The organism is Lysinibacillus phoenicis (assembly GCF_047238325.1).
GTDB classification, from domain to species: domain Bacteria; phylum Bacillota; class Bacilli; order Bacillales_A; family Planococcaceae; genus Lysinibacillus; species Lysinibacillus irui.
In genome coordinates this window covers 3,375,001-3,432,671 of record NZ_JBDFMP010000002.1, presented here as the reverse complement: position 1 = coordinate 3,432,671, position 57,671 = coordinate 3,375,001, and the positions used below count along the sequence as shown (strand labels likewise).

Here is a 57,671-nt window from a genome sequence, read left to right as displayed (position 1 = left end):
GGGTAACTCAAGTTCATGAAATAAGATGTTTTGAATTTCCTCAATACTTACTTCCGCTTCATAATAATCTTGGCCAGGCTTGTCACCCGCTTCTTTTCCTTTACCTTGCGCCTGATTTGCTTTACTGCCATCCCGCGCCACTACATCTCCAACATTACTATCGCCTTGTCCTTGCCCTACATGCTTAGAGTTATCATAGTTATAACGAATTTTATATTCATCAAGTGAACGAATCGGTATTTTAATAACCTCGCGACCATTGGACATCACAATACTTTCTTCACTAACTAAATCTGGTAAATTATTTTTAATCGCATCTTTCACTTTTTCCATATGACGTTGCTGGTCTTGGTGCCCTTTACGATGGAGGGACCAATTTTCCTGAGAGATAACAAAGCGTTTATTTTCGTGTTCAGTCATTTTTATCCTCACCCATCTATCAAATTCGCTTTTTCTATACTATGCTTGTGAGCCAAATTCTTGAACTTTTTTCGTAAAATCAATTGTGCATCTAATGAAAACCTTATTTTGATAATAAAAGGAGTGCCCTAAAAATGGGACACTCCTATCTGACTTGTAAACGTAAAAGTCAATTAACGATTGAGTAGACTACCTACATATTGTAGCAGCTCGTTTGCCGATGTGGTGTTATAGCCATGCTCATCTACGAGCCTTGCTACGACTTCATTTATTTTCTTCAGTTGCGATTCATCTGGCATTTTAGAGGAAGTTGTAATTTTCACAACATCCTTCAAATCTGCAAACAATTTCTTTTGTATCGCTTCTCTTAATCTTTCATGAGAATTATAGTCAAAACGTTTGCCTTTTCGTGCATAGGCTGAAATTCGAATGAGAATCTCCTCACGGAATGCCTTTTTAGCATTTTCTGATATTCCAATTTGCTCCTCAATCGAGCGCATTAATTTTTCATCAGGGTTCATTTCCTCACCAGTCAGTGGATCATAAAGCTTATTTTTATTACAAAATGCCTCTACATTGTCTAGATAGTTGTTCATTAATGTTTTCGCAGATTCTTCATATGAGTATACAAAAGCCTTTTGTACTTCATTTTTAGCAATTTCATCGTACTCTCTACGAGCAACCGCAATATAATTCATGTACTTTTCGCGATCCTCTTGAGAAATAGATGCATGCTGATCCAATCCATCCTTTAGAGCTCGTAAGACATCTAAAGCATTTATAGATGGTACTTCTTTGCGAATAATAGCAGAAGAAATACGGTTAATAATATAGCGTGGATCAATACCGTTCATGCCTTCGTTCGGAAACTCTTTTTTCAGCTCCTCTAAGTCAACGGAATTAAATCCCTCCACATTTTCTCCGTCGTACAAGCGCATTTTCTTAATTAGATCCACACCTTGTTTTTTCGGTACTTCTAATCTAGTCAGAACCGAAAAGATTGCTGCAGCCTTTAAAGCATGCGGTGCAATATGGACGTGGGACATATCACTCTCTTTTATCATCTTTTCATAAATATGCTCTTCCTGACTTACTTTAAGGTTATATGGAATTGGCATAACGATAATTCGAGAATGTAATGCCTCGTTCTTTTTATTAGAAATAAAGGATCGATATTCTGTTTCATTCGTATGAGCAACGATTAACTCATCTGCACTAATTAAAGCAAATCTACCCGCTTTAAAATTCCCTTCCTGTGTTAGGGATAATAAATTCCATAAGAATTTTTCATCAAGCTTCAGCATTTCTTGGAATTCCATCATTCCTCTATTGGCCTTGTTCAGCTCACCATCGAAACGATAAGCACGAGGATCAGACTCTGAGCCAAATTCGCCAATTGTAGAAAAATCAATACTTCCTGTTAAATCAGCAATATCTTGTGATTTAGGGTCTGATGGTGTAAATGTTCCTATACCAACACGTTTGTCTTCTGAAAAAGTAATACGTTCAATCATTACGTTTTCAATACGCCCTTCGTATTCCTTTTCAAGACGCATCGTATTTAAAGGCGATAAACTTCCTTCAATTCTTATGCCATACTCTTCAAAAAAGTCATTACGTAAATGATGTGGAATCAAATGCAGTGGATCTTCATGCATCGGACATCCCTTAATTGCGTAAACCGCACCCTCATCTGTGCGTGAGTATTGCTCTAATCCGCGTTTCAATAAAGTAACTATTGTGGATTTACCACCACTTACAGGTCCCATTAATAATAAAATACGTTTTCTAACATCTAACCTGCGTGCTGCTGGATGGAAATATTCCTCCACCAGTCTTTCAATTGCTGTTTCAAGCCCAAAAATTTCTTGTCCGAAAAATTTGTACATTTTTTGCCCATCGCGTTCCACTACACCAGCACTTTTTATCATATTGTAGACGCGTGAATGGGCTGTTTGAGCAACTTCAGGTCTTTCCCTAAGGATGTTTAAATAATCTGCAAATGTCCCTTCCCACTTCAGCCTGTTTTCTTCTTCGCGATAGTTTTTCACTTTATCTAAAATGTTAATAGCCTTCCCTCCATTCAGGGCTTGATTTATAACATAGTATGAAGTAAATGACATGATGATACCCATTACTTTTTCTTTGATGAAGTTTCTTCTTATTATTTATATTTTTTTAACTACAACAATGGGAATTTACCGACGATTTTGATACATAAAAGCTTACTGAATGAAGATAAAAAATTCGGTTATTATAACGTTAGAAAGGAGGTCCATTATCATTGAATCGCCATTTTAAATTTCTTTTCACATGTTTACTTTTAGGGATGCTACTTTATCCTTCTGCAGCTTATGCAAAAGAAGATCTTACAGAAGAAGAAATTTTACAGCAGCGTATGATCTATTATGTACAATTCGATGAATTACTCATCCCCTGGTATTTTTTAGCAGCTATTGATCAGTATGAAAGGAATCTACAGTCTGTTCGTAAAGATATCCCTAAACGGGAAGGCTATTTGGCTATACAATTCTCTGATGAATATTGGTCAGGTGCATTTAATCCTGTAAAGGAAGATACCTCACCTGAAACGATTAGCTATTTCGGAGGAATGGGCCTTGATGGTAATCATGACGGAATCGCTAGTCCAAAGGATGATGAGGATGTCATCTTTTCCATGGCTAGTTATTTAGGGAAATTTGGGACGACTGATGAGGATTTTAAATTAGCATTATGGGAATATTACGGAAGTGAAGAAGCCGTTAATCAAATTTTCACTATCTCAACACTATACAGACATTTTAAAACAACGGAACTTGATGCCCATACCTTCCCACTTAATATTCGCTCTGATTATAGCTACAAAGGCACTTGGGGCGCAAATAGAGGCTGGGGTGGACGTCGCATCCATGAGGGAACCGATATTTTTGCAAGCTACGGAACCCCTGTACTTTCTACCTCATATGGTATTGTCGAGGTAAAAGGTTGGAATCAATTTGGTGGCTGGCGTATCGGAATTCGTGACAATCATAACTCCTATCACTATTATGCCCACCTTGGGAGCTATCATAAGGATATTGAAGTAGGCACCATTGTAAAGCCTGGCACAGTTCTTGGCTATGTAGGAAGCTCAGGATACGGAAAAGAAGGGACATCAGGTAAATTCCCACCACATCTCCATTATGGTATTTACAAATTTAATGGTAGAACTGAATGGGCTTTTGATCCATACCCTTCCTTACTGCAATGGGAGCGGCAAGCAAAAAATCAAAAAAAGTAGGTTTTATTTCTTTCATTCATACATGTTGTGCACTTGAAGCAATTTGCTACAGGTGCTTTTTTTATTTATATAGGTAATTTTACATAAATATATTAATAAGTTGCTCGACCTCTATATATTTTTAACTACTAACAGAAGGAAAATAAGTGTACTGTTGTACTAAAAAACTATTTTTAAATATTTCTACCGAAAGCCTTATTTATCAACCTAAATAGTTATAAAATAATAATTGTGTTTTATTAAAACTCTTGATGAGTTAGTAAAGGGATGGGGAAATGAAGAGCATTTTTCAGTTTAAGACACTTAAAGCTCGTATTTTAAGTGCATTTATTCTTTTATTAGTATTAGTAATTAGTTTTACAACCTACACTTACAATTCCAATACAAATATGGAAAAACAGGCAAAAGGTTTAGTAAAGGAAGATTTAGTAGTTTTGAACGCTAGTAAAAATTTAGCATTGTCTATGAGTGTCCGTCTGTCTGCAGCTTTAAACTATGTGATGACTGGAGACGAAAAGTACAAGGAAACATTTAATGAGTATCGGGAAATGGCTGAAGAAAATAATGCTATTCTAGACAAATATGAAAAATCTGAGGAACGTACCAAACTAGTAGAAATAGCACGTGATTGGAGCAATCTCGTCAATACAGAGGTATTTGATATTTATCAAAAGGGCAATCATGAATTGGCTTTAGAAAATTTAATGGATACCCATGACCTCGTCACGACTATACGCAATGGGTATGAAAAACTTGCAGATGAACGTGCAGACGCGATTATGGACGTTGGCAATGATGTTGTGTCAACCAGTTCAAATAACAGGTCAATTGGCATTGTTGTTAGTTTGGTCTTAACTATCGCTGGTATTGTGATTGCTATTATCACAGCAAGTATCATTTCTAAACCAGTGACAGTAGTAGCAAATCGAATGAAAGAATTAGCAGATGGTAATTTGCAACTTGAACCATTAGTAGTAAAAACAAGAGATGAAATCGGAACGTTAATGGCTTCTGCCAACGACATGAACGATAAATTAAAACAAACCATTCACTCGATCTACACTGTTTCTGAAACAGTAGCAGCAAGTAGTGAAGAGCTTGCCCAATCATCGAATGAGGTACAAGCAGGGACTGAACAAATTACAATAACAATGCAGGAGCTTGCTTCAGGCACAGAAACACAAGCATCAACAACAGGTGATTTAGCAGAAACAATGAACGTATTTAAGCGTAGTATTTATGATACTACACAAGAAGGCGTTGAATTAAAGGAACATTCTAGTCATGTTCAAAACTTAACGGTTTCTGGCAAAAGCTTAATGGTACAATCTACAAAGCAAATGGCCGCCATTAACGACATTATGTTAGATTCCGTCAAGAAGGTAGAAAGTTTAAATAGCCAGTCTGCTGAAATTTCAAAGCTAGTTTCCGTTATAGACGATATTTCAAACCAAACAAATTTACTCGCATTAAATGCAGCAATTGAGGCAGCACGAGCAGGTGAACATGGGAAAGGCTTCGCTGTCGTTGCAGATGAGGTCCGTAAGCTTGCCGAACAAGTACAATTCTCTGTCACAGATATATCAACTATTGTCCACCGCATTCAAGGTGAGACGAGCAATGTCACTTCTGCTTTACAAATAGGCTATGAGGAAGTAAAAAGAGGGACAACACAGCTTGATCAAACGAATGAAACATTTGAACAAATCTCTAGTGCTGTAGAGGATATGATTGATAATATTACAACCATTTCAACTAATTTAAACAGTCTTGCTCAAAACTCTGACACCATTAATGCCTCTATCGATGATATGGCTTCCATTTCGCAAGAATCAGCCGCTGGTGTTGAACAAACAACAGCTACTGTAGAGGAAACTGCTGCTACTATGGATGAAATTGCTAGAAGCGCAAATCAGCTAGCAGGAATGGCTGAAGAGCTAAATAATCAACTACAACAATTTAAAATATAAAGTACTATAAAAGCTATCTCAAACTTTCGAGATAGCTTTTTGTATCATTGCCAATGTCTAATTGGGACTCTTTCAAGTTCGTGACGTTTGATAATTACACTTATCTTTTGGTACCACTTCTCACATAATTCCATTGCTTCTTTATATTCATCCTCTTCTTTTGAAATAGGATCTTCTTCAGTATCCATAAAAGTATACTCTAAAATAGGATCTGATAAATGATCAACTACTAGCTTTAGCGATAGCTTTGTTACCGTATCCTCTTCTTCTTCATCCTCTTGTTCTGCTAATTCCTCATCCTCATTATCTTCTTCTAATAATGAACCACTCATTAAATAATTTTTAGTTTTAAGCATAAACACTTCATCTTCCATAATAGCTACTTCATATATTTTGCTAAATGGAATCTCCGTAACTGTCAGCTCTCCGCCTAACTCTTCTCTTTGTGCGATTATGAGCATATTGGTTTGTTCATTTAACAATAATGCATGTAAAGCATTACTAGATAATGTGTATTGAGTATGAGGTATAGCCATTATTTCCTCTGTACTAGCCTCTGTTAGCGCAGCCAGGGCTTGGGCCGCAAGATATCGTTCTTTTATATAACGAACAATACCTATACATACTAAAGCTAAGCCAATTAAAAAAAATATCTCTTGAATGATGATTATATTTATTGCATTTGCTAGAAAAAGATAGATAATCCCTAATAAAATGAAAAAAATAATTTTCATTCAGATCCCGCCTTTATCAAGATAATCGCTAGAGAAATAGTTTGATGTACTAGCAATTTATTCTCGACTCTATCTTTTCATTCTTATTTCTCATATTTATCTACCATAAATAAAAAACACGAGAACCTTGAATAGCCAATGTTCTCGTGTAAGAGTCAATTAACGACCGATTAATTCTTCTTTACTGCTTACGTCGTCTAAAGTTTTATCTTTTTCTATTTTATGCATCTCTAGGACATGCTGTGACGGTGGTACTAGTAAGCTCACCACTACTATCGTGATACCTGTTATAACAACGCCTGAAAATACAGGTGCTTGCCATAATTCATTTAGTAAACCAATGAAACCATCCGATTGGATTGTGAGACTAGGTACGAATGTTAGAGATGTAATAATGTAATAGATTAAACCAACGGAAATACTTGCCCAAACTGCAGGTGTACTCACACGTTTCCAAAATGGGCCTAATACAATTGGCCAGAAAATCGTTACAAAAATAATATCCCATGCTAAATAAGCTAGATCAATTACTTTTTGGAAGCTTATAGCCAGCACTAAACCTAATAATGCACTTGATAGAATAATAGAGCGTGAGAATCTTAAAAGCTTTTTCGGATCTGGATTACGGTTAATAAAATCTAAATAGATATTCTTTGTCACAATACCCGAAGTCGCTACATAACATGCCGCTACAGTAGACATCCCCATAGCTGCCATTGCCGTTAAGAAAATAGCTGCTAATAAAGGAGGAAAATAGCCCTGTGCGAAAGTCAGCATCAATGTTTCTGGGTTTGTACTATTGGGATAAATGGATTTGAAAGCTTCACCCAACATCCCTGGAATCCAGCTAATAGCAATAACAATACTACCTGCAATAATCATACTGCGCTGTGCCACTCTTGGGCTTTTCGCAGCTGCTACCCTTTGTCCTAGGTCAACTGCAGGGATGTCACCGAGTGCTAGAACAAGATACAATGTCCAAAACTCGGCTCCTGCCTTTTCAAATAATGTACTGATATTCCACCACTCAGGGTTGAAGGTAAGGTCTGGATAGTAAAATAAAATAAAAATAGTAATACCTAGTATTCCAGCTACTGCAAGCGCCCCTTGCACTATTTCTGTATAAGCAACTGCCCATAAACCCCCAATAACAGAATAGATAGCAGTTAAGGATACAAATAAAAGCGCTGCCGGAATGAAATCAATTTGTAATAGTTGCTGAATAATATACGTCCCACCAACTGTTAATGCAGCTGCATTAAAAACACCGAAAGCAATAGCCATTACGATACCAGTATACGCACCTAGCTTTTTACTGCCATAGCGTAATCCATAGTAATCTGCTAGTGTCCAACCCTTTAAGCGTCGTAATGGCTTTGTCCAAATGAGTGACCCAAGAATCATACAAGTCCCTAGACCACCCATTGTTGCCGTTCCCTCAAAGCCACCGCTCGTATAACCTGAACCTACAGCCGCAAAAAAGAATGGAGCTGCTAGTAAGGCAGCAACTAAACTTCCCGTGACAACTGAAAGAGGCATACTCCAGCCAGCGACAATTAAATCCTCAGCTGTGTTGACACGCTTATAACCTTTATAACCAATGTAATAGATAAATAGTAAGTATAAGCAAAAAATTATAACGTTTAACATAGTCGTACTCCTTAGTTTTCCATTATCCGTTCATCACAACTCCACCATTAGGCGTTAAAATTTGACCTGTATAGAAGTCAGCATGATTAGAGGCTAAAAATAGCACACTTTTCGCAATCTCTTCAGGTTGCGCTAAACGTTTTAATGGATATTTAGCGGACTCTTCCTCCACATAGTTATCTCCAAACTCTTTTAGAATGTCCGTAAATGTTCCACTAGGAGCAACAGCGTTGACAAGTATTGAAGGTGCTAACTCTCTAGCTAATGCCTTTGTAAAAGCATTGATAGCGCCTTTTGCCGCTGAGTAATGAGTAAATTCTTCACAACCTAGGCTGCCAATATCAGATGATATATTGATGATTTTCCCTGTATTGCGTTCCTTCATTCTTTTAGCTGCTTCACGGCAATTGTAGAAGCAACCATATAAATGAACTTTAATCATTTTATCCCACTGTTCATCCGTTAAATCTGTAATGCTAGATCCCTGTGCAAATCCGGCGTTATTTACAAGAATATCAATTTCCCCGAAGTGCTCGTCCATAAATTGATGCATCGCTTGTACTTCTTGTGAGTTAGAAACATCGGCATGGAAAGTTAAAGCTTTCACACCAAACTTTTCTGCTTCAGCACGTACAGCTTCTGCCTCTTGCTCATTCCCAATATAATTGATTAAAATATTCGCACCATGTTGAGCAAAGCCTAATGCAATGGCCTTGCCAATTCCTTTACTTGAGCCAGTAATTAATACATTTTTACCTGTAAAGTTAATTTCCATCCTGATCATTCTCCAATTTGAATTTTGCAACAAGCCCTTGTAGCTCTTCAGCTGTTTTTCCTAATGAAGAAGAGGCATCCTTTACTTCCTGCATTGTAGATAATTGCTCTTGTGTAGATTTCGAAACATTTGAAGAGAATTCTGCTGACTGCTCTGCCGATTGTTTAATATTATTGACAGATGCCGCTACTTCCTCTGATGAGGCAGAGATTTGTTGTGAGGCAGCTGAAATTTCACGTATTTGGCTAGCTACTTCTTCTGATGAAGTAAGAATTTCTTTAAAGATTTCTCCTACTTCATTCGTGAATGCCATACCCACTTTAACATCCGCTTTCCCTTTCTCCATTACAGTTATCGAAGCGTTAGAATCAGATTGAATAGAACTAATTAGATTATAAATTTCTGTTGCTGACTGTGAAGATTGTTCAGCTAAACGTCTCACCTCATCGGCTACAACAGCAAAGCCTTTACCATGCTCACCTGCTCGTGCTGCTTCAATAGCGGCATTCAATGCTAACAGATTTGTTTGATCGGCAATAGCAGTAATCAAGCTTACAATTTCACTTATTTTTTTCGTATTGACATGTAAACCATTAATTGTTGTCCCTATTTGTTCAACAGAATCATTAATTAATTCCATTTGTGCAATAACTTGCTGTACAACTTGATTACCTCGTTCAGAAGCTTGCGAAGCCGAAATAGAAGATTCCGCAGCCGTGTTAGCAGAGTCAGCAATTTGCTGGATACCTGTAGCTGTCTCTTCCATTGCAGCAGCTGTTTCTTCTGTCATGGTCATAGAAGCTTCAGCATTCTGAGTGATTAGTTTCATATCTTGTGCAATATTTGTGGAGCTATTATACGTCTCCCCAGCATGTACCGTTAATTGATTGGCTGCTGAAGAAACATGATTTGAAGTATTTCTTATGTTTAAAATAATATGTTGTAAATTAGCAACCATTGTACGAATGGACTCAGATAATTTTCCAATTTCATCTTTTGACGTATCTAAATCCACATCGATTAATTCGCCATTGGCAACTTGATTTGCAACATTTACTACTTTTTTAAGTGGTTTTAAAAGACGGTCTATAATTATGTAAACTAAAACTAATAAAATTAATATTCCGATAATAGCAATAACAATTTGTTTAATAACACTTGTTTTAATTATCGTATTAATATAATCAGCGGAGTAATCAATTCCTAATAATGCAATCAGTTGTCCGTTATCATCTTTAATTGGACTAAAAACGGTTCTCCAAGAGCCAAAAGGATCTTCAAAAATATCAGTTACTTCCGTACTATTATTTTCAATAGCCTTCTTTGCTGTTTCAACATGTTCATCCGCTAAATCAGTAAAAATTTCACCGGCTTCATACACCTCATTTAAATTGGTTGTATAACCGATTGGGTTGACCCCACCTTCATCTTGAACGTCCCAAATATAGCTCCAACTCATAATACCTTGTTGTTCCTGGATCATATCGAGTTGTTTTTGGATCTTTGTAAACTTAGCGTTCTTTTCCCCTTTTTCAGACAATAAATCTTTTACTTCATCACTATCTAAATTCATAGCTGTCAATAAACCAACACTTTTTAACTCTTGCTCTAAGTCGACAGTCATCCGATTATTTAATTCGCTAATACTTTGCGAAGTAATAATGGCGATGAGCAGTAACACTACAATTGTAACCGTCAGTAAAAGTTTGTTTTTTAATGAGGCATTTTTTAATAACTTCATGATCTTTTTCCCCCTTACAATGATTTTTTTGCAAAAAAATAACCTATTTCAAAAGAAATAGGCATAAAAGAACATAAACTAGAAATTGATGGATATAACTAGCAGTCTTTTGCAACCCAGCCATCCTAGCAATTATTGCCTTAGACCTGTAGCTTTGCGTCTCTACTTTTCAGTAAATTTGCCTATATTTCCACTCCCAAAATTAACACAGCAGGTAAAAGTAGTCAATGCTATCCAGGTAAAATATACATACTTTATACTATTTTACCCTTCGTTAACAAATGGTTGATTGATTGAAAATACAGCAACGTGAAGCATTCATTCACCATTTCTTTTCATAAAGAAAAACAGCTACAACTGTTTTTAACGTTGTAGCTGTCTATTTTTCATCATTTCACTTACCCCTAAGTGTTTGAATACATTATACGTTTTGTGTAACAAGTAAAACAGATGGTATAAAGGATAGTGCAAACATAGTGATATACCAAACTGAAGTACGTCGTAATGAAAAACGAACTTTCTTTCGTTCTGCATAAAAAATATCTAACATTACTGCAACAATAAAAGGCATTGTAACACATGCAATAGCTACCAATAAGATGTCAAAATAAATCATACAAGCACCCCTTTGTTTGTGAACATTTTTCATCTTTTTTGTGAACATTTTGTGATAATTTTATTGTACACAATTTCGTCACAAAATGTCAACAAAATTTAAAGAAAAAAATGGTACTTTTTGATTTCTATTGACAAGGCATTTATGCTTTATTCTCTATACTTATATGTTAAGCCTCTTAAAAAATTCCGAACGAATGAATCGCCACATTCTTTATAATTGCGATGGCTTGGATTTCTTAATAAAGCGCCTAATTCACCTTTTGTAACTTTGATTCCACCATCATATAAAATTTCGAGCATATCCTCTGTTGTTAACGCTAAGGCAATTTTTACTTTCTTTAAAAGCATATTATTTGGACTTTCTTTGCCTGTCACAGGTAGCGGTCCTTCAGGCTGACCATCTTTTGATTTTTGTGGTCCACGTTTAAAAGTAATTAATCCATTTAAAAATGCTTCAAGCATTTTATTATTACATTTGATGTATTCTTCTGGCGCTTCTTCCTCATCATTAATCTTAATGAGCATATTTAAGACTTCTTCTTTCGAATAGTCGAGTCCGCCTAATTTAAAAATTTCCACCATATCAACATTTTTTATATCTAGTGCATAGCGTAAGCGAATTAAAATATCATTATTCGTCATTATATTGTCCTCCTTTTACTCCTACTATAGAAATGAGCCAGGCTTTATTATAACAGAGAGTTTGCTGATTATTGCTAGCTTTCCACAAGTTGTTGTTGTTAGCAATTAGCGTGTGCGTTTCCTTCTTTTAAAATGTATGAAAAATACGTTAGCAACCATTCTAAACTCAAGGAGGTGAGAAAAATGGCTAACAATAACCGCAGTTCAAATAAACTTCTAGTACCTGGTGTACATGAAGCTGTCAATCAAATGAAATACGAAATTGCACAAGAGTTTGGCGTTCAGCTAGGGCCAGAAGCATCTTCTCGCGCAAATGGTTCCGTAGGAGGAGAAATTACAAAACGCCTTGTAGAAATCGCTGAGAAACGTTCAAAAGGTTTACTATAATTAATTAAAAACTAATAAGAAAAGAACGAATCCCATTTGAAGAAGTGGAATTCGTTCTTTCGTGATTTTAAAAATTATGCTGTTTGCATTTCCTTGCTGGAGCTTTTAAGCGTGAGCATAACGATAAAGGAAATACAATATAGTGCTGCTAAGTAAATCATTACAACTGTCATATCATAGCTTTGTAAAATATAGCCGACAAAGATTGGTGAAAATCCACCAATAGCTCGACCAAAGTTAAATATCGTGTTTGTTGCTGTACTGCGAATTTGTACTGGATAGAAGCTGCTAATTAATGCACCATACCCTGCAAACATTCCGTTAGAGAAGAATCCTACAACCGCACCACCAATTAATATAGCTGCTGCACCAGTGGCAAAGGAATAAAGGAACACTGCACAAGCAGATGCTAATAAAAAGATACCAAACGATCGCTTCGCACCAAAGCGATCCATAAATCTACCAAATGTCAGCATCCCAATTATCATCCCGACGGCAGTACTAATTGTCCACAATGCTGAGCTTGAGACAGATAAACCTTGCGATTTCTGTAGCATCGATGGTAACCAAATCATCAGACCATTATAGCCTGCGATTTGAACAGTAGCCATTAAAATTAGAGAAAGAGTCGTTAGTGTAATGCGTGGAGAAGCAAATAACTGAGCTAGTTTTCCCTTCTCTTGCTTGTTATTATCTTTTTTCTGTGATGCTAACCATTCTGGTGATTCCTCCAGATTTTTACGAACAATAAAGGCGAAGATCACTGGTAATAACCCAACGAAGAATAATGCTCTCCATCCTAAAGTTGGTAAAATGATGGCACTTAATAATGCTGCTAATATAACCCCATATTGTGCTCCTACACTTACATACGAAGAAGCTCTACCTTGTTTATTTTTTGGCCAAGCTTCCGCTACAAGCGCCATACCAATACCATATTCCCCACCGGCACCTAGACCGGCGATAAATCTATAGACATAAACTTGTTCAATGCTTGTTGCTACTCCTGTTAAGGCTGTGCCGATAGCAAATAATATGACCGTATATGTAAATACTTTTACGCGGCCATATTTATCTGCTAGCACACCGAAAATAATTCCACCGAGTAGCATCCCAATATTCGTAATAGATGAAATCAATCCACCTGTTGCAAGATCAATATTAAATTCTGCAATAATCATTGTCATGGCAAAAGAAATAAACATAATGTCCATTCCTTCTAAAGTCAACCCAGCCACTGAAGCGACAACGGTTTTTTTCCGATAATCCATTCTTTCTAACCTCCAAGTTTTCTAGTTGTCTATCTCTTTTAGTGTTCGAGTGAATGGATTAAAGATGTCTTGTCCATTCTCTTTTGAAGCCTCACGGGACTTCCTTTAAAAGAGGGATGTGAACAAAAATAAAGCCCTTCTGTCACAGAGGACAAAAGGGCATGCCAAAGCAAAGATATTAGCTTAAAAATATCATGTAGCCCTTTTCAGCCTCTCTGGACCGTATTAAAGGTAATTTATATCGTTCATTTATACCGTTCTACATTCTATAAGATTTCGAATGAAAAAGCAATGGTTGAATAGTGGAAATTAATCAAATGAAATTTAAAAACTAGGTACTACTACATATTTAACTCTTTATTTCTAATCGAGCTCATTAATAGCAAAATAATACCTAACAAAATAATTAACCCAGAAGATAGTAGAATTGTGTTATTCACACCAAAAATCATGGGAATCCATCCACCTACTAATGCACCTAATGGCATAAAAATGGTGATTAATGTTTTGATTGTTGTATTAACTCTACCTAGTAAATTTTCAGGCGGAAGTTGTTGAAACAATACTGTAAATACAACATTAATTATCCCTATAAATATACTTGCTAGGAAAGCAAAAATATAAATATAAAAGCTACCTAATAAAATGCCTATAAGCCAAGCACATCCATAAAGCATAACAGTACTTATAATAATAGTACCTATTTTAAATTTATTGGAAATATACTGGCTTATGCTTGCGCCTGCTACACTCCCTAATCCAGAAGCAGTTAGTAGTAAACCGTATGAAACTGCCGAATAAGAAATACTGGAAGAAATCGCTGGTAGATTCACATTAAAAATTGCTAACAATAAATTTAACATTAAGAAAGGGATAATTAACTCTAAAATATCTTTCCTTTTAACAAAAGCCAATCCTTCTTTTAAGTCTTGGTAATATTCTTCTTTAGATTCTTTAAAATTCATTTTTTGATGTTTTTGCGTCTCTCTTTTTATTGTTAGTCTATAGAAAAAGAATGCTGCAAATAAGAACAGAAGACTATTTCCTAATAGGATGCTTGAAATTGTAGTAATTGCTATTAATAATCCTGAGACAGCATTAAAAACTAAATCTACACCATCTGCAGCAATGGACATTATGGAATTAGCTTTTGTTAATTCATTTTTCTCGACAAATCTAGGAATTAAGACATTTTCAAGTGGATAAGTAAATTCAGATAGGAAAGCTAGAAAAGGTATTGCAATTAAAATAACAGATAGAACATTTCCTTTGTCATATAAAAAGAAAATACAAATTACTAGCATTAATAATGCCTGTAATAATGAAAATATAATTAAAAATTTCTTCTTATTACATTTATCAATAATTGGGCCGTAAAAAACGGAAAATATTTCTGGTAGCATAAATAAAGCTCCAGCAACCCCTGTGAATAGAGTATTTTTAGTTAAATCGTAAATTAACCACATGATGGTTATATAATATAAACTATCCCCCATATTCACTAAAAATCTACCATACAATAGGTTTGAAAAATTTTTGTTAATTATCATACATATACCTTCAGATATTTTTTTTATCAAAGCTTTGAACAGCTTGTAAAAGATATTGTTGTCTCAATCCGTTTATTTTTCCGGGAGCAATTTTAAGTACATTATCTACTTTATTCATTTGAATAGTCTCCAGTGATAAATTACGGAAACCAAAGCTGTTACGTTGTGGGATTGTTATATTATACTTTTCTAAATAATCAGTAATATGTTCCGTTAATTTAAAATATACTTCGTTATTTTTAACAGTTAAAAATAGAAAAGGAGCATCAAAAGATTCCTCATAATTAATCGAAGGGTGAATTACATTTATATTTTTAAGATCTTTTAATTCATAAGAGAACTCTTTATTATTTGCCATTACTTTTCGAACATATTGCTTATCTTTATTAAAAGTTGGATAGTCTAATTGGCAAACTTCATAATATGAAAGAGAACTTCCCAATGTACATCTTTGTCCTTCTAATAAAATCCTCAAATTTTTTATATACTCAAGTATAGATTTATTTTCTTTCACATATAGTAAAAGTTGAGCACTATTAGCAAATTCTAACCCTGCTTGATCTAATTTTAGAGTAGATTTAATAAAGAAAATGAACACATTTGATTTTATTTTCTTTAAAAATGAGTCAATTGAAAAAGCATTTGATAACAGCGTATAGTCAATAATTACTGCTTTTAATGTTTGGTTATTATTTATAAAATTAATAATTTCTTCCTCATTAAATGTTGTAAGATATTTACTATATCTAAGTGGTTCTATTATCAAAATATCTGTTACCTCTTCAGGAAGTGATAAGAAATTTCTATATCTTCGCATATTCTTAAGCTCTAATAATTTACTTTTTGCACGAGAGTAAACAATATCGATAAATTCACATGAATAAAAACTCAAAGAGTTAGTAAATAAAATGATTTCATAATACCCCCAGACATTGCATTGCACAAGATATTGCTTAAGGACGTCTACCTCAGTTTTATATATATCTGTCTCATTTAAATCATCAATTAAAAGACGGACAATCGCTTGGTAATGCCTAAATTTTTCGTTTTCTGACTCAAGATAATCTTTAGAAGCACTATCAGCTATTTTTTGAAGCTTAGCAAAATCTTTATTGTAATAAGCATTTATATAATTGCTAGTATACTTCAGATCTTTATCTTCAGCTCCTTTATATATAACTTCAAATTCTTCCAAACTAATATTAAGAGTATCCAATATGTATAAGAATTTTTTTACCGAAGTATCACTCAATCCTTTTTCAAATTTAGCAGCTGCAGGACGACTCAATACATCTTTATAGACTTTATTCGAAGGTATATTTTTATTCATCCTTATTTTTTTGATAACTTCCCCAACTTCCATAAAAGATCCCTCCTTAAAAAAGTTAATTATAGTTAACGTATTATATAAATTATACCATTTAATGAAATAATTATATTATCAATTTAAAGGAGGGGTTAAAATGTACAAAAAGTTAAACTTCAAAATTACGATTCAAGAAAAACTACCACTTCTTTTAGGCGCGGTTGTAATCATCCGTCCTTTAATTTGGGATTTAATTGGCGCGTAGTTTAATCATGCACATTTATAATCCTAGTTATCTTTTTTGATTACATAAAAAGAATTAGAGTTTCTCATGAATGAGGATTAGAATCCCCTTCATGAGAAATACTCCCTTAAACAACCATACTCTATCATAGTTAAAGGAATTTTAGCCCATAAATTTATACCGTTCTTGGTTCGATGAGTTTACAAATGAAAAAGTAATTGTTGAAATTAACTCGGTAACTCTATAAAGTTTTGAGCAAACTGATAAATTAAATGTGCAGGCACAGCCAAGTTAAGATTCTGGCCATCATCAAAGCCAGCTGTAATCAAACCGACTAACCTCCCATGCATATCCAATAAAGCACCACCAGAACTGCCATTTGAAATTGCAGCTGTAAATTGAATCATAGACATATTTCGTAGATCCCTAAAACCCGAAACAATTCCATCAGAAACTGAATTAAATAATCCTAAAGGACTGCCAATCGCAACAATTTTCTGCCCACGAACTAATTGACCATCTACTTTAACAGGTAAAGGTTTGCTTTTCCTCTCCACCTTTAAAATAGCCAAATCATGCATATCATGATATTTCACAAATTGGTGGGTAATATACTCATTGGTATCATTTTCATATATTACAGAATAATATTTTCCACCACCCACAACATGTAGGTTCGTTAAAATATAACCATCTTGATGGAGAACAACACCAGACCCAAAACATAAAACATTGTCATCCTCCCCGAATGTCTTAATCATCACAACAGATGTCGCAAAAGCAGCCAGCTGCTCATAACTACATTCTTCTGTAATAGCTGTGTAATTAGGGGTTGGGACAAGCATTGGTTGTTGCGGGAGTATGCTTTTCATCGACCGTATCTTAGGGATTATTAATTCTTGTTCATAGCAATCACGACATTTATGTAAAGTGGATGATGCTGCAATAATGGGATGCAAATTGGCAATATCACCTTTCGGATTCATATAACAAATATCACATCCTAATGTGGATAAAAAATATAAGAATAATAATTCGTGCTGAGTAATGTCCCCTATAAAAACAATTTTCTGTGATGTACAGTTATCCTGAGAAAAAATTTGAGGCAAATAAAAATCCATCCAGTATAAAAATTTTACTGCAAAGTTTTTCAGTAACGTATCATTAGCCTGTGGCTGTTGTTCCTTATAAAGATGAATGATTTGTTTAAAGCTCAGCTTTTTTGTCCATTCAAGTTGATCATTCGTTAACGTACCGCATAATGGTGTTTTATAAAGTATGGGAATATTATCAACTGCGGCCTGCAATTTTTCCCAAAGCTCCGTCAATCCATCTATATCTTTTTTATTATTAATAACCTCAAGCCTATGTAGTCGTAAATAAAATACACTTTGATTTGCGAAATATTCATCCATTTTTAAAATATCTTCTTTATAAAGATCAACAGAATCAGGTATGCCGATATAACGTTGAAAAATAACTTCCTTCGTAAAGGCACTACCGTTAGGATTGATCTGCATAAAGTCCTGAAAAGGGTTTGCCGACTTTTTATACTTAATTTTTAACGGTCTAGTTGTTACAATCATCTTCATACAACTCCTATAAGCACGTCATTAACAATACTTATATACAATTCTCTGACATTCTTTTAAATCCTCTAAAAAAATCCAAATCTTTAAAGAATGGACACTTCTAGTAATTTCAATAAAAAACTTATCAGATGTAATTGAACAGCCTTGCATAAAACTACATCTCTTGCAGCGGTAAACCCCTCTTTATGATTACAAAAAAACCGTTGCTAATAATAGCAACGATTTTTCAAACTCCTTAGACTTTACCGTTCATTATTATTCAATATGGTTTGATTCAAAATGATCAAGCAATGCACGTACTTCATCAGTTGATTTCGTGTTCATCAATTGACTTCTTAATTCACTAGCTCCACGGAATCCTTTGACGTAAATTTTGAAGAAGCGATGAAGCCCCGTGATCGAACGTGGTAGTACTTCTGCATAGTGATCTTGAAGATCGAGCTGCAGTCTTAACAGGTCAAGGTATTCTTTACTGCTATGTTCTTTTGGTTTTTTTTCAAAGGCAAACGGATTTTTAAAAATACCTCGTCCAATCATAACACCATCAATACCATATTGTTCAGCAAGCTGAAGCCCAGTTTGACGATCAGGGATATCTCCATTGATGGTTAGTAGCGTATTTGGTGCAATACGGTCACGTAGCTTTTTGATTTCCGGAATGAGCTCCCAATGTGCATCTACTAGGCTCATTTCCTTTCTTGTACGTAAATGAATCGAAAGGTTTGCAATATCTTGTTTTAAAATATGTGTGAGCCACTCCTCCCACTCATTCACATCTTTATAGCCAAGTCGTGTTTTCACACTAACAGGTAGTCCACCTGCCTTTGCTGCCTGAATTAATTCTGCCGCAACGTCTGGACGGAGAATTAGTCCACTACCTTTCCCTCTCGATGCTACATTCGGTACAGGGCAGCCCATATTAATATCGATACCTTTAAAACCTAGCTCAGCCATGCCCATACTCATTTGACGGAAATAGTCGGGATTATCCCCCCAAATATGTGCCACCATAGGCTGTTCATCCTCGGTAAAAAGCAAACGGCCACGCACACTTTTCTGTCCTTCAGGATGACAATAGCTGTCGGAATTTGTAAACTCTGTGAAAAAGACATCTGGTCGACCAGCTTTACTTACTACATGACGAAAAACAACGTCCGTCACATCTTCCATTGGTGCAAGTACAAAAAATGGCCGTGGTAAATCACGCCAAAAATTATCTATCATGTTAATTCCAAATCCTCTCACTATGCTCTAAACTTTTTTATTTTACATGTATACCATGAAACATAAGTACATGTTTATGATAAAAATCAACAATGTTTATTGTAACGAAATTCTGCCCTAAATGGTATTTTAAAAAACAAAAAAGCAGATGATATAGATTTTTTCTATATCCACTGCTTTTCAATTATACTAACTCCAACCACGCCACCGCTTCACAATGCGTCGAATGCGGGAACATATCTACTGGCTGAATTTCTTGTGTTTGATAGCCTCCATCCTCCAAAATCCGAAGGTCGCGTGCCAGTGTGGCTGGGTTACAGGATACGTAGACCACTCGTTTTGGTCGTTGCTCTAGAATAGTAGTTAGAAGTGCTTCATCGCAGCCTTTGCGTGGTGGATCCACAACAAGTACATCCGCTTCTTTACCTTCTTTATACCATCTCGGAATAACTTCCTCTGCAGGGCCAGCCTCAAAATAAGTATTTGTAAAACCATTGAGTACTGCGTTGCGTTTGGCATCTTCAATTGCTTGTGGGACAATTTCAACTCCCATGACTGCTTTTGCTTTTTGTGCAAGGAATAAAGAAATCGTACCAATTCCACAATACGCATCAATGACGCGTTCATCACCCTGCAAGTCAGCATAATCCAATGCTTGTTTGTAGAGGACCTCTGTTTGCTCTGGGTTGACTTGATAGAAGGAGCGAGCTGAAATTTCAAAGCGTACGTCGCCAATTGTATCTATAATGACATCCTTACCCCAAAGGTTGATCGTGTCATCACCAAAAATCACATTGGTTTTCTCACTATTCACATTTTGCATAATTGACGTGATATTCGGAACGAGCTTTTGAATCACTGCAATGGCTGCCTCTTTTTGAGGGAACTTTTTCTTTTTGGTCACGAGGACAACCATGACTTCACCTGTTGCTCGTGCCTTTCGAATGACAACATGACGTAGCATTCCTTCATGTGTATGTTCGTTGTAAGGGCGAATCCCTATCGCGTTTAATTCTTTTTTCAAGCCAGCTAGAATTGCGTCTGCTTCTCCTGTTTGAATTAAGCAACGTTCCATATCAACAATGCTATGTGTTTTTGTTTTATAAAACCCTGCAATCGCTTGACCTGACTCATTTTCAGAGAAAGGAATCTGCGCTTTATTACGATAATGCCAAGGCTCTTTCATTCCTTTTACAGGAAGAACTGGTGCATCAATTTTACCAATGCGCTGCATCACATTACGCACCATATTTTCTTTCCATTTTAGCTGTCCCTCATAGGATAAATGCTGTAATTGACAGCCGCCACATTGTTTGAAATAGGCACAAGGTGCTTCTACTCGGTCTGGTGATGGCTCTATAATTTCTACAACTTTTGCAAAGCCATAATTTTTCAAAGTTTTCATCACATGGATTTCAGCTGTTTCATTTGGTAGTGCGCCTTGTATAAATAATGGATAGCCCTCAACCTTAGCGACACCATTACCATCATGCGTTAAATCTTCTATATAAACAGTAAGTCGTTCATTTTTTTTCACGGGTGCTGACATTCGTACATCCTCCATTTCAATCTCCTTATTGTAGCATGTGTTGGCGAATGAAAAAAGAACAAGACTTGCCGTCATCATTTCTCTTGTAGCTCACTTGAAAAAAGAGCCGCTATTCGCGACTCTTTCCTTGCTCTTTAGTAATATGATAATCCCTTGGTGCCCACCAAAAAGCACACAAGATACCAAGAATGACGACAATAAAAGGCGCATAAAAAATTAAAAAACTTTGCATAATTGATTTCCTCCTATGCGTGATTGTCTTCTTTTCCTGTCACATAGTTTTTATTGAACAAGAATAATTTCATCAATAAATAAAGTGAAGGGAGAAGAAGACACAGCCCTAAAATAAATGCGATGACTAAAGCAATCGCCATTTGTGTGCTTGTGAAGCTATCGTAAATTGTTAAATACGGATACAGTAAATATGGATATTGCGCAATACCATACGCAAAGAAAGCTACTGCAAATTGAGCTATAAGAAGACCAACTGCGAGACCGTATTTTTTACGCATCGCAATGAGTATGACTGTGATGATAAATAAAACAGCTGAAATCGCAAACATCCACCATAAATTAACCATGTGGCTAAAACTTTCTGGATTGATGGATTTCATTTCATACATAATACCAAGTGCACTAATCATTAAAGGAGCTGCCCAAACAAGTGCATATTTTCGCATCAGTTTTGTTGCTTCTTTGTCATTTGCTTTATGGGCATACCAAGTTAAAAATACAGCCGATATATACAATACAGCAGCAATACTTAGTACTACGATGCTCCATGCAAATGGACTTGTATATAAAGTCCAATAGTTTAGCACAGGTTGCCCTTCGACTAGATCAACATAGCCTCCACCCGCAATGGCAAAGACCACAGACAAGGAAGCGGGAATTAATAAACCTGCCACACCATATGTCAGTGTATATCCTATATGTCCTCGTGTTCCATAGGATTCAAAGGCATAGTAGGAGCCTCGAATTGCCAATAGTACAAGTGAAATACTGACTGGTATAAGTAAAATCGTTCCGTAATAAAAAGCAGTTTGCGGGAAAAATCCTACGATTCCTACAAAGAAGAATACTAAAAAGACATTAGTTACTTCCCAGACTGGCGATAAATAACGTTTAATAATATTTGTTAAAATGTGATTTTTACCAATAAGGAGACTATAGGCGTTAAAGAAGCCAGCACCAAAATCAATTGATGCGACAATCACATAGCCAAATAGAAAAATCCATAATACTGAAATACCTAATATCTCTAACGTCATAGAATGTCACCGCCTTTTTCAGAGTGACGATCTTCAATCTCACGTTCGATTGGATTCTTTTTAAACATTCGTACCAATACAACAATACTTCCTACAGCTAATACAGCATAAACACCTGCAAATAATAGCATCATTAAATCCACATGATCACTCGTAGTAGCTCCTTCTGGTGTACGCATCAAACCATAAAGTATCCATGGTTGTCGTCCCACTTCTGCAAGCCACCATCCCGCTTCAATGGCGATGATGGACAGTGGTCCTCCCGCTACAATAATCCATCTATACCATCGTGAATGAATAAACTGCCATCTCCGTGCCTTCCCTACAACATAAAGTAATGAAACTAGCACCATAAACATACCGATGGAAACCATGATATCGAAGAGATAATGAATATAGAGTGGTGGTAGATCCTCTTCCGCAAATTGATCTAAGCCGATTACCTCTGCATTAGGATTAAAATGTGCAAGAATGCTTAAAGCATACGGAATTTTGATTGCATATTTTACTTCTTCTCCATCTAATACACCAAATAGTACAAGAGAAGCTTTACCTTCTGTTTCAAAATGCCATTCTGCTGCGGCAAGTTTTTCCGGTTGATATTCGGCTAAGTATTTTCCTGAAAAATCTCCAATCACCGCTGCTGCTATGGAGAAGATCAAGCCAATTTTCATTAATAAAAGTAAAGATTTCTTATGGTATACATGCTTAGAACCTTTTAGCATTCTAAATCCTGCAATAGCTGCTAGCACAAAGGCCGATGTCATATACGCTGTAACGAGCACATGTGCCACCTTTGTCGGCATGGCTGGATTAAACATTGCAAGAAAAGGTTGTATATTAACAAGTTCACCGTCTACAATATCGAATCCTCTCGGCGCATTCATAAAAGCATTGACGATTGTAATGAATACCGCTGACATTGATGCTCCCACAGCAACAGGGATTAACAATAGCATATGCTTTTTCTGACTATCAAAGCGGTCCCATGTATATAAATATATGCCCAAGAAGATTGCTTCAAAGAAAAATGCAAACGTTTCCATAAATAGTGGTAATGCAATTGTTTGACCAGCTAGCTGCATAAAGTTAGGCCACAATAAAGAAAGTTGTAAGCCAATGGCAGTCCCTGTTACAACACCAACTGCCACAGTAATAACAAAACCACGCGCCCAACGTCTTGCCATTAAGATATAATGCTCATCATTCTTTTTATACCCAGTCCATTGTGCAATCATAATCATTAACGGGACACCCACACCAATCGTTGCATAAATAATATGGAACGATAATGTTAACTCCGTTAAGGCTCGACTCCAAAAGACTGCTGATTCATTAATCATCTCATTGCCCCCCTAACTTCCAAATATTCTTCCAAGAATGGAAAGTAGCATAATAATTGCAACACCAAAGCTTAGCCATATAAGCTTCTTTTCTTGTGACTTATACAAAGGCAACACTTCCTTTCCCTTATCCATACCCCCATTTTCCACTATTACAACGAAAAAAACCTTAATAACGGCCTGAAATTTCAGCCTATTATTAAGGTTTCAAATTTTGTTCAAGTAATATACGCACATTCGCCAAACATTTTTCTAAATTCATTCACAATTCCAGTTCTAAATGATAAAACCGGGATTTCATTGGATTTTATTCTAGTCAGGGAAAATGGATAGAATGGATTTTCAGGAATTTTCTTGCTTCGTAAGTTTCTTTTGATTGTATATTGAAGTTAATTGGGGTGAGCTTTCTTTTGAGCTGGTCTACCTCTTCTATGAGCGCTTTTGGTTTCCTTTTGATCGGCTTCTCTTCACTTTGGAGCACTTTCGACTCCCTTATGAGCGGGTGCCACACCTTTTTGAGCGCTTCCGGCTTTCTTTCGAGCGGGTGCCACACCTTTTTGAGCGCTTTTGCCTTCCTTTCGAGCGGGTCTCACACCTTTTTGAGCGCTTCCGGCTTCCTTTTGAGCGGGTGCCACACTTTTATGAGCGCTTCCGCCTTCCTTTCGAGCGGGTGCCACACTTTTATGAGCGCTTCTGGCTTCCGTTCGAGCGGGTGCCACACCTTTTTGAGCGCTTCCGGCTTCCGTTCGAGCGGGTGCCACACTTTTATGAGCGCTTCCGGCTTCCTTTTGAGCGGGTGGCCACACATTATGAAAAAAGCTCATCCACACTATACTGGATGAGCTTTATAATATTTAAATTCGGTCTTCTTCTCGAATATCAGCAAGAGGAACAAAGATTTCAATATGACGCTTCAGGTTTTCAAATGTAGCAGGTGCGTCACCGCCATATTCGCCATCTAGGTTGAGATGTACCTCATTTTCAGTTGTCACTTTGACGACACTAGCTTTTTTGTAAATGACGCGATCATCATTCAGGTGCTCGCCTCTTAAGGCCATCGCAGCTAGTTGAATAAACTCTGGGAGGCTTACTTTTTTTAGTACTAGCAATGTAAAGTATCCATCATTAATGCTTGCATCAGGTGCTAGTTTTTCAAAGCCTCCAACTGAATTCGTTAATCCACATAGGAACATCATGGCATCACCGTCAAACACTTCGCCATCATATTCGATGCGCATGTGCGAGGCCTTAATTGAAGGGATCATTTCTACTGCCTTTAAATAATAAGCTAACTGACCAAGCATCGTTTTCATTTTACTTGGTACTTCATATGTTAGCTCCGTAATGCGTCCTCCAGCAGCAATATTGATAAAATAGCGTTCACCATTTAATAGACCCACATCAACAGGTAATGTGTCGCCTTGAATAATAATGTCTACTGCCTCATCAATATTTCGAGGAATATGCACGGCACGGGCAAAATCATTTGTAGTGCCCATCGGAATTAGACCAACTTTCGGACGGTTTTCAAATGGACTTACACCTGAAACAACTTCATTTAATGTGCCATCTCCACCAACTGCGATGATGATATCAAAACCGCGTTCTACCGCATTTTTTGCTGCAAGCGTTGCATCACCCTCACATGTTGTTGCGTGACAGGATGTTTCATAGCCTGCTACCTCTAGTTTTTCCAACACCTCTGGTAGATGTTTCTTAAACACTTCGCGTCCAGATGTAGGATTATAAATGATTCTTGCTCGTTTCATAACATACCTTCCTGCTTCATAAGATTCTATTTCATTCAACGAATTATACATCGAAATGTTGCCATGCTTTTGTTATTTTTGTAAAGCGTTTGTTACCTGCTTTTTAAAATCCTCATAGACATACGTCCAGTATGTTTGATTCGAAATGTTTTCCTCTCGAATTTCTGCATATAAGGCTTTTTGAGCTTCTTCAAATGCTGGATCTTCCTTATCAGGTAAGCTCGCACGTTTTGTTACTACTAGTTCTTGTAATTCAGGTGCACGTGGTCCCCATTTGCCAATAACCTCACCTGCATCATCTAATAGCAAGTAAATTGGGATCGCACGACCACCATTTGTTAGATAACGGTCAATAAGTTCTGTATCTGCATCACGGAAAACAGTACGCATCTCTAATCCTGCTGCTTCAGCAACACGACGAATAATTGGATTGTTTAACATTGCATCTCCGCACCAGTCTTCTGTGATTGTTAAAATTTTTGGTTGTTTGTTCTTTAACAATTCGATAAAACCATCATTTGTTGGCACTTCAAAGCCATCATAAATACGAAAGCTCTCTTCCTTCAGTGTAGACATATTGTCCATATATTGTTGTATTGAAATAGCTTCATTGAAATATTGTTGTTCTGTTTTCATTGGCTCGTCCCCCTTATTATTATCTATTCTATATTTTGCTATGAATACTCTTTTTAAACAACTATTAAGTATCGTGAATTTCAAATTTGTTACATTTATTAAAATTAATAGCCGAGGGAGCAAGAAGCTCTCTCGGCTATTATGTTACAACGAGTATTATCGTTTGGCAATTTCTTGTTGTAATAATTTATTAACCATTGGTGGATTGGCTTGGCCTTTTGTTGCTTTCATAATTTGACCAACTAAGAAGCCAATAGCACGATCCTTACCATTTTTGAAGTCTTCGATAGATTGAGCATTGTTATCTAAAACCTCTGTTACGATAGCTAGTAATGCACCCTCATCGGAAATTTGAACTAACCCTTTAGCTTTTACAATTTCCTGTGCAGAACCACCTTTTTCAACTAATTCAGCAAATACCTTTTTACCGATCTTAGAAGAAATTGTACCATCAGAAATTAATTTCACCATCTCAGCAAGGTTTTCTGGTGTTAATGCAGTATCTTTTAAGTCTTTTAATTCTGCATTTAAGTAAGCAGAAACATCACCCATTAGCCAGTTGGCAGATAGTTTTGCATCTGCACCATTTGCTACCATTGCCTCGAAGAAGTCTGAGATTTCTTTAGAAATAACAAGCACACCTGCATCATATGGTGTTAAGCCTAATTCTTCAACGTAACGTTTTTTACGTGCATCTGGAAGCTCAGGAATTTCAGATTTTACACGCTCTAACCATTCGTCATCAATAGAAAGACGAACTAAGTCTGGCTCTGGGAAGTAGCGGTAATCATCTGTTCCCTCTTTAACACGCATTAAAATTGTTTTACCTGTTTTTTCATCAAAACGACGTGTTTCTTGCTCAATCACGCCACCTGATAATAATACATCTGCTTGGCGTAATTCTTCATGCTCTAAACCACGACGAACATAGTTGAAGGAGTTGAGGTTTTTAAGCTCTGTTTTTGTTCCAAACTCTTCTTGACCATAAGGACGAATAGAAATGTTGGCATCACAACGAAGTGATCCTTCTTCCATCTTACAGTCAGATACTTCTGTATATTGGATAATTGATTTTAATTTTTCAAGGTAAGCATACGCTTCGTTTGGTGTACGAATGTCTGGCTCTGAAACGATTTCTACTAGTGGTGTTCCTTGACGGTTAAAGTCAACTAATGAATGATCACCAGCATGTGAAAGTTTACCAGCATCTTCTTCCATATGAAGACGTGTAATACCAATACGTTTTGTATAGCCGTCTACTTCAATATCAATCCAGCCATTTTTACCGATTGGTTTATCAAATTGTGAGATTTGATAAGCTTTCGGATTATCTGGATAGAAGTAGTTTTTACGGTCAAACTTTGTTTCTTGCTCGATTTCCATGTTAAGTGCAAGAGCGGCACGCATTGCGAAATCTACCACATTTTTATTAAGTACTGGTAGGACACCAGGATAGCCTAAGTCGATTACTGTTGTATTTGTATTTGGTTCAGCACCGAAGTGAGCAGGTGCTGGTGAGAAGATTTTTGAGTTAGTTTTCAACTCAACGTGTACTTCTAAACCAATGACTGTTTCAAAGTTCATGTTATTTTCCCTCCCACATTTGAGGAACTTCTTTATGGAACTCCGTTGCTTGTTCAAAAGCATGAGCTACACGGTAAATAGTTGCTTCATCGAAGTATTTACCGATAATTTGTAAACCTAGTGGTAAGCCATTTTCAAAGCCACATGGAATAGAAATGGCTGGTACGCCTGCTAAGTTCATCGGGATTGTTAAAATATCGTTGGCATACATTGTCATAGGATCATCAACGTTTTCACCAATTTTGAAAGCTGGTGTTGGAGATGTTGGTCCAATGATTACGTCAAAGTCTTCAAATACTTTGTCGTAGTCTGCTTTGATCAGTGTACGTGCTTGTTGTGCTTTTTTATAATAGGCGTCATACGTACCAGCACTTAATGAGTAAGTTCCTAGCATAATACGACGTTTTACTTCATCACCAAATCCTTGTGCACGTGTTTCTTTATAAAGATCCATTAAATTAGTAACGTTTTCTGCACGGAAACCATAACGGATACCATCGAAACGGGATAAGTTAGAAGACGCTTCAGATGAAGAAAGGATATAGTACGCTGCAAGTGCATATTTCGAATGAGGAAGAGATACTTCTTCTACTGTAGCACCTAAGCCTTTTAATACTTCTAATGCAGCAAGCACTGATTGACGTGCTGCTTCGCCAACACCCTCACCAAGGAATTCTTTTGGTACAGCGATACGTAAACCTTTTACATCACCAGTAAGAGCTGCTGCATAATTTGGCACCTCTACGTTTGCAGAAGTAGAATCATTTGGATCTAAACCTGCAATCGCTTCAAGTAATAGCGCATTATCTTCAACATTGCGTGTAATTGGTCCAATTTGATCTAGAGATGATGCAAATGCTACTAGACCAAAACGAGATACACGACCATATGTAGGTTTCATTCCTACAACACCACAGTAAGCTGCAGGTTGACGGATTGAACCACCTGTATCAGAACCAAGAGAGAATGGAACTTCCCCTGCTGCTACTGCTGCTGCAGATGCACCTGAAGATCCCCCTGGTACGTGGTTTAAGTTCCATGGATTTTTTGTTGTTTTATAGTATGAGTTTTCGTTAGAAGAACCCATAGCAAACTCGTCCATGTTTAATTTACCGATTGTAATCATTCCAGCTTCGCGTAGCTTATTTACAACAGTTGCATCGTAAATTGGCATAAAGCCTTCTAGAATTTTAGAGGCACAAGTTGTTTCTAATCCTTCTGTTACAATGTTGTCTTTCACACCGATTGGAAGACCAAATAAAGGTCCACGCTTTTCAAATGGTACTTTATCCATTTCAGCAGCTTGTGCAGTTGCTTTTTCTTCGTTTGAAGCAAGGAATGCTTGTACATCGCCATCAAGCTTTGCAATACGTTCGTATGCTTCTTTCGTTAAGTCAGCGATTGATAAGTTACCTGCTTTTATTTCAGCTTGTAACTCCTTTGCTGAACGTTCAAATAACGTCATGAGGAATCCTCCTATGTTTTAGTATTACATGATAGCTGGTACTTTTACTTGACCATCTTCTTGTTCTTTTACGTTTAACATCATTACTTCGCGGTCTAAACCTTTTACTGCTACATCTTCACGCATTACATTCACTAGTGGTAAAACGTGAGTAGTTGGTTCAACATTTGTTGTATCTAGCTCATTTAACTGCTCCGCAAATTCAGTAATTTTTCCAAGTTGCTCAGCAAATTTCTCTGCTTCTTCTTCTGTTATTGCAAGACGTGCTAAATTTGCCACGTGCTTTACTTCTTCTTTTGTTAATTTAGCCATATTTCACACCTCCGAATACTTGTTCAATTCATTGTTTTTATTGATAACAATAGGGTTGAATAAAGTTAACCATGCCAATAATCATAACATTTTTCATATTAAAAATCACAACTTTCACCAAAAATATAGAAACTTTCACTACTATAGCAAAGTGTTGTCACGATATACCAGTTCCCTCTCCTGCATTTTATCCGTCTACATAAAAATATAGCCAGCACAGAGGCTGACTATTTTAATCATAAACATGAACGAAAGGATCCTTGTCATTGGCTTTTTTTATGATCAATGCCTCTGGACCATTTACTGAAGTAACGCTCACTTCAACATGAATATTATCAAATTGATTGATTAAAATACCTGTCAAATATTGCGTAAAGCCTATTATTTCAGCTTTGCCGAAAAATTGGATTGGAATTTCAATCGAAAGATTTTGTATTTGCTTATTACGATAGAAGCCAGTCCCGATCACACTTGTATAGTTAGAGAAATATTTATCAACATCTTGTTTAAAATTCTTGAAATTATTGTTGATATCACGGTATACATCCTGTGAATCATCTGTTGGGAACAGGACGTAATTTTCATCTATTCCTTCCCAATCAGCAATGTTATTCTGTCCAGCTTTTGCTACACCATAGCTAAAATAGGTTCCTGGAATAATCTGATTGCGAGCTTGCTGTTTAAACAAGCCAACAACAATCGGAATATCCTTTAACTCATCACGTGTTCGCAAACGCGAAACAATTTCCGCGGCCATTTTTTTGCCTTGCTCAACAAGAGTAGACTCAGAAATTGGTTTCTCGTAGTATTCACCATATTGTTCCTTTTGATAATAATAAATAGAATTTAACGCAAGACCGATTGATATTCCACCTAATTTAACTTTATTATCCTTTGTCTTCGTTAAGTAATTTTGCTCGACAATATGGGATAAATAAACAGGAGCCTTTAGTGCTCGCTCTTCAGGTGTCATTGTGTCTGTTGTCGGTGGATTTAATCCATCTTCTGTTTGCGAACTTCGAGCAAGCCAAGAGCTCACTGTACTTTCAGCTAAATATTGACCTTCTTGGAAGTAATAGTTTTCAGTGTCAAACTCATTTTGAGATAGACGCATTAAACCTGTTTCAACTTCCTTCATATCATATTTCGTATAAATATTAGATACAACTAGACCTCTACTTGCACTCTCTTTATAAGGAATAAGTGTCTTATAATAGGATTCATCAATTTGTATGCTTGGGATAATTGTTGTTTCAGCTTTTTCTTTCTGTTGCGTTTCCTGTGTAAGCTCTGTCTCCTCCTTGTTAGAAGGCACACAGCCGACTAGCATTGCAGCAGCTACGATTGCTGGAATGAGTCGAAAAGACTTCATTATTTAGTGCTCCTTTACTAATAATCAATTTTGTCCGACGAAATCACTGGACGCCATGATGTAATCTAGCATTCCACATGCCTTTCATGAGGATATGTCGTCAGTGTTTTTTATTAGATGAGGTCAAGTTGTTCAATTAAGTTTTCTTCATTCCAAACTTCAATACCTAATTGCTCAGCCTTTGCCAGCTTAGAGCCTGCGTCCGCACCCGCGATAACAAGGTCTGTTTTTTTGCTGACACTGCCTGTGACAGTACCACCTAACTCTTCTATTTTCGCCTTTGCTTCGTTACGTGTCAATTGCTCAAGTTTACCAGTTAAAACAATTGTTTTCCCTGCAAAAGGACTTTCCCCAATAGCCACTTCTACTTTTTTACCTTTATAGGTCATATTTACGCCTGCCTCTGCAAGACGTCCAATAACCGCGCGTGCGTCTTCATTTGAGAAATATTCCACTAACGAAGACGCCATTTTATCACCAATCTCATAAATTGCCACTAGCTGATCCTCTGTTGCTGCCATTACCGCTTCCATTGAACCAAATTCCTCTGATACAATTTTTGCTGCTTTTTCACCAACATGTCGAATTCCAAGACCGATTAATAAACGCTCCATAGAATTCTCCTTCGAAGCTTGGATGGCATTCACTAAATTAGTTGCCGATTTTTCACCCATGCGTTCTAATTCAACAAGTTGCTCAACTGTTAGATGATATAAATCAGAAACATCATGGATTAAATCTGCACGTAATAATTGCTCAACTACTTTATCTCCAAGGCCATCAATGTTCATGGCATTTCGAGAAACAAAATATTTTATGCTTTCCGCAATTTGAGCAAAGCAAGCAGGATTTACACAGCGTAATGCTACTTCACCTTCAATACGAATCAATTCACTATCACAAACAGGGCAATTTTTTGGCATCATAAATGGAACGGAGTCCTCTGGTCGTTGTTCGATTAGCACCCCTACCACCTGTGGGATAATATCACCTGCTTTTCGAATGATGACTGTATCCCCTAAACGAATATCTTTATCTCTAATTAAATCTTCATTGTGTAGGGAAGCACGTTGCACCGTTGTCCCTGCTACTTGTACTGGTGTTAAAATAGCCGTTGGCGTAACTACACCTGTACGTCCCACTGTTAAGTCAATATCAAGCAATGTTGTAACAACTTCTTCTGCGGGAAATTTGTATGCAATCGCCCAACGTGGACTCTTTGCTGTATAACCTAGCTCATCTTGCTGAGCATAACGGTCCACTTTAATAACAATGCCGTCAATCTCGTAAGCTAATTTTGGACGGTTTTCTGTCCAATGTTCTATAAAGGACATTACTTCTTCAATAGAAGAGCATCGTTGGCGCTCTTTATTTGAAGGGAAGCCTAGGCCTTCCAAATAATCAAGCATCTCCGCATGACCATCGATACCATATACTTCTCCGTCTCCGCCAATGGCATAGATAAAAGTTGATAGTTGGCGACTTGCCGCAATTTTAGGGTCTAACTGGCGTAATGAGCCAGCTGCAGCATTACGAGGATTGGCAAACAATTCCTCACCATTGTCTGCACGTTGGGCATTTAATTTTTCAAAAGACTTTTTAGGCATATATGCCTCACCACGAACTTCAATCGTAACTGGTTCCTTTAAACGAAGGGGAATCGCACGGATTGTCTTTAAATTGGCTGTAATATCTTCCCCAACTACACCATCTCCTCGTGTAGCACCTTGTATAAACACACCATTTTCGTACTTAAGGGAAATAGCTAGACCATCTATTTTCAACTCACATACATAAGAAAAATGGTCCCCAATCGCCTGACGAACTTTACGATCGAATTCTCGTAAATCTGCTTCGTTAAAAGCATTGGAAAGACTAAGCATTGGATAATCATGTGTTACTTTTTTAAAGCCCTCTACCACCGCTCCACCAACACGCTGCGTAGGAGAATCTGGGTAAATAAGTGACGGATTTGCTTCTTCTAATGCAATCAGCTCATGTAATAATTGATCGTAGACACTATCAGCTACGACAGGTTTATCTAACACATAATAGGCATGACCATATTCGTGCAATAATTTATTTAACTCTGCAATTCGCTGTTCGATTTCGTTCATTTACGTTCCTCCGCTATGCTTTTTCAATTGGGGCAAATTGCGCCAGTAATCGCTTAATACCAATTGGTTGTGGAAAAGCGATATCAAGTTCTGTACTATCACCTTCACCTTTTACACTAACAACCATACCCGTTCCCCATTTTTTATGAATAGCCTTATCTCCAGCCTTCCAGCCAAATTGATCTCCGCCAGTTGCTTGTAAACGTGCGGTAGCAGGCTGCGTTTGCTGAATTGCTCCTAGTGTACGTTTTTGATGATAGCCACCTGTTGTACGATTGCCAGTAGCAAACGGCATAGTTGATTTAGTACCTGCCTTCGAAATAGATTCAGTAATGTCTTCTGAAATTTCACCTAAAAATCTTGAAGCATTATTAAAGCTTGAACGGCCAAAAATTGTTCGGCTCTGAGCACATGTTAAATAAAGGCGCTCCTCTGCACGTGTCACCCCAACATACATAAGTCGACGCTCTTCCTCCATTTCATCCTGATCATCTAGAGAGCGGGAATGTGGGAAGATGTTTTCCTCCATGCCAATGATAAAGACAATCGGGAACTCTAAACCTTTAGCAGCGTGCATAGTCATTAAAATAATATTGCCCTTAGAGGCATCCTCTTTATCGAGCGCATCAATATCAGCAATTAGGGCTAAGTCCGTTAAAAATGCTACTAAGCTTTTATCATCACTACGCTCTTCAAAAGCCTTCGTAACAGATAAGAACTCTTCAATATTTTCTAAACGGCTTTCTGCTTCAATCGTTTTTTCATTTTGTAGCATTGCACGATAGCCAGATTTATCAATGACTTGCTCTACAATTTCCGTGACAGACAAATATTCCTGCATGTCTGTAAAGCCTTTAATCATTGCATAAAATTGCTCTGCTGAGTTTGCTGCCTTCCCTGATAGACCCATAAATACAAGATCATTCATTGCATCAAAAATCGAACGATCCTGGTCAATCGCATAGCGTGCCATCTTCTCAAATGATGTAGCGCCAATACTACGCTTTGGTTCATTAATAATACGAGCTAATGATAAATCATCGTCATTATTGGCAATAAGACGCAAATAAGCTAGTAAATCTTTAATCTCTTTTCGATCATAGAACTTTGTCCCGCCAACAATTTGATAGGCCATATTAGACTTAACAAGTACTTCCTCCATTACACGGGATTGAGCATTTGTACGATAAAGAATAGCAAAATCATCAAATGAACGATTTTCTTTTTCAATTAACTGTTGAATGGTTTGTACAACAAATTGCGCTTCTTCCTGCTCGTTATAAGCTTTATATAAGGCAATTTTTTCACCTTCTGCGTTTTCAGTGCGCAGTTCTTTTGGGTAACGTGTTGTATTATTTTGAATGACGTCATTCGCTGCCTGTAGGATGCGTTTAGTTGAACGATAATTTTGCTCAAGCATAATCACTTTGGCATCAGGATAATCCTTTTCAAAAGAAAGAATATTGCCAATATCTGCACCACGCCAACGATAAATAGACTGATCAGAATCCCCTACAACACAAATATTTTTAAACTTTTTAGCAAGTAATTGAACAAGTAAATATTGTGATTTATTCGTATCTTGATATTCATCAACATGAATGTATTGGAATTTATTTTGATAGTATTCAAGTACTTCAGGTACACGATTAAACAACGTAATTGTCGTCATAATTAAATCATCAAAATCAAGAGATTGATTGCGTCGTAATCTTTTTTCATAGCCTTTATAAACACGTGTAACAGTTTGTTCATATGGATTTTTTTCGTTCATTTGACCAGCATAATCCTCTGCTGTTATACACTCGTTCTTCGCTGCACTAATGGCATTTAAAATGGCACGTGGCTCATAGCGCTTAGGATCAATATTCTCATCCTTCATCACATTTTTAATCACTGATAATTGATCGGTAGAATCTAAAATGGAGAAATTACGAGATATACCTAGCTGATCGATATTACGACGTAAAATTCTTACACACATTGAGTGGAACGTAGAGACCCACATACTATCGCCTGTGCCATTACCAAGAATGTTATCTATACGCTCGCGCATTTCACGTGCCGCTTTATTCGTAAACGTAATGGCTAATATTTTTGAAGGATATACTTCCTTTTCGATGACTAAGTAAGCAATACGATGTGTTAAAACTCGTGTTTTTCCTGACCCAGCACCCGCCATAATCAACAATGGTCCCTCAGTTGTTTTGACCGCTCTTTCCTGTTCAGGATTCATGCCTGCTAGTAAATTTTTTGTTAACTGTTCCATTTCGCACCGCCTTACAAACATTTGTTCTAAAATTATAACGTATTTTTCACAGCCTTAACAGTCGAAAGTGCAGCTTTTATATCTTCATAAATAATATTTCCAACTACTACTGTATCTGCAAACTGTGCCATTTCCTCTGCCTGCTTTGCAGATGTAATTCCTCCACCATAAAAGAGCTTCGTATGCTTTAGCTCATTTTTTACTGTGCTAACTACTTCTAGATTCCCATAAACTCCACTGTATTCTAAATAAAACACTGGAAGCTTAAAGAAATTTTCTGCCATCCGTGCATAAGCTACGACATCATCAATTGTTAAATCAGTTTTTGCGCCTGTTACTTCTGCTACTTTACAATCTGGATTTAAAATGCAATATCCCTCGGCAACTAATTCATCCCACACCATAATATCTCCGTATTCTCTAATGGCTTCATGATGTAAATTTTTAATCCATTTTGGGTCATCACTATTTAATACAGTTGGGATAAAATAATAGTCATAGCCTGGTGTAACGGCATCAATGGTAGAAATCTCAAGTGCTATAGGGACTTCAAAGCGACGCACACGGACAAGTAAATCTAATACCCCATCTAATGTCACGTTGTCTGTTCCGCCAACCAAAATAACGTCTGTCCCAGATTCACAAATTTTTTCTAAGTCTTCATCTGAAATGTCCTTTGCTGGATCAAGCTTGAACACATGTCTCCATTCTAAATAATCCATTTATTTTACCACCTATCATTTTCTATCTATTCGTTTACAAGTATAGCTTATGATGAACGACAAAAAAATGAAAAAGACTGAGTAGAACTTCTACCCAGTCTCTTTTTCCTACTATTCTTTTGGTGCTTGGAATGGTTTTTCATCAGGATACAAACGACCTAGCATTTCATCATATGTATCATTTCCATAATCGAAGCAACGACGCACACGTGAAATAGTAGCTGTACTTGCCCCAGTTTCCTTTTTAATGGATTCGTAGGTTTTCTTTAAACGTAATAAATGTGCAACCTCAAAGCGTTGTGCCAACGATTGAATTTCACTAATCGTACATAAATCATCAAAAAACTTATAGCATTCCTCGATGTCTTTCAGCTCTAACACTGCTTTAAATAATTGATCTGTTTGATGCCCCCGAATTTTTTCGATTTGCATGCAATTTTCCTCCCTTTAAGGCTGCGTTTTCACCATTGCTTGTAACCCTGGTGAAGATGGTACGAAGTGAACCCAAGACTTTCCTGGTACAAGCTTTACAGGTTCTCCTGATTGCTCTACAGCGGTCGGTATTCCATTCACATTAGACCATTCAACTTCCCTCAAATAGCCATTTTGAAATACGTACGCATTTCCACCAGACGTTAAATCAATTTCTTGGCGACCGATATCATCAATTATTTGGTGATCCATTTCAAAAAACAGGACATTTGCTAATGATATTGTTTCGCCCGTTAACATATCTTTTGTGTCCACGCCAGCCGATTGTCGTTCATAGTGATTACTTTGATGATCATACACATACGAGTTGTGGAAATCTTCATTATTTCCGTAGTAAATGTCAACTTGACTTGTTTCAATGCCTATTTTACCACGTTCATTGGGTTCATAAAAACCCTGAAGTACTTTTTCACTGTAATTCATTGAAGCGTCTACCATTTTAGCACCTTTTACAATGTTTTCTGATGTAATATATGAATTGTGCGGAGCCACACGATCGCTAGAACGTTTAAAAAGTATGCCATCATAAGCCATCCCATTAATATTGTCTACTATACGATTATCAAGCATGGTTTTCGCTTCAGGGCTATAGCCATGTGCTACGTAAAAGGCATCATATCCCTTTGCCATATCGATAAAATAGGAGCGCGCACTACGCACAGGCCCAATATTTTCCGGTAGTTCACTTTGGTAGATTGCTAAAAAGCGTGTCACATTACCTTCCGCAAGCATTTCATAAATAATATCTGCAGCAGCTAAACCAGATTGTGGACGTGCTGCTGGATGATTATTGATTGTCACCATAATAGGCCGCTGTGTAATTTCCTTCTGCACAGCCTCCCCAGTAAGGGGTGCCACGAATTCTGGTTGTTGTACAGTTTCTTCAACTACTGTTTCTTCCTCCACTACATTTTCATCATCTTCTTTAACCTTTGGCGCTTCCTTCGAACATCCCCCGATTACGAAGGCACTAAAAGCCATAGCAATCAATATTTTCTTCGATTTGAACACAAGCATACCTCTCCTTTAAACAATTACACATAACTGCAATTGTTTTGAAACACTTTCACCAATTAGCGCATAACAGCAGGCAATAATAACTTATTCTTCATTACATCGAAAATTCCTTTTGGTGTGATGCGAATATATGGTAAATGAGTAGATTGTAAAAATAATAGCGTGTAAATGGCATCCCCTAGTTGATAGCCTCGATCGGCTAAAGCTTGCTTTAAAGCCTTTTCTTTCTCCATTAGTGTTAGTACATCCCCATCATATAAAAGACCGCCTATTGTTAGTGGTATATCTGCTACGACTTCCCCTTTTTCGACCAGAACAATACCGCCATTCATTGCCTTCATTTCTTCAAAGGCTTTGATCATATCGTCTTTATTTTTTCCGATTAATAAAATATCGCCTGTGTTTGAATAGGAGGATGCAAAGCCTTGGACATCGGTTGCGAACCCTTTAATCATTGTATTAACATGCCAGTTTCCTTCTCGATTTATTAGCATTAAATAACATTCATCATGATTGGCAAGCTGACCTTCTCTTGTAATCAATGAATTATAAGGTTTTGTAATGACATCATTAACAAGCGCAATTCCAAACGGCATAGAAAACTGGAAATCCTGTGAATCTAATGAAAAATCTAAATCAAATGCAGGAATAGCTGAATAATCTATTGTTGCAAGTTTATGCACACGTTCACCATCACGCTTTAGCCAAACACCTTTAGATAAGACACTTTCTGGAACAGGATGATATTCATCTTGTAAAATATTTATAGAAGCAAAACGTCCTGTCGCGATAAAACCATGTAAATTAGACATATTATAATAGCGTGCCACATTATAAGATGCCATTTGGTAGGCATCAATTGGAGATACCCCCGCATCTAAGGCAGCTTGTATGCATTTATCCATTACACCATCCTCATGGAATGAAGGTGGCGAGCCATCCGTTGTCATCATTAAATGATCAAAAATAGGAAGTTCTTTTTCTACTATTCCTTTTAGCAGATCGGGTAAATCTGGACGAATTGAAGAATGGCGTAATGTTACGGCATAGCCTTGCATAATGCGTCGCTCAACCTCTTCCACTGTCATCGCCTCATGGTCACCATCAGCACCAAGTAATTTCATGCGTGCTAACGTTCTTTCTGAAGCACCAGGAAAATGTCCTTCAATCTTTTTACCTAGACCCTTTGCCATTTGCATACGATAAAGCATTTGATCATCGCCATGTAGTAGCTTTGGCCAGCCCGTCAATTCTCCACCAAGCAGGACATCACTTCGCTCTAACCACTCTAATATCGAGGTATTAGAGAAAACTTCTTCCTCTTGTTCAAGCTCTGTTTGTGAATCAAAGCGAGTCCACCAATAAAAAGAAAACGGTAGCTTTTTCAAATTATCTAAAATTGAAAACGCTTTCTTATTTTCTAAATTTAAAACAAAGCTTAAATTATCCGAAATAAATGTCGTTGTTCCAAGCTGACCACAAAAATCTGCAAATGACTGTGGATGGTAAAGCTGGAATGGATGAACATGAGGTTCAATATAGCCAGGTACAATTGTTTTTCCTGTACAATCCACGACTTCTGTTCCTTCTAATAAAGGAGGCATTCTATCACCAGCATAGACAATGCGATCTCCTAAAATCCAAATGTTTCCCACTGTAAATTGTTTCAACATACTATGCAAATAACGTGCATTTTTCAGCACGATATCAGGTGCCTTTTTCCCATCGATTACTGCTAATTGCTGACGTAATGTTGTTATTTTCCATACTGGATCCATGCTATTCGCTCCTTCCTAAATTACGTAATTTTTCATTGTGTAAATCCAACTTGAAATCACATACTACTACTGCATTATCGCATATTTTCTTAAAAATTATGCTTTATGCAATCATCTTGTTTCAATCGTAACACAGCACTTTCATAAAGCAAAGTGCACCTCGCTAATTTTTTCCACAATGACTAAAGGAGGAAGTTTGATGATGCAGCAAGCAAATTTAAGCGAAAAAAATGCATTTTGTCGTTTTGCCATGGGTACAGGTTTGACAGCATTTGGTATCGCGAAAGTTTCAAGAAATCCTAATTGTACAAAAGGTCGATTGATGATTGCATTAGGTGCCATGAAAATGGCAGAGGGATTGTTTAAATATTGTCCAACAAAGTCAATCTTAAACTCCAATATGCAAAATGCCATGAACACCTCTATGCAAAGTATGTTCAGCGGGCAAAATTCTATGTCTTCTGAACAAATCGATAAGCTCATGAAGGATTTTTCTTCTGCTATTTCTGGTAATTCTTCAGGTTCTCAAGCTACTACTTCAAAGCAATCTGATACCAGCACTTCAACTCAAAATTCCTCAACAAGTAGTAATAACGCTCAAAATCCTTCTTAGTCAAAGGAGCCGTCCCAATCTATTATTGAGACGGCTCTTACCTCTTACGTTTTGAATCAACAAGAGGTTTCAAAAGTTGATTAAAAATTACTTTAAATTTTAGTAAAAATACGTTTACTTAAATGTACGCCAGCCAATATCTTTACGGTAGAAAAAGTGATCCCACTTTTCTGTGGCTATGCCTGCATATACTTTTTCCTGTGCTTCCTGTAATGTAGACGCTTTTGCACCGATAAGTAATACACGTCCACCATTACCAACAAATCGGCCGTCCACTAGTTTTGTACCAGCATGGTATACTGCATGTGTTGTAGAAAGTGCCTCTAAATTTGGTAACGCTTTACCTTTTTCAACATCACCAGGGTATCCTTCTGCCGCAATGACAACACCTAACATTGCTTCTTCAGACCATTGCAGATCAAATGGCTGTTCATCCATTAATGCCATCATAAATGCCCCAAAATCTGAAACCATGCGCGGTAAGACTACTTGTGTTTCTGGATCACCGAAACGTGCATTAAATTCTATTACCTGAGGGCCATTTTTCGTTAAAATCAACCCTGCATATAAGATACCTGTAAAGGAAGCGCCATCAGCCTCCATTCCTTTAACAGTAGGCTCTACAATCGTTTGAAATGCAATATCAACTACCTCTTGTGAAATTTGTGGTACTGGTGAATAAGCACCCATTCCTCCAGTGTTTGGTCCTTTATCCCCGTCATAAGCACGTTTATGATCCTGTGCAATAACCATTGGATAAATTTGTCCTTTATGCACAAAGGACATAAAGGAGAATTCTTCCCCATCTAAAAACTCTTCAATGACAACACGTGAAGAAGATTCACCGAATCGTTGGTTCCCAATCATATCCTGCACGGCAGCAATAGCTTCTTTCTCTGTCATCGCTACAACAACGCCCTTACCAGCAGCTAAACCATCTGCTTTTATTACGATAGGCGCTCCTTGTTCTTTAATATAAGCTATTGCCTTTTCTGCTTCAGTAAACGTTTCATAGGCTGCAGTAGGGATGTTGTATTTGTTCATAATTTCTTTCGCATAGGATTTACTACTTTCTATTTGAGCCGCAACTTTTGTAGGGCCAAAAATACGTAAGTCACGAGCTGTAAAGAAATCAACAATCCCCTCAGCAAGCGGCTGTTCAGGACCAACAAATGTTAAAGCAATATCATTTTCCTTAGCAAATTGAGCGAGACCTGCAAAGTCCATTGAATCAATAGACACCACTTCTACCTCGCCTCGCATGCCATCATTGCCTGGCGCGACAAATACTTTGTTAACGGATGGAGATATACTAAATTGCTTAGCGATTGCATGCTCACGACCGCCACTTCCTATTACTAATACATTCATTTTAGAGAATCCTCCTCTTTGTGAGTAAGACCGAGATGAACCAACATCTCGGTCTGTTTTGCTTTCTATATGTTTAGTCAATTAGTGTTTAAAATGGCGTACACCTGTAAATACCATTGCAATACCATATTCATTTGCTTTATCAATAGAATCTTGATCCTTGATTGAGCCACCTGGTTGAATAATCGCAGTAATTCCAGCAGCAGCCGCAGCTTCAACAGTATCACTCATTGGGAAAAATGCATCTGATGCTAGTGCTGCACCTTTTGCTTTTTCTCCTGCTTGCTCAAATGCAATTTTAGCTGCCCCAACGCGGTTCATTTGGCCTGCACCTACACCAAGTGTCATATGAGAATCTGTGACAACAATCGCATTTGATTTAACATGCTTTACAACCGACCAACCAAGTTGTAGTGCATCCCATTCTTGTTCTGTTGGCTCACGATCTGTCACTACCTTAATATCTGCATTGCCAAAGCCATAGCGATCTGGCTCTTGTACAAGCAGGCCGCCTTCAACTGATACTACATTGAATTGATCTTGTTTTGCTTGTTCGAAAGGAATAGTTAATAAGCGAATATTTTTCTTTTTGGTTAAAATGTCTAATGCTTCTTGTGAGAAAGCTGGTGCGATAATAATTTCAAGGAAAATATGACTTAGTTTCTCAGCCGTTGCTGCATCCACTTCCATATTTAATGCGATAATACCACCAAAAATAGATGTTGGATCTGCTTCATAAGCTTTATCAAATGCTGCCTCTAATGTGTTACCTGTTCCAACACCACATGGATTCATATGCTTCACTGCTACTGCAGCTGGCTTTTCAAATTCTTTTACAATTTGTAATGCTGCATTTCCATCTTGAATGTTGTTGTAGGATAGCTCTTTACCATGTAATTGTGTTGCATAGGCTAATGAGAAATCAGAGCCAAGGCGTTTTTGGTAGAATGCAGCTTTTTGGTGCGGGTTTTCACCATAGCGTAAGTTTTGCTTCAATTCATATGTCATCGTTAAGCTCTCTGGGAACTCTTCCTCTGTCAGGTAGTTTGAGATATAAGAATCATAAGCGGCTGTGTGACGGAAAACTTTTGCAGCTAGTTTTCGACGTGTTTCAATTGTCGTTGCACCATTAGCTTTTAGTTCTTCTAATACTGTTGCATAGTCATTGCTGTCCACGATTACTGTTACATATTGATGGTTTTTTGCAGCAGAACGTAACATTGTTGGACCACCGATATCAATGTTTTCAATTGCATCATCCCATGTTACATTAGGCTTTGAAATTGTTTCAACAAATGGATATAGATTAACACATACAATCTCAATTGGCTCAATTCCATGCTCATTCATTTGTGCTTGATGAGATGCATCGTCAAACTTCCCTAATAGACCACCATGAATCATTGGATTTAATGTTTTAACACGGCCATCTAAAATTTCTGGGAATTTCGTTACTTCATCTACTGCTGTTACAGCTACTGCATTGTCCTGTAGCATTTTTTTTGTACCGCCAGTTGATAAAATTTCATAACCTAATGCTACTAATTCCTTTGCAAATTCTAAAATACCATCCTTATTGGAAACACTGATTAATGCACGTTTTGTCACAACAATATCCTCCTAATTTTATCGCGCTTTTGCACGAATAGACTTGCTTAATAGATTAATAGAGTTAGGTCCTATTTGCTGAGTAAGGCTCTCGACCTAACTCCTCTTTAGTTACTGTAATAATTGCTTTAAAGCTTTTGTATATAATAGATGCTCTTGCTCGTGAATGGCCGCTTCTGTTGCCTCTTGATTTCCTTCTATAACAGGTACTGCAGCCTGAGCGATAATCGGGCCAGTATCCATCCCTTCATCTACAAAATGGACCGTTACACCTGTGATTTTCACACCATGATTCATTGCCTGTCCGATGGCGTCCTTTCCAGGGAATGCTGGCAATAAAGAAGGATGAATATTAACTATTCGTTGTGGAAATGCGGCTAATAATACGTCACTAATTAAACGCATATATCCTGCAAGTACAATCCATTTAACATCGCATTCTTGTAAAGCATCAATAATAGCATTCTCGTAAGCAGCCTTCGATGAAAATTCCTTTGGGTTTAAAGCTAACACGGGAATCCCAAAGTTTTCAGCACGTGTCACTACAAAAGCACCGGGCTTATCTGTCACCACAAGTTCAACCTTTGCATGCAGTTCCCCACGATCAATAGCTTCTTGAATAGCTTGAAAATTACTACCGCTGCCTGAAGCAAACACGGCTATTTTTGTTGGTGCAGTCATTACACTAGACTCCCATCATGTGAGCCATTAAATACTACGCCTTCACCTTTAATAACACGGCCGATTGTATATGCTTTTTCGCCATTTGCTTCTACTGCTGTGATGACTTTATCAGCTTCATCTGCTGGTACAGCTATTACAAAACCAATACCCATATTAAACACATTATATAAATCTTTATCTTCTAACTGACCTTTATCTTTCAGGAATTCAAAGATACGTAATACAGGCCAAGAACCTAGGTCGATTTCAGTTGCTAATCCTTCAGGCATCATACGTGGTAGATTTTCATAGAATCCTCCACCCGTAACATGTGCACAGCCATGTACATCGGCTGCCTTTAAAGCAGCTAATACTGGCTTAGCATATAGCTTTGTTGGTACGAGAAGTGCCTCACCAATTGGTCCTAAATCTTCATAGCCTTCTACAACAGCATCAACCTTGTATTGATGATCTGCAAAGACAATTTTACGCACTAAAGAATAACCGTTTGAATGTACACCGCTTGATGCAATACCAATTAGGACATCACCTTCTACGATTTTTTCTCCTGTAATAATGTCAGATTTTTCGCATGCACCTACAGCAAAGCCAGCTAGATCATATTCATCCTCTTCATATAGACCAGGCATTTCAGCGGTTTCGCCACCTATTAATGCCGCACCAGATTGCACACAGCCATCTGCAACACCTTTAACAATCTGTTCGATTTTTGCAGGCTCAGCTTTTCCAAGAGCTACGTAATCTAAAAAGTACAAGGGCTCTGCTCCCTGGGCAACTATATCATTAACACACATGGCTACACAGTCAACGCCAATTGTATCGTGCTTATCTACCATAAATGCTAGCTTTAGCTTTGTTCCAACACCATCTGTCCCTGAAATAAGAACAGGTTCTTTAAGTTGAAGTTCTGACAAGTCAAACATGCCACCAAAGCCACCGAACGTTCCCATAACACCAAGACGGTTTGTACGTTCAACATGAGACTTCATTCGTTTAACGGCTTCATAGCCCGCTTCTATATTTACACCTGCTTGTTCATATGCCTTTGACACGCAGAGTTCCTCCTTATCATCCGAATCGCCTAATTATTATTCTAGAATCACTGTACAACCTTCTAGAGGTCACTAATTCGTTGCGATATTTTTCTTAACGTAACAGTTCTTTTTCATGTGGTAAGATGGTATCCGGGAAAATCTCGGTTGGATATTTGCCTGTAAAACATGCTAAGCATAGTCCACGGTTGTCATCTTCATAGGGACGAGCAATGGTCTCTACCATTCCTTCAACAGAAAGGAACGTCAAAGAATCTGCACCGATCGCTTCACGAATTTCATCAACATTATGACTAGAGGCAATCAGTTCCTCATGTGTGGAAGTATCAATGCCATAATAACAAGGGTTTGTCATCGGCGGAGATGAGATCACAACATGGACCTCTGCTGCACCAGCATCTTTTAACATTTTGACAATACGACGTGATGTTGTGCCGCGAACAATGGAGTCGTCCACCATAACTACACGTTTACCCTTTACGACTTGAACAACTGGTGAAAGCTTCATTTTTACGCCACGTTCACGTAATTCTTGTGTTGGTTGAATAAACGTACGACCAACATAGCGATTTTTAATAAGACCTAGTTCATAAGGGATACCACTTTCCTCTGCAAAGCCGATTGCTGCTGAAATACTTGAATCAGGTACACCTGTTACAACATCAGCCTCAATATGCGCACATTCACGAGCAAGCTGTTTCCCCATACGTTTACGTGCCATGTGAACGTTAATACCGTCAATATCAGAGTCAGGACGTGCTAAATAGACATACTCCATTGCACACATAGAACGCTTTTCCATATCAGCAAAACGATCTGATTTGACACCCTCATCGTTAATAATGATTAGTTCTCCTGGTTCCACAGAACGAACGAATTCTGCACCAATTAAATCAAATGCACAAGTTTCAGAAGCTACCACCCAGCCATCTCCTAGCTTTCCTAGAGATAATGGACGTAAACCATGTGGATCACGTGCAACAAGCATTTCATCCTTTGTCATAATTAAGAAAGAATACGCTCCCTTTAATAAAGAAAGGGCATTTTTCACTTTCGCACGGAAAGGTGAATGTGAGCTTTTCTTAATAAGATGCGCCAGCACTTCTGTATCAGAGCTTGAATGAAAAATACTACCTTGTCGCTCTAAATACTGTTTTAAATGTGTCGCATTCACCAAGTTACCGTTATGGGCAATTGAAAGGCTACCAGTTGAGGAATGGAATAATAATGGCTGGACATTTTCAATACCGCCACCACCAGCAGTCGTGTAACGAACATGAGCAATAGCTGCTTTGCCGTCCACTGCTTTTAATTTTTCTTCGTTGAAAACATCATTAACTAGTCCTTCGCCTTTCACCGCGCGAAGATGCTGTCCGTCTGAAACGACAATTCCAGCACCTTCTTGTCCACGGTGTTGAAGAGCATGGAGCCCGTAATAGCTAAGGTGTGCTGGATTTGGGTTACCCCAAATACCAAACACCCCACATTCTTCGTTTAAGCCTCTGAGTTCAGCAAGCATGGGATTGCTCCTTTCCAATTAGAACGGAATTCCTCCACTGTACCTTCTACAAGCACACCTTTGTCCCCGTTGATTTTAACTAGTGCATCGTTTGTTACGACACCAATTTTTTGAGCGTCTTTCATAATTTCTACAAATGCAGCTGTATTTTCTTCTTTAACTGTTACAACAAAACGAGATTGACTCTCGCTGAATAATGCAGTGGTTGCAGAGCCTGATAATGTTACATCAACACCAAGACCGTTTGCACCGAATGTTGTTTCAGCAATAGCCACCGCTAGGCCACCTTCAGCTACGTCATGAGCTGATTGTACAAGACCAGCTTTAATAGCCTTTAATAAAGCTTGCTGACGTGCTGCTTCTACATCTAAATCGATGGCAGGTGCTTTCCCTGAAATAACCCCATTATTTAATAGTTTTTGAAGCTCTGACCCACCAAACTCGGTTTTAGTCTCACCAATCACAAATACGATATCTCCTGCACATTTTACTTCTTGTGTAGTGACATGAGCTAAATCTTCAATAAGACCAACCATACCAATTGTTGGCGTTGGATAAACCGCTTCGCCTGAACGTTCATTATAAAGCGAGACGTTACCACCAATAACTGGGGCATTTAATGCCGTACATGCAGCTGAAATACCATCAGCAGATTTTTCAATTTGCCAGAAGATTTCTGGTTTCTCTGGATTACCAAAGTTCAAGCAGTCTGTAATGGCAAGTGGCGTACCACCAGTTGCCACGATATTACGAGCTGCTTCAGCTACAGCAATCGCACCGCCCACTTCTGGATCTAGGTAAATATAACGAGAGTTACAGTCTGTTGTCATTGCTAAACCTTTATTTGTACCACGTACACGAATAACGGCAGCATCAGATCCCGGTTTAACAACTGTGGATGTACGCACTTGATAATCATATTGATCATATACCCACTCTTTAGAGGCAATTGTTGGTGCTTTTAATAATGCATTTAATGTCTCTTTGTAATCTGTCACAACAGGCTCTATATTTTCAATTGCTTGGAACTCTGCATAGTATGCAGGCTCTGCAGATGGCTTATGATAAACGGGTGCATCTTCTGCAAGTGCATCAGCAGGTACTTCAGCTACAACTTCTCCGTTGTGTAATAGACGAAGCATTTTATCATCAGTCACTCGACCGATTGCAACAGCATCTAAATCATATTTATCAAAAATCGCTTTAATTTCATCTTCGCGACCTTTTTTCACAACTAGTAGCATACGTTCTTGAGACTCAGATAACATCATTTCATAAGCTGTCATACCTGTCTCACGTTGAGGGACTAAGTCTAAGTTCATTTCTACACCAGAACCAGCCTTTGATGCCATTTCTGCTGAAGAAGAAGTAAGACCAGCAGCACCCATATCTTGAATACCAACTAAAGCATCGGATTTGACAACCTCTAAACAAGCTTCAAGTAAAAGCTTCTCCATAAATGGATCTCCCACTTGTACTGCTGGACGTTGGTTTTCTGATTCCTCAGTTAATTCTTCGGAGGCAAATGTTGCACCATGAATTCCGTCACGACCTGTTTTCGCACCAACGTACATAACTGTATTACCTACGCCAGCTGCAATACCACGTTGAATATCCTTATGGTCGATTAAACCGACACACATCGCATTTACTAGTGGATTTCCTTCATAACACGGATCAAATTGAATTTCACCGCCTACTGTTGGAATTCCAATACAGTTACCATACCCAGCAATACCAGCAACGACTTCTTCAAAAAGATATTTACCACGCGCCGATTTTAATTCACCAAAGCGTAATGAATTTAACATGGCGATTGGACGTGCACCCATAGAGAAAACATCACGAATAATACCGCCTACACCAGTAGCAGCTCCTTGATAAGGTTCAATCGCAGATGGATGGTTATGAGATTCCATTTTAAATACTACTGCTTGTTCGTCACCAATATCGACAATCCCTGCGCCTTCACCTGGTCCTTGTAAAACTTGAGGACCTTTTGTAGGGAATTTACGTAATACTGGCTTTGAATTTTTGTAAGAGCAGTGCTCAGACCACATTACTGAGAAAAGACCTGTCTCTGTCCAGTTAGGTAGACGTCCTAAAATACCTTCTACCATTGCAAATTCTTCGTCTGACATCCCCATACCAGCGTATAGCTTTTCATCTTTAATTTGCTGTGCTGTTGGCTCAAACTTAGTTGTTGACATGATTTTCCCTCCACTGCTTCACAATTGATTTAAATACTGCTAGACCGTCAGCTCCGCCCACCAGTGCATCAACAGCACGCTCTGGGTGTGGCATCATCCCTAATACATTGCCGCGTTCATTTATAATCCCTGCGATATCTTCTAAAGAACCGTTTGGATTATCACCTGAGTATGTGAATACAATTTGATTATTATCTTTTAGTGATTGTAATGTTTCCTCATCACAGTAGTAATTTCCTTCACCATGTGCGATTGGAATATTAATGATTTGACCTTGCTCATATTGATTTGTAAATAATGTATTGTTGTTTTCAACTTTTAGCTGTACTGTGCGGCACATAAATTTTAAATTTTTATTGCGCAGTAAAGCTCCTGGCAATAAACCAGCTTCTGTTAGGATTTGGAAGCCATTACATACACCTAGAACTGGTTTACCAGCATCAGCTGCTTTTTTAACCTCTGCCATAATGTTAGATTGATTAGCCATTGCACCACAACGAAGATAATCTCCGTAAGAGAAGCCTCCAGGTACTAAAACGCCATCAAACCCACTTAGATCTGTTGCTGTATGCCATACATATTCTACTTCTTCACCTAGCTCGTCTTTAATGGCATGATACATATCGATGTCACAGTTTGACCCAGGGAATACGAGTACTGCGAATTTCATGATTAGTTAGCCTCCTCGACTTCGTAACGGTAGTCTTCAATTACAACGTTCGTTAAAACCTTTTCACACATTTCTTTTACTAGAGTATCAATGTCACGTTCTGTATCTTTAATTGTTAGTTCAAGATATTTACCGATACGTAAATCCGCTACTTCACCGTAGCCCATTTTAGCTAAAGAACCTTGTACTGCAGAGCCTTGTGGGTCAAGAATGCTCTCACGTAATGTTACATAGATTTTTACTTTTTTCATTGTTATTTGCCTCCGAGTCTAGAAAGTATAATAGTATAAACTTCAGTTAAATTACCAAGGTCACGACGAAAAACATCTTTGTCTAACTTTTGCTTTGTTGTTGCATCCCAAAGTCTGCAAGTATCCGGTGAAATTTCATCAGCTAATAATACATTGCCATTCGTATCACGGCCAAATTCTAATTTGAAATCAATTAGTGTCACATTAACATCTGCAAAGATTGGCTGTAGAACTTTGTTAACCGCTAGTGCCCCATCATAAATAGCAGTTACTTCAGTAGAAGTCGCAAGGTAAAGAAGATCTATATGCTCTGTTGTAATAAGGGGATCGCCTAACTCATCATCTTTATAATAAAATTCGACGATTGGTCTTTTTAAAGCTGTGCCTTCTTCCAGACCAAGACGTTTTGCTAAACTTCCAGCAGCTATATTACGAACAACCACTTCAATCGGAATAATTTCTACTTTTTTTACAAGTTGTTGCGTATCAGATAATTGTTTTACGAAATGTGACGCAATTCCGTTTGCTTGTAATTTTTCGAAAATTAATGAAGTAATGCGATTATTTAAAATGCCCTTGCCTTCTATTTCTTCTTTTTTTTCACCATTGAATGCTGTTGCACTATCCTTATACTCAACAAGAAGCACATTTTCTTCCTCAGTTGTGTACAATTTTTTTGCTTTACCTTCATACAAAAGTTGACCTTTAGTCATGTCGTTTTTCCCCCTGATATTATAGATACGCTTGTATTAATGTCCAGAATTGAATCGTGTCACCACGATCCAACTCTGAAACATTTACTAGTGGGCTCTAACATTTAGAAAGTTTAAATATTAGATAAGTCCTAATCGTTCAAAAATCATATCAACATGCTGTAAGTGGTAGTTGTAATCAAAACACTCATCCAGCTCTTCCTTAGTTAAATAAGATGTGATTTTTTCACTTGCATCGACTAATGTACGGAACTGAACTTGCTCGTCCCATGCCTGCATCGCTAAAGGCTGTACGGTATCATAAGCTTCTTCACGTACTAAGCCTTTATCTATCAATGCTAACAAGATGCGTTGAGAATAAATTAGACCAAATGTGCGATCCATATTACGTTTCATATTTTCAGGGAATACTGTTAAGTTTTTCACAATATTACCGAAGCGATTTAACATATAGTTAAGAGTAATTGTTGCATCCGGTAAAATAACGCGCTCTGCGGATGAATGAGAAATATCACGCTCATGCCATAAAGCAACATTCTCATACGCTGTCACCATGTATCCACGCATTAAACGAGACATACCAACCATGTTTTCAGAACCAATTGGATTACGTTTATGTGGCATTGCTGATGACCCTTTTTGTCCTTTTGCAAAAGCTTCTTCTACTTCGCGTGTTTCCGATTTCTGTAAGCCGCGAATTTCTGTTGCGAATTTTTCAATAGATGTAGCGATTAAAGCTAAGGCACTTAAATACTGTGCATGGCGATCACGCTGTAAAGTCTGTGTTGAAATCGGTGATGCTGTAAGTCCTAATTTATCGCATACATACTGTTCAACACGAGGATCGATGTTGGCATATGTTCCAACGGCTCCAGACATTTTCCCAGTTTCAATTACTTTAGCTGCTGCTTCAAAACGTTCAAGGTTACGCTTCATTTCCTCATACCATAAACCAAGTTTTAAACCGAAAGTTGTTGGTTCTGCATGAACACCATGTGTACGTCCCATCATAACTGTATATTTATGTTCTTTTGCCTTAGCAGCAATAATATCAATGAAATTCACAATGTCTTTGCGTAAAATATCATTTGCTTGTTTGATTAAATAAGATAATGCTGTGTCCACTACGTCTGTAGAAGTCAAACCATAATGTACCCACTTACGTTCTTCACCAAGTGTTTCAGAAACGGCACGTGTAAAGGCAACAACGTCATGACGAGTTTCTTGTTCAATCTCTAAAATACGGTTCACATCAAATGAAGCATTTTCACGAATTTTAGCAACATCCTCTTTTGGGATATCCCCTATTTCAGCCCAAGCCTCACAAGCTAAAATTTCAACTTCTAGCCAAGCTTGGTATTTATTTTGTTCTGTCCAAATTGCGCCCATTTCGGGTCTTGTGTAACGTTCAATCATCGCGTATCTCCTTCTATTCTGACCAGATGCCAGAACTCTCGATTTGTTGTAGTGTTTCCTCTATGTCTTTTGTCATAATCGTTACATGGCCCATCTTACGGTTGACCTTAGCTTCAGCTTTCCCATAAAGATGGATGGACCATTCAGGATATTTAGCAATTGAGTTACTAAGTGGCACGACATGCTGCCCTAATACATTGACCATAATAGATGGTGCCCAAAGTTCTGGTTTTCGTAATGGCCAACCACAGACAGCTCGAATATGCTGATGGAATTGAGAAACATTACATGCCTCTATTGAATAGTGACCGGAATTATGAGGTCTCGGTGCTAATTCATTAATAACAATCCCACCATCTTCTAACACAAACATTTCTACCGCTAACGTTCCTACTAAATGTAAGTAATCTGCAATTTTTAAAGCTTCACGTTCTGCAGCTTGAGCTGTACTTTCTGATATGCGAGCAGGCACAATTGTTTCATGTAGAATATGATGAACATGAATGTTCTCTCCAACTGGCTGACAATACGATTCACCGTGGCCATTTCTTTGAACAATGACCGATACTTCCTTAACGAAAGGAACAAAGCCTTCTGCAATACATTGAGAATGCGTGAATAAATCTTTCGCTAAAGGTAGATCGTCAGTTGATTTTAAAAGCTGCTGCCCTTTGCCATCATAGCCACCTCTTGCTGTTTTGACTATACAAGGATACCCAATCGAATCAATATTGGCTACTAATTCTTCATAAGTTTTTGCAACAATATATGGAGCTACTGGACAACCAGCTTTCACAATAGCGTCTTTCTCTGTTACACGGTTTTGTGTAATGCGTACCAACTCCGCCCCTTGTGGAACGTAAGCCATTTGTGATAAACGCTTTAAGCCTTCATAATCAATATTTTCAAATTCATACGTGATGACATCACTTACTTCTGCAAGCTCTTCTAAAGCAGCTTCATCATCATATGGGGCTACAATACGAATATCAGCTACCTGTCCACACGGTGAGTCCATTGCAGGTTCAAGAACAGCAATTTTAAATCCAGACTCTTTAGCAGCAAGTGCCATCATCCGACCAAGTTGGCCACCACCTATAATACCTATCGTTTGTCCAGGATAAATAATCTTCGTCACACTAAGTCACCTGTGCTTTCTAATACTTGCTGCTTTGTTGCTTCACGTCTAGCATCTAATTTATTGGCAAGTTCTGAATCTGTTGTTGACAAAATTTGAGCTGCAAGTAATCCTGCATTTGTTGCTCCTGCTTTGCCAATAGCTACAGTTGCTACAGGTACACCACCAGGCATTTGAACAATGGATAATAATGAATCAAGTCCATTAAGTACACGTGACTGAACTGGAACTCCAATTACAGGCAACGTTGTTTTAGCTGCCACCATTCCTGGTAAATGTGCAGCCCCACCTGCTCCAGCGATAATTACTTGTATTCCTCGCTCACGAGCAAGCTCTGCATATTCAAACATTAAATCAGGTGTACGATGTGCAGATACAACCTTTTTTTCGTACGGTACTTGTAATTCATCTAAAATATCACATGCATGTTTCATTGTTTCCCAGTCACTTGAACTACCCATAATGACACCGATTTTCGGATTCATAAATTGTCGCTCCTTTTAAACGATAGAAAAATGATCAGTTATTGTGCTAGCATCTATTTTTAATAGCACTGCAATTCTTATCTTATACAAAGAAAATCCCCAAATAAACTACTCTCTACTACTACACGTGAAAGCAGCTTACTTGAGGACTTATCAGAACAAGAATATACCTATGTACAAACTGCACATAGAGTTTCTCATCATATGCCAAAAGTGCTTTCCCGCATAGTCCAGCATTTACGGTGCCGGGTAGAGACACTAGAGCCAATCCTCTAGCATATATGTGGGATATATTTGTTTTTCCTTATCACATTTTAACAAGTGATTACCTTATCGTCAATGCAAAAATGCGAACATTTTTTATAAGTGCAAAAAAAACGTTCGGATTTTAGTCATAATCATTCCGTATCTTGCGCAGGAATAGCTTTAAATTGAATTTTTTGACGCAAATAGGTTGGTTCACCATTGACGATATGAAAAAGAGGCTCTTCTTTTCGTCCAATGGCCATATAACCGTCTTGTCGCATTCTTGCTAAACACTCTTCTATGGATTCATTTTCTTGTACTTCATACCAAATTTGTTTTTTTCCCAACTTCTTCTTCCTTTCCACTTCACGTTTTGCATCTTTACTACTTGTACTCCATTATACCTTTAGTTGCTTATAGAAGTATGCAGGAACTTAATAATGATTTTTAGTGTCTATATCATATTCAAATCCTTAGTAGTCTCTTTATATAAAAAAGAAGAACCTAAATTTTATTAAGTTCTTCTTTAAGAATCGTTTCTTATTAAATTTGAAAATCTATCTCCTTCGGCAATGCTTACCTATTACTATTAAAAAGCTTTTATATAAATGCCTAAAAAAAGAAGTAGTATAAATGAATGAAGGACAACAAGAACCATACGATAATCACCTTTAATACCGAAAATGGCACTGATCATACCTATCCCTGCTAATATAAACGGCATAAACATATTTACGTCATAGAGAAGTTTTAAAAAGCTCCCATACCATTTCTTTGAATCATACCCAAACATAAAGATTGTTATTAATAAGCATAAGATTGAAATAGTAGAAAAAATGATACGTCTCATTTTAATTCCTCCATTATCAAATCCGATTGTGTACAGTTCAGTGAATTGTCAAAATGTATGGAAATAGCTTTATTTATTATAACATTTTATGAATAGTGCACATAACAAAAAAAGCCATGGAATATGTCCATGGCTTTTCATAAATTGCCTAGCGACGTCCTACTCTCACAGGGGGAAGCCCCCAACTACCATCGGCGCTAAAGAGCTTAACTTCCGTGTTCGGTATGGGAACGGGTGTGACCTCTTTGCCATCATCACTAGACTATATTCGACCTTCAATACACGGCGTATTACTGCGTCAGCTGCTCTCGCTCAATCAGTCACGTACAGAAGTATGCTCCCTCAATCACTCAGTTGCTTCCTTGTTCTACTTGTGTCTTGAAGCTCTCATTATTATTGTTGAAAGAATTGTTCTTTCAAAACTGGATAAACGGCGCATTGAATGCTTCAAACAATTTGGTTAAGTCCTCGATCGATTAGTATTCGTCAGCTCCATGTGTCACCACACTTCCACCTCGAACCTATCTACCTCATCGTCTTTGAGGGATCTTACTTACTTGCGTAATGGGAAATCTCATCTTGAGGGGGGCTTCATGCTTAGATGCTTTCAGCACTTATCCCGTCCACACATAGCTACCCAGCGATGCCTTTGGCAAGACAACTGGTACACCAGCGGTGTGTCCATCCCGGTCCTCTCGTACTAAGGACAGCTCCTCTCAAATTTCCTACGCCCACGACGGATAGGGACCGAACTGTCTCACGACGTTCTGAACCCAGCTCGCGTACCGCTTTAATGGGCGAACAGCCCAACCCTTGGGACCGACTACAGCCCCAGGATGCGATGAGCCGACATCGAGGTGCCAAACCTCCCCGTCGATGTGGACTCTTGGGGGAGATAAGCCTGTTATCCCCGGGGTAGCTTTTATCCGTTGAGCGATGGCCCTTCCATGCGGAACCACCGGATCACTAAGCCCGTCTTTCGACCCTGCTCGACTTGTAGGTCTCGCAGTCAAGCTCCCTTGTGCCTTTACACTCTACGAATGATTTCCAACCATTCTGAGGGAACCTTTGGGCGCCTCCGTTACCTTTTAGGAGGCGACCGCCCCAGTCAAACTGTCCGCCTGACACTGTCTCCTGCCCCGCTAAGGGGCATGGGTTAGAATTTCAATACAACCAGGGTAGTATCCCACCGACGCCTCCTTCGAAGCTGGCGCTCCGAGATCTCTGGCTCCTACCTATCCTGTACAAGTTGTACCAAAATTCAATATCAGGCTACAGTAAAGCTCCACGGGGTCTTTCCGTCCTGTCGCGGGTAACCTGCATCTTCACAGGTACTATAATTTCACCGAGTCTCTCGTTGAGACAGTGCCCAGATCGTTACGCCTTTCGTGCGGGTCGGAACTTACCCGACAAGGAATTTCGCTACCTTAGGACCGTTATAGTTACGGCCGCCGTTTACTGGGGCTTCAATTCGCAGCTTCGCTTGCGCTAACCACTCCTCTTAACCTTCCAGCACCGGGCAGGCGTCAGCCCCTATACGTCACCTTACGGTTTTGCAGAGACCTGTGTTTTTGCTAAACAGTCGCCTGGGCCTATTCACTGCGGCTCTCATGCGCTTGCACGCTCAAGAGCACCCCTTCTCCCGAAGTTACGGGGTCATTTTGCCGAGTTCCTTAACGAGAGTTCTCTCGCACACCTTAGGATTCTCTCCTCGACTACCTGTGTCGGTTTGCGGTACGGGCACCTCTCACCTCGATAGAGGCTTTTCTTGGCAGTGTGAAATCAGGAACTTCGTCCATACGGACTCGCCATCACAGCTCAACGTTACAGTGTGCGGATTTGCCTACACACACGCCTTACTGCTTGGACGCGCATAACCAACAGCGCGCTTACCCTATCCTACTGCGTCCCCCCATTTCTCAAACGGTGAGGAGGTGGTACAGGAATATCAACCTGTTGTCCATCGCCTACGCCTGTCGGCCTCGGCTTAGGTCCCGACTAACCCTGAGCGGACGAGCCTTCCTCAGGAAACCTTAGTCATACGGTGGACGGGATTCTCACCCGTCTTTCGCTACTCATACCGGCATTCTCACTTCTAAGCGCTCCACCAGTCCTTCCGGTCTGACTTCAACGCACTTAGAACGCTCTCCTACCACTGACATCGTAGATGTCAATCCACAGCTTCGGTGAATCGTTTAGCCCCGATACATTTTCGGCGCAGCGTCACTCGACCAGTGAGCTATTACGCACTCTTTAAATGATGGCTGCTTCTAAGCCAACATCCTGGTTGTCTGTGCAACGCCACATCCTTTTCCACTTAACGATTACTTTGGGACCTTAGCTGGTGGTCTGGGCTGTTTCCCTTTTGACTACGGATCTTATCACTCGCAGTCTGACTCCCGTGTATAAATATCTGGCATTCGGAGTTTGTCTGAATTCGGTAAACCGGGATGGCCCCCTAGTCCAAACAGTGCTCTACCTCCAGTATTCTCATCACGAGGCTAGCCCTAAAGCTATTTCGGAGAGAACCAGCTATCTCCAAGTTCGATTGGAATTTCTCCGCTACCCACACCTCATCCCCGCACTTTTCAACGTGCGTGGGTTCGGGCCTCCAGTAAGTGTTACCTTACCTTCACCCTGGACATGGGTAGATCACCTGGTTTCGGGTCTACGACCACGTACTATTTCGCCCTATTCAGACTCGCTTTCGCTGCGGCTCCGCCTTCTAAAGCTTAACCTTGCACGTAATCGTAACTCGCCGGTTCATTCTACAAAAGGCACGCTATCACCCATTAACGGGCTCTAACTACTTGTAGGCACACGGTTTCAGGATCTCTTTCACTCCCCTTCCGGGGTGCTTTTCACCTTTCCCTCACGGTACTGGTTCACTATCGGTCACTAGGTAGTATTTAGCCTTGGGAGATGGTCCTCCCGGATTCCGACGGAATTTCACGTGTTCCGCCGTACTCAGGATCCACTCAGGAGAGAACGAACTTTCGACTACAGGGCTTTTACCTGCTCTGGCGGACCTTTCCAAGTCGCTTCATCTAACTCGCTCTTTTGTAACTCCGTATAGAGTGTCCTACAACCCCAAGAGGCAAGCCTCTTGGTTTGGGCTCTTCCCGTTTCGCTCGCCGCTACTCAGGGAATCGATTTTTCTTTCTCTTCCTCCAGGTACTTAGATGTTTCAGTTCCCTGGGTCTGCCTTCAAGACGCTATGTATTCACGTCAAGATACTACGCGATTAAACGTAGTGGGTTCCCCCATTCGGAAATCTCCGGATCAAAGCTCACTTACAGCTCCCCGAAGCATATCGGTGTTAGTGCCGTCCTTCTTCGGCTCCTAGTGCCAAGGCATTCGCCGTGCGCCCTTAATAACTTAACCTACAGCTTTCAATACACATCGCATTTCGTTGTCAGCTTCACTCGTTCAATCAGTCACGTACTGAAGTACGCTCTTTCATTCACTCGATTGCTTCCTAGAACTGCTCGTGTCTTGAAACCTTACTAATGTTATTAAGCCTATAAAAAACTTAAAAAATAAATGTGTTTGTTACAATTTCAATGTCGTTTTATCCAGTTTTCAAAGAACAAGTTTTGAAGTATTTCATTCGGAAGAATGAACCTTCAAAACTGAACGCAAAACGTAATCTTACAAACCCAAGGTTTGTATTCCGAAATAATCCTTAGAAAGGAGGTGATCCAGCCGCACCTTCCGATACGGCTACCTTGTTACGACTTCACCC

Annotated in this window: 48 protein-coding genes, 3 rRNA genes and 2 riboswitches (2 of these 53 only partly in view); of the genes, 4 read left to right on the top strand and 47 right to left on the bottom strand. The window is 38.3% G+C overall.

Features of this window, described 5'->3' with window-relative positions:
- Positions 1 to 420, bottom strand: the 5' portion of a protein-coding gene (gene yhbH / locus ABC382_RS18555; RefSeq protein ID WP_274794561.1) for a sporulation protein YhbH. It extends 738 nt beyond the left edge of the window; the window shows 420 of its 1,158 coding nt (coding positions 1-420); it begins with the start codon at positions 418 to 420; its stop codon lies off the left edge, out of view.
- Between the two features lie 173 nt (positions 421 to 593).
- Positions 594 to 2,489: a PrkA family serine protein kinase gene (locus ABC382_RS18550; RefSeq protein WP_322606347.1), complete on the bottom strand. Its 1,896-nt coding sequence runs from the start codon at positions 2,487 to 2,489 to the stop codon at positions 594 to 596.
- A gap of 215 nt (positions 2,490 to 2,704) precedes the next feature.
- Between ABC382_RS18550 and ABC382_RS18545 the strand changes: the two genes are divergently transcribed.
- Positions 2,705 to 3,700, top strand: a complete 996-nt coding sequence (locus tag ABC382_RS18545; RefSeq protein WP_322611942.1) for a M23 family metallopeptidase — start codon at positions 2,705 to 2,707, stop codon at positions 3,698 to 3,700.
- 275 nt (positions 3,701 to 3,975) lie between these two features.
- A complete protein-coding gene (locus tag ABC382_RS18540; RefSeq protein ID WP_322611941.1) occupies positions 3,976 to 5,670 on the top strand; it encodes a methyl-accepting chemotaxis protein in 1,695 nt (564 codons plus the stop codon).
- Positions 5,671 to 5,714: 44 nt separating this feature from the next.
- On the opposite strand, the gene ABC382_RS18535 is transcribed toward ABC382_RS18540, so the two are convergent.
- From ABC382_RS18535 to ABC382_RS18510, 6 genes are all read right to left on the bottom strand, one after another.
- Positions 5,715 to 6,404 (bottom strand): hypothetical protein, encoded by a 690-nt coding sequence (locus ABC382_RS18535; protein ID WP_322611940.1) that lies wholly within the window; start codon positions 6,402 to 6,404, stop codon positions 5,715 to 5,717.
- A 159-nt stretch (positions 6,405 to 6,563) separates the two neighbouring features.
- Positions 6,564 to 8,054, bottom strand: coding sequence for a sodium:solute symporter family protein (locus ABC382_RS18530; protein ID WP_412927008.1), 1,491 nt, complete (start codon positions 8,052 to 8,054; stop codon positions 6,564 to 6,566).
- Between the two features lie 22 nt (positions 8,055 to 8,076).
- Positions 8,077 to 8,829, bottom strand: a complete 753-nt coding sequence (locus ABC382_RS18525; RefSeq protein WP_274794567.1) for an SDR family NAD(P)-dependent oxidoreductase — start codon at positions 8,827 to 8,829, stop codon at positions 8,077 to 8,079.
- Positions 8,819 to 10,570 carry a methyl-accepting chemotaxis protein gene (locus tag ABC382_RS18520; RefSeq protein WP_274794568.1) on the bottom strand — a complete coding sequence of 584 codons (1,752 nt, stop codon included), beginning with the start codon at positions 10,568 to 10,570 and terminating at the stop codon, positions 8,819 to 8,821. Before ABC382_RS18520 ends, ABC382_RS18525 begins: the two co-directional genes overlap by 11 nt.
- 107 nt (positions 10,571 to 10,677) lie before the next feature.
- Positions 10,678 to 10,763: riboswitch (cyclic di-GMP riboswitch) on the bottom strand.
- 228 nt (positions 10,764 to 10,991) lie between these two features.
- Positions 10,992 to 11,186 carry a hypothetical protein gene (locus ABC382_RS18515; RefSeq protein WP_274794569.1) on the bottom strand — a complete coding sequence of 65 codons (195 nt, stop codon included), beginning with the start codon at positions 11,184 to 11,186 and terminating at the stop codon, positions 10,992 to 10,994.
- Positions 11,187 to 11,335: 149 nt separating this feature from the next.
- Positions 11,336 to 11,830 (bottom strand): YehS family protein, encoded by a 495-nt coding sequence (locus ABC382_RS18510; protein ID WP_274794571.1) that lies wholly within the window; start codon positions 11,828 to 11,830, stop codon positions 11,336 to 11,338.
- Between the two features lie 183 nt (positions 11,831 to 12,013).
- Between ABC382_RS18510 and ABC382_RS18505 the strand changes: the two genes are divergently transcribed.
- Positions 12,014 to 12,217 carry an alpha/beta-type small acid-soluble spore protein gene (locus ABC382_RS18505; RefSeq protein ID WP_004225662.1) on the top strand — a complete coding sequence of 68 codons (204 nt, stop codon included), beginning with the start codon at positions 12,014 to 12,016 and terminating at the stop codon, positions 12,215 to 12,217.
- 74 nt (positions 12,218 to 12,291) lie between these two features.
- Here ABC382_RS18505 and ABC382_RS18500 read toward each other — a convergent pair whose 3' ends face one another.
- From ABC382_RS18500 to ABC382_RS18395, 22 genes are all read right to left on the bottom strand, one after another.
- Positions 12,292 to 13,488 carry an MFS transporter gene (locus ABC382_RS18500; RefSeq protein WP_274794572.1) on the bottom strand — a complete coding sequence of 399 codons (1,197 nt, stop codon included), beginning with the start codon at positions 13,486 to 13,488 and terminating at the stop codon, positions 12,292 to 12,294.
- Between the two features lie 341 nt (positions 13,489 to 13,829).
- The gene (locus ABC382_RS18495; protein WP_312507236.1) at positions 13,830 to 15,038 is read right to left on the bottom strand and encodes an MFS transporter; all 1,209 of its coding nucleotides are present in this window, start codon (positions 15,036 to 15,038) and stop codon (positions 13,830 to 13,832) included.
- A 10-nt stretch (positions 15,039 to 15,048) separates the two neighbouring features.
- Complete coding sequence (locus ABC382_RS18490; protein WP_322611939.1) at positions 15,049 to 16,401, bottom strand: Rgg family transcriptional regulator; 1,353 nt, start codon at positions 16,399 to 16,401, stop codon at positions 15,049 to 15,051.
- 414 nt (positions 16,402 to 16,815) lie between these two features.
- On the bottom strand, positions 16,816 to 18,174 hold the full coding sequence (locus ABC382_RS18485) for a trypsin-like peptidase domain-containing protein (protein ID WP_312507238.1): 1,359 nt from the start codon (positions 18,172 to 18,174) through the stop codon (positions 16,816 to 16,818).
- 261 nt (positions 18,175 to 18,435) lie between these two features.
- The gene (locus ABC382_RS18480) at positions 18,436 to 19,404 is read right to left on the bottom strand and encodes a tRNA dihydrouridine synthase (RefSeq protein ID WP_274794574.1); all 969 of its coding nucleotides are present in this window, start codon (positions 19,402 to 19,404) and stop codon (positions 18,436 to 18,438) included.
- 184 nt (positions 19,405 to 19,588) lie between these two features.
- Positions 19,589 to 20,953: a 23S rRNA (uracil(1939)-C(5))-methyltransferase RlmD gene (gene rlmD, locus ABC382_RS18475; RefSeq protein ID WP_322612021.1), complete on the bottom strand. Its 1,365-nt coding sequence runs from the start codon at positions 20,951 to 20,953 to the stop codon at positions 19,589 to 19,591.
- 109 nt (positions 20,954 to 21,062) lie between these two features.
- Complete coding sequence (gene cydS, locus ABC382_RS18470) at positions 21,063 to 21,185, bottom strand: cytochrome bd oxidase small subunit CydS family protein (protein WP_012292033.1); 123 nt, start codon at positions 21,183 to 21,185, stop codon at positions 21,063 to 21,065.
- Between the two features lie 13 nt (positions 21,186 to 21,198).
- On the bottom strand, positions 21,199 to 22,224 hold the full coding sequence (locus ABC382_RS18465; RefSeq protein ID WP_322606339.1) for a cytochrome d ubiquinol oxidase subunit II: 1,026 nt from the start codon (positions 22,222 to 22,224) through the stop codon (positions 21,199 to 21,201).
- A complete protein-coding gene (locus tag ABC382_RS18460) occupies positions 22,221 to 23,567 on the bottom strand; it encodes a cytochrome ubiquinol oxidase subunit I (RefSeq protein WP_312507239.1) in 1,347 nt (448 codons plus the stop codon). Before ABC382_RS18460 ends, ABC382_RS18465 begins: the two co-directional genes overlap by 4 nt.
- Positions 23,568 to 24,034: 467 nt before the next feature.
- A complete protein-coding gene (locus ABC382_RS18455; RefSeq protein WP_322611938.1) occupies positions 24,035 to 24,391 on the bottom strand; it encodes a hypothetical protein in 357 nt (118 codons plus the stop codon).
- A gap of 30 nt (positions 24,392 to 24,421) precedes the next feature.
- A complete protein-coding gene (locus tag ABC382_RS18450) occupies positions 24,422 to 25,336 on the bottom strand; it encodes a diacylglycerol kinase (protein WP_274794577.1) in 915 nt (304 codons plus the stop codon).
- A 72-nt stretch (positions 25,337 to 25,408) separates the two neighbouring features.
- On the bottom strand, positions 25,409 to 25,972 hold the full coding sequence (locus tag ABC382_RS18445; protein ID WP_274794578.1) for a thioredoxin family protein: 564 nt from the start codon (positions 25,970 to 25,972) through the stop codon (positions 25,409 to 25,411).
- A gap of 156 nt (positions 25,973 to 26,128) precedes the next feature.
- Positions 26,129 to 27,556, bottom strand: coding sequence for an Asp-tRNA(Asn)/Glu-tRNA(Gln) amidotransferase subunit GatB (gene gatB, locus ABC382_RS18440; RefSeq protein ID WP_274794579.1), 1,428 nt, complete (start codon positions 27,554 to 27,556; stop codon positions 26,129 to 26,131).
- Position 27,557: 1 nt separating this feature from the next.
- Positions 27,558 to 29,021, bottom strand: coding sequence for an Asp-tRNA(Asn)/Glu-tRNA(Gln) amidotransferase subunit GatA (gatA, locus tag ABC382_RS18435; RefSeq protein WP_274794580.1), 1,464 nt, complete (start codon positions 29,019 to 29,021; stop codon positions 27,558 to 27,560).
- 24 nt (positions 29,022 to 29,045) lie between these two features.
- Entirely contained in the window at positions 29,046 to 29,333 is a 288-nt protein-coding gene (gene gatC / locus ABC382_RS18430; RefSeq protein ID WP_274794581.1) for an Asp-tRNA(Asn)/Glu-tRNA(Gln) amidotransferase subunit GatC, read from the bottom strand.
- A 232-nt stretch (positions 29,334 to 29,565) separates the two neighbouring features.
- The gene (locus tag ABC382_RS18425; protein ID WP_274794582.1) at positions 29,566 to 30,705 is read right to left on the bottom strand and encodes a CamS family sex pheromone protein; all 1,140 of its coding nucleotides are present in this window, start codon (positions 30,703 to 30,705) and stop codon (positions 29,566 to 29,568) included.
- Between the two features lie 113 nt (positions 30,706 to 30,818).
- Positions 30,819 to 32,822, bottom strand: a complete 2,004-nt coding sequence (gene ligA, locus ABC382_RS18420; RefSeq protein WP_322606343.1) for an NAD-dependent DNA ligase LigA — start codon at positions 32,820 to 32,822, stop codon at positions 30,819 to 30,821.
- Between the two features lie 13 nt (positions 32,823 to 32,835).
- Positions 32,836 to 35,091: a DNA helicase PcrA gene (gene pcrA / locus ABC382_RS18415; RefSeq protein WP_322606344.1), complete on the bottom strand. Its 2,256-nt coding sequence runs from the start codon at positions 35,089 to 35,091 to the stop codon at positions 32,836 to 32,838.
- Between the two features lie 32 nt (positions 35,092 to 35,123).
- A complete protein-coding gene (gene pcrB, locus ABC382_RS18410; protein WP_274794585.1) occupies positions 35,124 to 35,813 on the bottom strand; it encodes a heptaprenylglyceryl phosphate synthase in 690 nt (229 codons plus the stop codon).
- 111 nt (positions 35,814 to 35,924) lie between these two features.
- On the bottom strand, positions 35,925 to 36,245 hold the full coding sequence (locus ABC382_RS18405) for a YerC/YecD family TrpR-related protein (RefSeq protein ID WP_004225717.1): 321 nt from the start codon (positions 36,243 to 36,245) through the stop codon (positions 35,925 to 35,927).
- A 15-nt stretch (positions 36,246 to 36,260) separates the two neighbouring features.
- A complete protein-coding gene (locus ABC382_RS18400) occupies positions 36,261 to 37,316 on the bottom strand; it encodes a DUF3048 domain-containing protein (RefSeq protein WP_319023456.1) in 1,056 nt (351 codons plus the stop codon).
- 62 nt (positions 37,317 to 37,378) lie between these two features.
- Positions 37,379 to 39,100, bottom strand: a complete 1,722-nt coding sequence (locus ABC382_RS18395; RefSeq protein ID WP_312507243.1) for an adenine deaminase C-terminal domain-containing protein — start codon at positions 39,098 to 39,100, stop codon at positions 37,379 to 37,381.
- Between the two features lie 199 nt (positions 39,101 to 39,299).
- Here ABC382_RS18395 and ABC382_RS18390 point away from each other — a divergent pair, with 199 nt between their 5' ends.
- The gene (locus ABC382_RS18390; protein ID WP_274794588.1) at positions 39,300 to 39,713 is read left to right on the top strand and encodes a YgaP-like transmembrane domain; all 414 of its coding nucleotides are present in this window, start codon (positions 39,300 to 39,302) and stop codon (positions 39,711 to 39,713) included.
- 114 nt (positions 39,714 to 39,827) lie between these two features.
- Here the strand turns inward: ABC382_RS18390 and purD are convergent, their stop codons facing one another.
- From purD to ABC382_RS18305, 17 genes are all read right to left on the bottom strand, one after another.
- The gene (gene purD / locus ABC382_RS18385; protein WP_312507244.1) at positions 39,828 to 41,084 is read right to left on the bottom strand and encodes a phosphoribosylamine--glycine ligase; all 1,257 of its coding nucleotides are present in this window, start codon (positions 41,082 to 41,084) and stop codon (positions 39,828 to 39,830) included.
- A gap of 81 nt (positions 41,085 to 41,165) precedes the next feature.
- The gene (purH, locus tag ABC382_RS18380) at positions 41,166 to 42,692 is read right to left on the bottom strand and encodes a bifunctional phosphoribosylaminoimidazolecarboxamide formyltransferase/IMP cyclohydrolase (RefSeq protein WP_274794590.1); all 1,527 of its coding nucleotides are present in this window, start codon (positions 42,690 to 42,692) and stop codon (positions 41,166 to 41,168) included.
- Positions 42,693 to 42,803: 111 nt separating this feature from the next.
- Positions 42,804 to 43,373, bottom strand: coding sequence for a phosphoribosylglycinamide formyltransferase (gene purN / locus ABC382_RS18375; protein ID WP_312507246.1), 570 nt, complete (start codon positions 43,371 to 43,373; stop codon positions 42,804 to 42,806).
- A complete protein-coding gene (purM, locus tag ABC382_RS18370) occupies positions 43,373 to 44,428 on the bottom strand; it encodes a phosphoribosylformylglycinamidine cyclo-ligase (RefSeq protein ID WP_274794593.1) in 1,056 nt (351 codons plus the stop codon). Before purM ends, purN begins: the two co-directional genes overlap by 1 nt.
- A 94-nt stretch (positions 44,429 to 44,522) precedes the next feature.
- Entirely contained in the window at positions 44,523 to 45,947 is a 1,425-nt protein-coding gene (purF, locus tag ABC382_RS18365; RefSeq protein ID WP_274794594.1) for an amidophosphoribosyltransferase, read from the bottom strand.
- On the bottom strand, positions 45,923 to 48,157 hold the full coding sequence (gene purL / locus ABC382_RS18360; RefSeq protein WP_274794595.1) for a phosphoribosylformylglycinamidine synthase subunit PurL: 2,235 nt from the start codon (positions 48,155 to 48,157) through the stop codon (positions 45,923 to 45,925). Before purL ends, purF begins: the two co-directional genes overlap by 25 nt.
- Entirely contained in the window at positions 48,144 to 48,827 is a 684-nt protein-coding gene (gene purQ / locus ABC382_RS18355; protein ID WP_054611985.1) for a phosphoribosylformylglycinamidine synthase subunit PurQ, read from the bottom strand. The genes purL and purQ overlap by 14 nt, the downstream gene beginning before the upstream one ends.
- Positions 48,828 to 48,829: 2 nt before the next feature.
- Positions 48,830 to 49,078, bottom strand: a complete 249-nt coding sequence (gene purS, locus ABC382_RS18350) for a phosphoribosylformylglycinamidine synthase subunit PurS (protein ID WP_274794596.1) — start codon at positions 49,076 to 49,078, stop codon at positions 48,830 to 48,832.
- Positions 49,079 to 49,080: 2 nt separating this feature from the next.
- The gene (gene purC / locus ABC382_RS18345; protein WP_322611937.1) at positions 49,081 to 49,791 is read right to left on the bottom strand and encodes a phosphoribosylaminoimidazolesuccinocarboxamide synthase; all 711 of its coding nucleotides are present in this window, start codon (positions 49,789 to 49,791) and stop codon (positions 49,081 to 49,083) included.
- A gap of 120 nt (positions 49,792 to 49,911) precedes the next feature.
- Positions 49,912 to 51,207, bottom strand: coding sequence for an adenylosuccinate lyase (purB, locus tag ABC382_RS18340; RefSeq protein WP_274794598.1), 1,296 nt, complete (start codon positions 51,205 to 51,207; stop codon positions 49,912 to 49,914).
- Between the two features lie 13 nt (positions 51,208 to 51,220).
- Positions 51,221 to 52,345 (bottom strand): 5-(carboxyamino)imidazole ribonucleotide synthase, encoded by a 1,125-nt coding sequence (gene purK, locus ABC382_RS18335; RefSeq protein ID WP_274794599.1) that lies wholly within the window; start codon positions 52,343 to 52,345, stop codon positions 51,221 to 51,223.
- A complete protein-coding gene (gene purE, locus ABC382_RS18330; protein ID WP_274794600.1) occupies positions 52,342 to 52,830 on the bottom strand; it encodes a 5-(carboxyamino)imidazole ribonucleotide mutase in 489 nt (162 codons plus the stop codon). Before purE ends, purK begins: the two co-directional genes overlap by 4 nt.
- A 206-nt stretch (positions 52,831 to 53,036) precedes the next feature.
- A riboswitch (purine riboswitch) is annotated at positions 53,037 to 53,135 on the bottom strand.
- A gap of 93 nt (positions 53,136 to 53,228) precedes the next feature.
- The gene (locus ABC382_RS18325) at positions 53,229 to 53,423 is read right to left on the bottom strand and encodes an NETI motif-containing protein (RefSeq protein WP_274794601.1); all 195 of its coding nucleotides are present in this window, start codon (positions 53,421 to 53,423) and stop codon (positions 53,229 to 53,231) included.
- Between the two features lie 242 nt (positions 53,424 to 53,665).
- Positions 53,666 to 53,926: a hypothetical protein gene (locus ABC382_RS18320; protein ID WP_274794602.1), complete on the bottom strand. Its 261-nt coding sequence runs from the start codon at positions 53,924 to 53,926 to the stop codon at positions 53,666 to 53,668.
- A 146-nt stretch (positions 53,927 to 54,072) separates the two neighbouring features.
- A 5S ribosomal RNA gene (gene rrf, locus ABC382_RS18315) occupies positions 54,073 to 54,188 on the bottom strand.
- A gap of 194 nt (positions 54,189 to 54,382) precedes the next feature.
- A 23S ribosomal RNA gene (locus tag ABC382_RS18310) occupies positions 54,383 to 57,310 on the bottom strand.
- A gap of 305 nt (positions 57,311 to 57,615) precedes the next feature.
- Positions 57,616 to 57,671, bottom strand: a 16S ribosomal RNA gene (locus ABC382_RS18305) (it continues 1,496 nt past the right edge of the window).
- The 16S, 23S and 5S rRNA genes sit together here, the layout of an rRNA operon.

Coding starts and splice junctions, on each gene's coding strand:
- purL (WP_274794595.1), bottom strand. CDS start 48,157: ATGTCAACAACTAAGTTTGAGCCAACAGCACAGCAAATTAAAGATGAA.
- rlmD (WP_322612021.1), bottom strand. CDS start 20,953: ATGTCAGCACCCGTGAAAAAAAATGAACGACTTACTGTTTATATAGAA.
- ABC382_RS18395 (WP_312507243.1), bottom strand. CDS start 39,100: ATGGATCCAGTATGGAAAATAACAACATTACGTCAGCAATTAGCAGTA.
- purF (WP_274794594.1), bottom strand. CDS start 45,947: ATGCTTGCTGAACTCAGAGGCTTAAACGAAGAATGTGGGGTGTTTGGT.
- ABC382_RS18390 (WP_274794588.1), top strand. CDS start 39,300: ATGATGCAGCAAGCAAATTTAAGCGAAAAAAATGCATTTTGTCGTTTT.
- purB (WP_274794598.1), bottom strand. CDS start 51,207: ATGATTGAACGTTACACAAGACCCGAAATGGGCGCAATTTGGACAGAA.
- pcrB (WP_274794585.1), bottom strand. CDS start 35,813: ATGGATTATTTAGAATGGAGACATGTGTTCAAGCTTGATCCAGCAAAG.
- ABC382_RS18535 (WP_322611940.1), bottom strand. CDS start 6,404: ATGAAAATTATTTTTTTCATTTTATTAGGGATTATCTATCTTTTTCTA.
- ABC382_RS18405 (WP_004225717.1), bottom strand. CDS start 36,245: ATGCAAATCGAAAAAATTCGGGGGCATCAAACAGATCAATTATTTAAA.
- ABC382_RS18490 (WP_322611939.1), bottom strand. CDS start 16,401: ATGGAAGTTGGGGAAGTTATCAAAAAAATAAGGATGAATAAAAATATA.
- ABC382_RS18530 (WP_412927008.1), bottom strand. CDS start 8,054: ATGTTAAACGTTATAATTTTTTGCTTATACTTACTATTTATCTATTAC.
- pcrA (WP_322606344.1), bottom strand. CDS start 35,091: ATGGAACAGTTAACAAAAAATTTACTAGCAGGCATGAATCCTGAACAG.
- gatC (WP_274794581.1), bottom strand. CDS start 29,333: ATGGCTAAATTAACAAAAGAAGAAGTAAAGCACGTGGCAAATTTAGCA.
- ligA (WP_322606343.1), bottom strand. CDS start 32,822: ATGAACGAAATCGAACAGCGAATTGCAGAGTTAAATAAATTATTGCAC.
- ABC382_RS18520 (WP_274794568.1), bottom strand. CDS start 10,570: ATGAAGTTATTAAAAAATGCCTCATTAAAAAACAAACTTTTACTGACG.
- ABC382_RS18480 (WP_274794574.1), bottom strand. CDS start 19,404: ATGATAGATAATTTTTGGCGTGATTTACCACGGCCATTTTTTGTACTT.
- ABC382_RS18485 (WP_312507238.1), bottom strand. CDS start 18,174: ATGATTGTAACAACTAGACCGTTAAAAATTAAGTATAAAAAGTCGGCA.
- ABC382_RS18500 (WP_274794572.1), bottom strand. CDS start 13,488: ATGGATTATCGGAAAAAAACCGTTGTCGCTTCAGTGGCTGGGTTGACT.
- ABC382_RS18445 (WP_274794578.1), bottom strand. CDS start 25,972: ATGAAAACAGAACAACAATATTTCAATGAAGCTATTTCAATACAACAA.
- purE (WP_274794600.1), bottom strand. CDS start 52,830: ATGAATCCGAAAATCGGTGTCATTATGGGTAGTTCAAGTGACTGGGAA.
- ABC382_RS18450 (WP_274794577.1), bottom strand. CDS start 25,336: ATGAAACGAGCAAGAATCATTTATAATCCTACATCTGGACGCGAAGTG.
- purC (WP_322611937.1), bottom strand. CDS start 49,791: ATGACTAAAGGTCAACTTTTGTATGAAGGTAAAGCAAAAAAATTGTAC.
- ABC382_RS18515 (WP_274794569.1), bottom strand. CDS start 11,186: ATGATTTATTTTGACATCTTATTGGTAGCTATTGCATGTGTTACAATG.
- ABC382_RS18455 (WP_322611938.1), bottom strand. CDS start 24,391: ATGAGCTTTTTTCATAATGTGTGGCCACCCGCTCAAAAGGAAGCCGGA.
- ABC382_RS18495 (WP_312507236.1), bottom strand. CDS start 15,038: ATGATAATTAACAAAAATTTTTCAAACCTATTGTATGGTAGATTTTTA.
- gatA (WP_274794580.1), bottom strand. CDS start 29,021: ATGACGTTATTTGAACGTTCAGCAAAGGAGTTACAAGCTGAAATAAAA.
- purS (WP_274794596.1), bottom strand. CDS start 49,078: ATGAAAAAAGTAAAAATCTATGTAACATTACGTGAGAGCATTCTTGAC.
- purD (WP_312507244.1), bottom strand. CDS start 41,084: ATGAATGTATTAGTAATAGGAAGTGGCGGTCGTGAGCATGCAATCGCT.
- gatB (WP_274794579.1), bottom strand. CDS start 27,556: ATGAACTTTGAAACAGTCATTGGTTTAGAAGTACACGTTGAGTTGAAA.
- purN (WP_312507246.1), bottom strand. CDS start 43,373: ATGACTGCACCAACAAAAATAGCCGTGTTTGCTTCAGGCAGCGGTAGT.
- ABC382_RS18525 (WP_274794567.1), bottom strand. CDS start 8,829: ATGGAAATTAACTTTACAGGTAAAAATGTATTAATTACTGGCTCAAGT.
- ABC382_RS18510 (WP_274794571.1), bottom strand. CDS start 11,830: ATGACGAATAATGATATTTTAATTCGCTTACGCTATGCACTAGATATA.
- ABC382_RS18505 (WP_004225662.1), top strand. CDS start 12,014: ATGGCTAACAATAACCGCAGTTCAAATAAACTTCTAGTACCTGGTGTA.
- ABC382_RS18425 (WP_274794582.1), bottom strand. CDS start 30,705: ATGAAGTCTTTTCGACTCATTCCAGCAATCGTAGCTGCTGCAATGCTA.
- ABC382_RS18320 (WP_274794602.1), bottom strand. CDS start 53,926: ATGAGACGTATCATTTTTTCTACTATTTCAATCTTATGCTTATTAATA.
- ABC382_RS18465 (WP_322606339.1), bottom strand. CDS start 22,224: ATGACGTTAGAGATATTAGGTATTTCAGTATTATGGATTTTTCTATTT.
- ABC382_RS18460 (WP_312507239.1), bottom strand. CDS start 23,567: ATGATTAATGAATCAGCAGTCTTTTGGAGTCGAGCCTTAACGGAGTTA.
- ABC382_RS18540 (WP_322611941.1), top strand. CDS start 3,976: ATGAAGAGCATTTTTCAGTTTAAGACACTTAAAGCTCGTATTTTAAGT.
- cydS (WP_012292033.1), bottom strand. CDS start 21,185: ATGCAAAGTTTTTTAATTTTTTATGCGCCTTTTATTGTCGTCATTCTT.
- purQ (WP_054611985.1), bottom strand. CDS start 48,827: ATGAAATTCGCAGTACTCGTATTCCCTGGGTCAAACTGTGACATCGAT.